The organism is Bradyrhizobium sp. USDA 4503, assembly GCF_054055815.1.
In genome coordinates this window covers 6450503-6505100 of record NZ_JBSRXS010000001.1, presented here as the reverse complement: position 1 = coordinate 6505100, position 54598 = coordinate 6450503, and the positions used below count along the sequence as shown (strand labels likewise).

The 54598-nt window shown below is 64.3% G+C and carries 57 protein-coding genes and 1 pseudogene (2 of these 58 cut by a window edge); 28 read left to right on the top strand and 30 right to left on the bottom strand.

What is annotated here, in order from left to right:
- The 5 genes from pimD to ACVMIH_RS30880 all read right to left on the bottom strand — a co-directional run.
- Positions 1 to 28: the start of a pimeloyl-CoA dehydrogenase small subunit gene (gene pimD, locus ACVMIH_RS30900; RefSeq protein WP_456864491.1), read on the bottom strand. 1118 nt of this gene lie to the left of the window's left edge; only the first 28 of its 1146 coding nucleotides appear in the window; the start codon lies at positions 26 to 28; the stop codon falls past the left edge of the window.
- A gap of 186 nt (positions 29 to 214) precedes the next feature.
- Positions 215 to 1405, bottom strand: coding sequence for a pimeloyl-CoA dehydrogenase large subunit (gene pimC, locus ACVMIH_RS30895; protein WP_018269091.1), 1191 nt, complete (start codon positions 1403 to 1405; stop codon positions 215 to 217).
- Positions 1406 to 1564: 159 nt separating this feature from the next.
- Complete coding sequence (locus ACVMIH_RS30890) at positions 1565 to 2752, bottom strand: acetyl-CoA C-acyltransferase (protein ID WP_456864489.1); 1188 nt, start codon at positions 2750 to 2752, stop codon at positions 1565 to 1567.
- Complete coding sequence (gene pimA / locus ACVMIH_RS30885; protein ID WP_316398691.1) at positions 2749 to 4452, bottom strand: dicarboxylate--CoA ligase PimA; 1704 nt, start codon at positions 4450 to 4452, stop codon at positions 2749 to 2751. Before pimA ends, ACVMIH_RS30890 begins: the two co-directional genes overlap by 4 nt.
- 143 nt (positions 4453 to 4595) lie before the next feature.
- Positions 4596 to 6692: a 3-hydroxyacyl-CoA dehydrogenase NAD-binding domain-containing protein gene (locus tag ACVMIH_RS30880; protein ID WP_057016014.1), complete on the bottom strand. Its 2097-nt coding sequence runs from the start codon at positions 6690 to 6692 to the stop codon at positions 4596 to 4598.
- Between the two features lie 180 nt (positions 6693 to 6872).
- On the opposite strand from ACVMIH_RS30880, the gene ACVMIH_RS30875 reads away from it, so the two are divergent.
- The 11 genes from ACVMIH_RS30875 to ACVMIH_RS30825 all read left to right on the top strand — a co-directional run bounded on the left by ACVMIH_RS30875 (position 6873) and on the right by ACVMIH_RS30825 (position 19528).
- A complete protein-coding gene (locus ACVMIH_RS30875; RefSeq protein ID WP_018269093.1) occupies positions 6873 to 7739 on the top strand; it encodes an IclR family transcriptional regulator in 867 nt (288 codons plus the stop codon).
- Between the two features lie 69 nt (positions 7740 to 7808).
- Positions 7809 to 8606 (top strand): ABC transporter ATP-binding protein, encoded by a 798-nt coding sequence (locus tag ACVMIH_RS30870; RefSeq protein ID WP_016847575.1) that lies wholly within the window; start codon positions 7809 to 7811, stop codon positions 8604 to 8606.
- Positions 8603 to 9316: an ABC transporter ATP-binding protein gene (locus tag ACVMIH_RS30865; RefSeq protein ID WP_038384532.1), complete on the top strand. Its 714-nt coding sequence runs from the start codon at positions 8603 to 8605 to the stop codon at positions 9314 to 9316. Before ACVMIH_RS30870 ends, ACVMIH_RS30865 begins: the two co-directional genes overlap by 4 nt.
- Positions 9317 to 9329: 13 nt before the next feature.
- On the top strand, positions 9330 to 10208 hold the full coding sequence (locus tag ACVMIH_RS30860) for a branched-chain amino acid ABC transporter permease (RefSeq protein ID WP_028339071.1): 879 nt from the start codon (positions 9330 to 9332) through the stop codon (positions 10206 to 10208).
- Between the two features lie 2 nt (positions 10209 to 10210).
- Complete coding sequence (locus tag ACVMIH_RS30855) at positions 10211 to 11233, top strand: branched-chain amino acid ABC transporter permease (RefSeq protein ID WP_092085378.1); 1023 nt, start codon at positions 10211 to 10213, stop codon at positions 11231 to 11233.
- Positions 11234 to 11262: 29 nt separating this feature from the next.
- Positions 11263 to 12492, top strand: coding sequence for an ABC transporter substrate-binding protein (locus ACVMIH_RS30850; RefSeq protein ID WP_028338101.1), 1230 nt, complete (start codon positions 11263 to 11265; stop codon positions 12490 to 12492).
- 118 nt (positions 12493 to 12610) lie between these two features.
- Positions 12611 to 13837 (top strand): ABC transporter substrate-binding protein, encoded by a 1227-nt coding sequence (locus ACVMIH_RS30845; protein WP_456864487.1) that lies wholly within the window; start codon positions 12611 to 12613, stop codon positions 13835 to 13837.
- A 279-nt stretch (positions 13838 to 14116) separates the two neighbouring features.
- Positions 14117 to 15343 carry an ABC transporter substrate-binding protein gene (locus tag ACVMIH_RS30840; RefSeq protein WP_076832477.1) on the top strand — a complete coding sequence of 409 codons (1227 nt, stop codon included), beginning with the start codon at positions 14117 to 14119 and terminating at the stop codon, positions 15341 to 15343.
- Positions 15344 to 15497: 154 nt separating this feature from the next.
- Positions 15498 to 16724 (top strand): ABC transporter substrate-binding protein, encoded by a 1227-nt coding sequence (locus ACVMIH_RS30835; protein ID WP_057016010.1) that lies wholly within the window; start codon positions 15498 to 15500, stop codon positions 16722 to 16724.
- Between the two features lie 265 nt (positions 16725 to 16989).
- Positions 16990 to 18222 (top strand): ABC transporter substrate-binding protein, encoded by a 1233-nt coding sequence (locus ACVMIH_RS30830; RefSeq protein WP_028338255.1) that lies wholly within the window; start codon positions 16990 to 16992, stop codon positions 18220 to 18222.
- A gap of 22 nt (positions 18223 to 18244) precedes the next feature.
- A complete protein-coding gene (locus ACVMIH_RS30825; RefSeq protein WP_076832483.1) occupies positions 18245 to 19528 on the top strand; it encodes a glycerate kinase type-2 family protein in 1284 nt (427 codons plus the stop codon).
- On the opposite strand, the gene ACVMIH_RS30820 is transcribed toward ACVMIH_RS30825, so the two are convergent.
- Positions 19525 to 20754 (bottom strand): GNAT family N-acetyltransferase, encoded by a 1230-nt coding sequence (locus ACVMIH_RS30820; RefSeq protein ID WP_375166581.1) that lies wholly within the window; start codon positions 20752 to 20754, stop codon positions 19525 to 19527. The genes ACVMIH_RS30825 and ACVMIH_RS30820 overlap by 4 nt on opposite strands.
- 212 nt (positions 20755 to 20966) lie before the next feature.
- Between ACVMIH_RS30820 and ACVMIH_RS30815 the strand changes: the two genes are divergently transcribed.
- Positions 20967 to 21692, top strand: coding sequence for a phosphorylase family protein (locus tag ACVMIH_RS30815; protein ID WP_168857608.1), 726 nt, complete (start codon positions 20967 to 20969; stop codon positions 21690 to 21692).
- A 51-nt stretch (positions 21693 to 21743) separates the two neighbouring features.
- On the opposite strand, the gene ACVMIH_RS30810 is transcribed toward ACVMIH_RS30815, so the two are convergent.
- Complete coding sequence (locus tag ACVMIH_RS30810) at positions 21744 to 22913, bottom strand: saccharopine dehydrogenase family protein (RefSeq protein WP_229189411.1); 1170 nt, start codon at positions 22911 to 22913, stop codon at positions 21744 to 21746.
- A gap of 315 nt (positions 22914 to 23228) precedes the next feature.
- On the opposite strand from ACVMIH_RS30810, the gene ACVMIH_RS30805 reads away from it, so the two are divergent.
- A complete protein-coding gene (locus ACVMIH_RS30805; RefSeq protein WP_057016006.1) occupies positions 23229 to 23714 on the top strand; it encodes an adenosine-specific kinase in 486 nt (161 codons plus the stop codon).
- Between the two features lie 90 nt (positions 23715 to 23804).
- On the opposite strand, the gene ACVMIH_RS30800 is transcribed toward ACVMIH_RS30805, so the two are convergent.
- On the bottom strand, positions 23805 to 24323 hold the full coding sequence (locus ACVMIH_RS30800) for a MarR family winged helix-turn-helix transcriptional regulator (RefSeq protein ID WP_028336531.1): 519 nt from the start codon (positions 24321 to 24323) through the stop codon (positions 23805 to 23807).
- Between the two features lie 179 nt (positions 24324 to 24502).
- On the opposite strand from ACVMIH_RS30800, the gene ACVMIH_RS30795 reads away from it, so the two are divergent.
- The 4 genes and pseudogenes from ACVMIH_RS30795 to ACVMIH_RS30780 all read left to right on the top strand — a co-directional run bounded on the left by ACVMIH_RS30795 (position 24503) and on the right by ACVMIH_RS30780 (position 28682).
- Positions 24503 to 25543 carry a branched-chain amino acid ABC transporter permease gene (locus ACVMIH_RS30795; RefSeq protein ID WP_028336532.1) on the top strand — a complete coding sequence of 347 codons (1041 nt, stop codon included), beginning with the start codon at positions 24503 to 24505 and terminating at the stop codon, positions 25541 to 25543.
- Positions 25544 to 25548: 5 nt separating this feature from the next.
- Positions 25549 to 27319, top strand: a pseudogene (locus tag ACVMIH_RS30790) (branched-chain amino acid ABC transporter ATP-binding protein/permease).
- Positions 27316 to 28047 carry an ABC transporter ATP-binding protein gene (locus ACVMIH_RS30785; RefSeq protein ID WP_057016004.1) on the top strand — a complete coding sequence of 244 codons (732 nt, stop codon included), beginning with the start codon at positions 27316 to 27318 and terminating at the stop codon, positions 28045 to 28047. The pseudogene ACVMIH_RS30790 and the gene ACVMIH_RS30785 overlap by 4 nt, the downstream one beginning before the upstream one ends.
- Positions 28048 to 28286: 239 nt before the next feature.
- Positions 28287 to 28682: an endonuclease domain-containing protein gene (locus ACVMIH_RS30780; protein WP_456864484.1), complete on the top strand. Its 396-nt coding sequence runs from the start codon at positions 28287 to 28289 to the stop codon at positions 28680 to 28682.
- Positions 28683 to 28807: 125 nt separating this feature from the next.
- Here the strand turns inward: ACVMIH_RS30780 and ACVMIH_RS30775 are convergent, their stop codons facing one another.
- The 9 genes from ACVMIH_RS30775 to ACVMIH_RS30735 form a co-directional block, all read right to left on the bottom strand.
- Positions 28808 to 29959 (bottom strand): ABC transporter substrate-binding protein, encoded by a 1152-nt coding sequence (locus ACVMIH_RS30775; RefSeq protein WP_168857602.1) that lies wholly within the window; start codon positions 29957 to 29959, stop codon positions 28808 to 28810.
- A gap of 146 nt (positions 29960 to 30105) precedes the next feature.
- Positions 30106 to 30525, bottom strand: coding sequence for an acyl-CoA thioesterase (locus ACVMIH_RS30770; protein WP_028336535.1), 420 nt, complete (start codon positions 30523 to 30525; stop codon positions 30106 to 30108).
- A 62-nt stretch (positions 30526 to 30587) separates the two neighbouring features.
- A complete protein-coding gene (locus tag ACVMIH_RS30765; protein WP_092085349.1) occupies positions 30588 to 31349 on the bottom strand; it encodes an SDR family NAD(P)-dependent oxidoreductase in 762 nt (253 codons plus the stop codon).
- A 20-nt stretch (positions 31350 to 31369) separates the two neighbouring features.
- On the bottom strand, positions 31370 to 33241 hold the full coding sequence (locus tag ACVMIH_RS30760; protein ID WP_456864482.1) for a feruloyl-CoA synthase: 1872 nt from the start codon (positions 33239 to 33241) through the stop codon (positions 31370 to 31372).
- Complete coding sequence (locus tag ACVMIH_RS30755) at positions 33238 to 34032, bottom strand: crotonase/enoyl-CoA hydratase family protein (protein WP_028336538.1); 795 nt, start codon at positions 34030 to 34032, stop codon at positions 33238 to 33240. Before ACVMIH_RS30755 ends, ACVMIH_RS30760 begins: the two co-directional genes overlap by 4 nt.
- Before the next feature lie 331 nt (positions 34033 to 34363).
- Positions 34364 to 34825 (bottom strand): DUF3237 domain-containing protein, encoded by a 462-nt coding sequence (locus ACVMIH_RS30750; protein WP_076832505.1) that lies wholly within the window; start codon positions 34823 to 34825, stop codon positions 34364 to 34366.
- Positions 34826 to 34829: 4 nt separating this feature from the next.
- Complete coding sequence (locus ACVMIH_RS30745; protein ID WP_456864479.1) at positions 34830 to 36146, bottom strand: TRAP transporter large permease; 1317 nt, start codon at positions 36144 to 36146, stop codon at positions 34830 to 34832.
- Between the two features lie 6 nt (positions 36147 to 36152).
- Complete coding sequence (locus ACVMIH_RS30740; RefSeq protein ID WP_057015996.1) at positions 36153 to 36719, bottom strand: TRAP transporter small permease; 567 nt, start codon at positions 36717 to 36719, stop codon at positions 36153 to 36155.
- Between the two features lie 172 nt (positions 36720 to 36891).
- The gene (locus ACVMIH_RS30735) at positions 36892 to 37914 is read right to left on the bottom strand and encodes a TRAP transporter substrate-binding protein (RefSeq protein WP_076832508.1); all 1023 of its coding nucleotides are present in this window, start codon (positions 37912 to 37914) and stop codon (positions 36892 to 36894) included.
- Positions 37915 to 38182: 268 nt separating this feature from the next.
- Between ACVMIH_RS30735 and pobA the strand changes: the two genes are divergently transcribed.
- Positions 38183 to 39352: a 4-hydroxybenzoate 3-monooxygenase gene (gene pobA / locus ACVMIH_RS30730; RefSeq protein WP_057015994.1), complete on the top strand. Its 1170-nt coding sequence runs from the start codon at positions 38183 to 38185 to the stop codon at positions 39350 to 39352.
- A gap of 159 nt (positions 39353 to 39511) precedes the next feature.
- Here the strand turns inward: pobA and ACVMIH_RS30725 are convergent, their stop codons facing one another.
- Positions 39512 to 39898 (bottom strand): DUF6632 domain-containing protein, encoded by a 387-nt coding sequence (locus tag ACVMIH_RS30725; RefSeq protein WP_456864477.1) that lies wholly within the window; start codon positions 39896 to 39898, stop codon positions 39512 to 39514.
- A 231-nt stretch (positions 39899 to 40129) separates the two neighbouring features.
- Between ACVMIH_RS30725 and ACVMIH_RS30720 the strand changes: the two genes are divergently transcribed.
- Positions 40130 to 40585: a PaaI family thioesterase gene (locus ACVMIH_RS30720; RefSeq protein ID WP_456864475.1), complete on the top strand. Its 456-nt coding sequence runs from the start codon at positions 40130 to 40132 to the stop codon at positions 40583 to 40585.
- On the opposite strand, the gene ACVMIH_RS30715 is transcribed toward ACVMIH_RS30720, so the two are convergent.
- Positions 40582 to 41475: a LysR family transcriptional regulator gene (locus tag ACVMIH_RS30715; RefSeq protein ID WP_253625118.1), complete on the bottom strand. Its 894-nt coding sequence runs from the start codon at positions 41473 to 41475 to the stop codon at positions 40582 to 40584. The genes ACVMIH_RS30720 and ACVMIH_RS30715 overlap by 4 nt on opposite strands.
- Before the next feature lie 118 nt (positions 41476 to 41593).
- On the opposite strand from ACVMIH_RS30715, the gene ACVMIH_RS30710 reads away from it, so the two are divergent.
- Positions 41594 to 42229 carry a pyridoxamine 5'-phosphate oxidase family protein gene (locus tag ACVMIH_RS30710; protein WP_057015991.1) on the top strand — a complete coding sequence of 212 codons (636 nt, stop codon included), beginning with the start codon at positions 41594 to 41596 and terminating at the stop codon, positions 42227 to 42229.
- A gap of 75 nt (positions 42230 to 42304) precedes the next feature.
- On the opposite strand, the gene ACVMIH_RS30705 is transcribed toward ACVMIH_RS30710, so the two are convergent.
- Positions 42305 to 43036, bottom strand: coding sequence for a glutathione S-transferase family protein (locus ACVMIH_RS30705; RefSeq protein ID WP_057015990.1), 732 nt, complete (start codon positions 43034 to 43036; stop codon positions 42305 to 42307).
- 64 nt (positions 43037 to 43100) lie between these two features.
- On the bottom strand, positions 43101 to 43334 hold the full coding sequence (locus ACVMIH_RS30700) for a hypothetical protein (protein WP_057015989.1): 234 nt from the start codon (positions 43332 to 43334) through the stop codon (positions 43101 to 43103).
- 207 nt (positions 43335 to 43541) lie between these two features.
- On the opposite strand from ACVMIH_RS30700, the gene ACVMIH_RS30695 reads away from it, so the two are divergent.
- Positions 43542 to 44240, top strand: a complete 699-nt coding sequence (locus ACVMIH_RS30695; protein WP_028336549.1) for a helix-turn-helix transcriptional regulator — start codon at positions 43542 to 43544, stop codon at positions 44238 to 44240.
- Entirely contained in the window at positions 44240 to 44566 is a 327-nt protein-coding gene (locus tag ACVMIH_RS30690) for a YkgJ family cysteine cluster protein (protein ID WP_057015988.1), read from the top strand. The genes ACVMIH_RS30695 and ACVMIH_RS30690 overlap by 1 nt, the downstream gene beginning before the upstream one ends.
- Positions 44567 to 44573: 7 nt before the next feature.
- On the opposite strand, the gene ACVMIH_RS30685 is transcribed toward ACVMIH_RS30690, so the two are convergent.
- The 3 genes from ACVMIH_RS30685 to ACVMIH_RS30675 all read right to left on the bottom strand — a co-directional run bounded on the left by ACVMIH_RS30685 (position 44574) and on the right by ACVMIH_RS30675 (position 45943).
- Positions 44574 to 44975, bottom strand: coding sequence for a hypothetical protein (locus ACVMIH_RS30685; RefSeq protein ID WP_016847470.1), 402 nt, complete (start codon positions 44973 to 44975; stop codon positions 44574 to 44576).
- 166 nt (positions 44976 to 45141) lie between these two features.
- Entirely contained in the window at positions 45142 to 45495 is a 354-nt protein-coding gene (locus tag ACVMIH_RS30680; RefSeq protein ID WP_082653700.1) for a DUF3307 domain-containing protein, read from the bottom strand.
- Positions 45496 to 45682: 187 nt separating this feature from the next.
- Positions 45683 to 45943 (bottom strand): hypothetical protein, encoded by a 261-nt coding sequence (locus tag ACVMIH_RS30675; protein WP_456864473.1) that lies wholly within the window; start codon positions 45941 to 45943, stop codon positions 45683 to 45685.
- Between ACVMIH_RS30675 and ACVMIH_RS30670 the strand changes: the two genes are divergently transcribed.
- Positions 45942 to 47351: a TAXI family TRAP transporter solute-binding subunit gene (locus tag ACVMIH_RS30670; protein WP_057015986.1), complete on the top strand. Its 1410-nt coding sequence runs from the start codon at positions 45942 to 45944 to the stop codon at positions 47349 to 47351. The two genes, ACVMIH_RS30675 and ACVMIH_RS30670, sit on opposite strands and share 2 nt — an antisense overlap.
- Positions 47352 to 47607: 256 nt before the next feature.
- Here ACVMIH_RS30670 and ACVMIH_RS30665 read toward each other — a convergent pair whose 3' ends face one another.
- From ACVMIH_RS30665 to ACVMIH_RS30655, 3 genes are all read right to left on the bottom strand, one after another.
- Positions 47608 to 48369 carry a Crp/Fnr family transcriptional regulator gene (locus ACVMIH_RS30665; protein ID WP_076832525.1) on the bottom strand — a complete coding sequence of 254 codons (762 nt, stop codon included), beginning with the start codon at positions 48367 to 48369 and terminating at the stop codon, positions 47608 to 47610.
- Positions 48370 to 48580: 211 nt separating this feature from the next.
- On the bottom strand, positions 48581 to 48943 hold the full coding sequence (locus tag ACVMIH_RS30660) for a PRC-barrel domain-containing protein (RefSeq protein ID WP_076832528.1): 363 nt from the start codon (positions 48941 to 48943) through the stop codon (positions 48581 to 48583).
- Positions 48944 to 49035: 92 nt separating this feature from the next.
- Complete coding sequence (locus ACVMIH_RS30655; RefSeq protein ID WP_057016269.1) at positions 49036 to 49242, bottom strand: hypothetical protein; 207 nt, start codon at positions 49240 to 49242, stop codon at positions 49036 to 49038.
- A 307-nt stretch (positions 49243 to 49549) separates the two neighbouring features.
- On the opposite strand from ACVMIH_RS30655, the gene ACVMIH_RS30650 reads away from it, so the two are divergent.
- Genes ACVMIH_RS30650 through ACVMIH_RS30640 form a run of 3 tightly spaced genes read left to right on the top strand, consistent with a single transcriptional unit; the run spans position 49550 to position 50249 of the window.
- On the top strand, positions 49550 to 49741 hold the full coding sequence (locus ACVMIH_RS30650) for a hypothetical protein (protein WP_016847464.1): 192 nt from the start codon (positions 49550 to 49552) through the stop codon (positions 49739 to 49741).
- 25 nt (positions 49742 to 49766) lie between these two features.
- On the top strand, positions 49767 to 49979 hold the full coding sequence (locus ACVMIH_RS30645) for a hypothetical protein (RefSeq protein ID WP_016847463.1): 213 nt from the start codon (positions 49767 to 49769) through the stop codon (positions 49977 to 49979).
- A gap of 51 nt (positions 49980 to 50030) precedes the next feature.
- Positions 50031 to 50249 (top strand): hypothetical protein, encoded by a 219-nt coding sequence (locus tag ACVMIH_RS30640; RefSeq protein WP_057016270.1) that lies wholly within the window; start codon positions 50031 to 50033, stop codon positions 50247 to 50249.
- Between the two features lie 114 nt (positions 50250 to 50363).
- On the opposite strand, the gene ACVMIH_RS30635 is transcribed toward ACVMIH_RS30640, so the two are convergent.
- Both ACVMIH_RS30635 and ACVMIH_RS30630 read right to left on the bottom strand, forming a co-directional pair.
- Complete coding sequence (locus tag ACVMIH_RS30635) at positions 50364 to 51233, bottom strand: DUF6537 domain-containing protein (RefSeq protein WP_082653713.1); 870 nt, start codon at positions 51231 to 51233, stop codon at positions 50364 to 50366.
- Positions 51234 to 51262: 29 nt separating this feature from the next.
- Positions 51263 to 51931, bottom strand: coding sequence for a Crp/Fnr family transcriptional regulator (locus tag ACVMIH_RS30630; RefSeq protein WP_016847460.1), 669 nt, complete (start codon positions 51929 to 51931; stop codon positions 51263 to 51265).
- Positions 51932 to 52247: 316 nt separating this feature from the next.
- Between ACVMIH_RS30630 and ACVMIH_RS30625 the strand changes: the two genes are divergently transcribed.
- Together ACVMIH_RS30625 and ACVMIH_RS30620 are read left to right on the top strand one after the other, a co-directional pair.
- On the top strand, positions 52248 to 53360 hold the full coding sequence (locus ACVMIH_RS30625; protein WP_016847459.1) for a cyclic nucleotide-gated ion channel: 1113 nt from the start codon (positions 52248 to 52250) through the stop codon (positions 53358 to 53360).
- Between the two features lie 14 nt (positions 53361 to 53374).
- Positions 53375 to 54160 (top strand): enoyl-CoA hydratase/isomerase family protein, encoded by a 786-nt coding sequence (locus tag ACVMIH_RS30620; RefSeq protein ID WP_456864471.1) that lies wholly within the window; start codon positions 53375 to 53377, stop codon positions 54158 to 54160.
- 199 nt (positions 54161 to 54359) lie between these two features.
- Here the strand turns inward: ACVMIH_RS30620 and ACVMIH_RS30615 are convergent, their stop codons facing one another.
- Positions 54360 to 54598, bottom strand: partial view of a DUF6157 family protein gene (locus tag ACVMIH_RS30615; RefSeq protein ID WP_057016273.1) — the 3' portion only. It continues 196 nt past the right edge of the window; only the last 239 of its 435 coding nucleotides appear in the window; its start codon lies off the right edge, out of view; its stop codon occupies positions 54360 to 54362.

Here is a 54598-nt window from a genome sequence, read left to right as displayed (position 1 = left end):
GCTGCTCCTCGGACAGATCAAAATCCATGTTCGTTCCCTTAACTAACTGATCATTGTTCAAGCCGGGGCCTCTTCACCTCGCCCCGCTTGCGGGGAGAGGTCGGATCGCGAAGCGATCCGGGTGAGGGGGTACAGGTCTCTCGGCAGTCGTTGCTCGGAGAGATGCCCCTCACCCCAACCCTCTCCCCGCAAGCGCGGGGAGAGGGAGAGGAAACTACAGTCCCAGCACCGCCTTGCTGATGATGTTGCGCTGGATCTCGTTGGAGCCGCCGTAGATCGAAACCTTGCGGTTGTTGAAGTAGCTCGGCGCGATCTGCGCGGTCCAATCCATGCTCTCGTTCGAGCCGGCATCGCCGTGCTCGTCATAGGGTGCGGCGAACGGACCGATGATCTCCATCAACAGCTCGGTGGTGGTCTGCTGGATCTCCGAGCCCTTGATCTTGAGCACCGAGGACGCCGGATTGGGCTTGCCCTTGCCGTGCTTGCCCTCGTCGGCGACGACGCGGAGCTGGGTGAGCTCGAGCGCCTTCAGCTCGATCTCGCAGGCCGTGAGCTTCTCGCGGAACGCCGGATCCTCGATCACCGGACGGCCGCCGGACTCGACCTTGGAGGCCAGCGCGCGGATGCGGCGCAGCCGCTCCTTCGACACGCCGACCCGGGCGATGCCGGTGCGCTCATTGCCGAGCAGGAATTTGGCGTAATCCCAGCCCTTGTTTTCCTCGCCGATCAGGTTCTCGTAGGGCACCTCGACGTCGTCGAAGAACACCTCGTTGACCTCGTGGCCGCCGTCGATGGTCTGGATCGGGCGCACGGTGACGCCCTTCGACTTCATCGAGAACACGATGAAGGAGATGCCCATCTGCTTCTTCGCGGCCGGATCGGTGCGGCAGAGGCAGAAGATCATGTCGGCGTGCTGGGCGAGCGTGGTCCAGGTCTTCTGGCCGTTGATGATCCACTTGTCGCCACGGCGCTCGGCCTTGGTCTTCAGCGACGCGAGGTCCGAACCCGAGCCCGGCTCCGAGAAGCCCTGGCACCACCAGTCGTCGACATTGGCGATGCGCGGCAGATATTCCTTCTTCTGCTTCTCGTTGCCGAAGGTGTAGATCACCGGGCCGACCATGCTGACGCCGAAGGCGAGCGGCTGCGGCGCCGGATAGGACTGCAGCTCCTCGTTGAAGATGTAGTGCTGCACGGTGCTCCAGCCGGTGCCGCCATATTCCTTCGGCCAGTGGGTGACGCCCCAGCCCTTCTTGTTGAGGATGCGCCACCAGGTGACCATCTCGTCCTTCGACAGATGGCGGCCTTCCTGCAGCTTGCGCCGGGTCTCCGGCGGCACGTTGTTCTTGAAGAACTCCCGCACCTCCTCGCGAAACGCTATCTCTTCCTTGGTGAAAGCGAGATCCATCGGATCCTCCTTTTGAAATTCAACTGCTTCTTTCCTGGTCGTCCCGGCGAAGGCCGGGACCCATAACCACCGGCTTTCGTGTTTGACAACGCCGGCTGCCGCATGTGCCCAAAGAGAAGCCGCGGCGTATGGGTCCCGGCCTTCGCCGGGACGACAATCCTACTGCAACACCTCGAACAGGCCGGCCGCGCCCATGCCGCCACCGACGCACATGGTGACAACTGCGTACTTGGCCTTGCGGCGGCGGCCCTCGATCAGCGCGTGGCCAGTGAGCCGCGCACCCGACATGCCGTAGGGATGGCCGACCGAAATCGCGCCGCCATTGACGTTGATCTTCTCCGGATCGATGCCGAGCTTGTCGCGGCAGTAGAGCACCTGCACCGCGAAGGCCTCGTTGAGCTCCCAGAGATCGATATCGTCGACCTTGAGGCCATGACGCTTGAGCAGCCGCGGCACCGCGAACACCGGGCCGATGCCCATCTCGTCCGGCTCGCAGCCGGCGGAGACGAAGCCGCGGAAGAGGCCGAGCGGCTTCAGCCCGCGCCTGGCGGCCTCCTTGTCGCTCATGATCACGGAGGCGCTGGCGCCGTCCGAGAGCTGGCTGGCATTGCCGGCGGTGATGGTGAAACCGTCGCCGCGCACCGGCTTGAGGCTGGCAAGCCCTTCGGCCGTGGTCTCCGGCCGCGGACCTTCGTCCTGCGACAGCGTCACCTCTTTCATCGTGACGGCACCGGTCGCCTTGTCGGTGACCGCCATCATGGTGGTGATCGGCGCGAGCTCTTCCTTGAACTTGCCGCCCTGCTGCGCGGCCGCGGTGCGGCGCTGGCTTTCCAGCCCATACTCGTCCTGCTTCTCGCGCGAGATGTTGTAGCGCTTGGCGACGATCTCGGCGGTGTCGATCATGGGCATGTAGACCTCGCCCTTGATCTTGAGCAGCGCCGGATCCTGGGCATGGAAGGAATTCATCTTGTCGTTCTGCACCAGCGAGATCGATTCACCGCCGCCGCCGACCGCGATCTCGACGCCGTCGAAGATCACCGAGCGCGCGGCAAGCGCAATCGCCTGCAGGCCGGAGGCGCACTGGCGGTCGATCGTGGTGCCGGCAACCGTCACCGGCAAGCCGGCGCGGAGCAGCGCCTTGCGCGCGATGTTGCCGCCGGTCGCGCCCTGCTGCATCGCCGCGCCCATCACCACGTCCTCGATCTCCTTCGGATCGACCTTGGCGCGCGCCACCGCTTCGCCGATCGCGTGCCCGAGCAAGGTCGCGCCCTCGGTGACGTTGAGCGCGCCGCGATAGGCCTTGCCGATCGGCGTGCGGGCGGTGGAGACGATAACGGCGTCGGTCATGAGCGAGATCCTGATGCAGTCTGTTGTTGCGTGGATTGAGATGTCTCGGTTTGAGCAGTCTTGGGCTGCTGCTGGCGCAATTCGTGACGCGACAGCTTGCCGACCGGGGTGCGCGGCAATTCGTCGACGAACTCGACGGCCGCCGGCAGTTCGTGCTTACCGACCTTGCCGGTGAGGAATGCACGCAGCTCGTCGATCGAGAAGGTCTTCTCGCCGTCGCGCAGCTTGATGAAGGCCTTTGCCGCCTCACCGCGGTAATCGTCGGGAATGCCGATCACGATCACCTCCTGCACGGCAGGATGGGTGTAGATCGCCTGCTCGATCATCTGCGGATAGACGTTGAAGCCGCCGGAGATGATCATGTCCTTCTTGCGGTCGACCAGATAGAAATAGCCGTCGGCGTCCATGTAGCCGATGTCGCCGGTGAGGAAGCGGTCGCCGACGAAAGCCTCCGCGGTCTCCGCCGGCCTGTTCCAGTAGCCCTTGGTGACGTTCGGGCCGCGGATGCGGATCTCGCCGACCTCGCCGACCGGCATCACCCTGGTGGAATCCTCCAGCGACACGACGTCCATCTCGATGCCGGGCAGCATCAGCCCGATCGAGCCTGGTTTCTCCGGTCCCTCCTTGGGATGGCCGGTGCCGGGCGAGCAGGTCTCGGTCATGCCCCAGCCGCTCTTCAGCTTCATGCCGACGCGGCGCTCGAAGATCTTCGCGACCTCCACCGGCAGCGGCGCGCCGCCGGAGCCGGCGACCACCAGCGAAGAGAGATCGCGCTTGTCGAGATCGGGCAGCGAGGCGATCGCGATCCACATCGTCGGCACGCCGGGAAACACCGTTGCGCGCTTGACCTCGATGTCGCGCATCACGGCCTCGACGTCGAAGCGCTGGTGCAGCGAGATCAGATGGCCGCGCCGGATCGCCGACAGCAGGACGACGGTCAGCGCGTAGATGTGAAACAGCGGCAGCACGCAGATCACGCGCTCGATCGCATTGCGTTCGAGCCGCCCGGGCTTGCCCCAGACGTCGTAGATCGACACCGCCGCGGTGAGATTGCCATGGCTGAGCATGGCGCCCTTGGGCAGGCCCGTAGTGCCGCCGGTATATTGCAGCAGCGCGACGTCCTCGACGTCGACCGCCGGCCATTGCGACGGCCTGGTCGCGCCGTCGATGAACTGGCGATGGGTGATGATCGCGGGATTGTCGGGCAGCGCCGTTTGCGGCGTGCCGACCTTGCCCCAATTGTCGTCCTCGCAGACGATCAGACGATCGAGCAGACCCTTGGCGAGGAATTTCAGCGCGGTCGGCAACAGCGCCGACAAATTGCTGGTGACCAGCACCCGCGCGCCTGAATCGGACAGCTTGTGCGACAGCGCGATCTCGCCGTCGAGCGGCGACAGATGCACGACGCGGGCGCCGGCCTTCAGCGCACCGAAGAAATTGATCGGATGGTCGGGCGAATTGCCGAGGAACAGCGCGACCGACGTTCCCTTGCCGTAGCCGGCCCGCATGAAGGAAGCGGCGGCGGTCTCGACCAGGGCCTCCAGCTCGGCGTAGCTGATCGGCCGGTCGCGGAATTCGAGCACCGGGCGCGCGCCGAACTCGGCGGCGGCGCTCGACAGCAGGTCCGGCAGCGTGCCGCGCGTGATCTCGTCGCTCCACTGCACGCCCTTGGGATAATATTGTTCGCCGGGATAGGTCATGAAAACCAGACTCTGGAAACTGTCATTCCGTGGCACGCGCAGCGTGAACCTAAGATGCGCAATTTGCGCATCGGGGAATCTCGAGATTCCGGGTCTGCGCCTTACGGCGCATCCCGGAATGACACGTGGTTACAGTCGGCCAATCACGCCGCCTTCGACGGCGCGGCGAGCGAGGCGAAGGTCTTGCCCTCGTCGGCGAGCTTCTTGAGCAGCGGCGCCGGCTCGAGCGAGGGATCGTTGGTCTCCTTGGCGTAGAAGGCCAGGCGATCGGCGATGTGCTTGAGGCCGACGGTGTCGGCCCAGAACATCGGACCGCCGCGATAGATCGGCCAGCCATAGCCATAGAGCCAGACCACGTCGATATCCGACGGACGCGCCGCGATGCCCTCGGCGAGGATCTTCGCGCCTTCGTTGATCATCGGGTACATCATGCGCTCGAGGATCTCGTCGTCACTGACGACGCGCTTCTTGCGGCCGAGGCGCGCCAGCGTCTCGTCGATCAGCTTCTCGACCTCCGGATCGGGCAGCGCCGCGCGCGAGCCCGGCTCGTACTTGTAGTAGCCCTTGCCTGTCTTCTGGCCGAAGCGGCCGGCTTCGCACAGCGCGTCGGCGATCTCCGACTTGATGCCGCGGTCCTTGCGCGAGCGCCAGCCGATGTCGAGACCGGCGAGATCGCCCATCGCGAACGGGCCCATCGGCATGCCGAACTTGGTCACCACGGCGTCGACCTGTTGCGGCAGGGCGCCTTCGAACAGCAGCTTCTCGGACTGCTTGCCGCGCTGCGCCAGCATGCGGTTGCCGACGAAGCCGTCGCAGACGCCGACCACTGCCGGCACCTTGGCGATCTTGCGGGCGATCGAGACGGCCGTGACCAGCGCGTCCGGCGCGGTCTTGTCGGCGCGCACGATCTCGCACAGCTTCATGACGTTGGCCGGCGAGAAGAAGTGCATGCCGAGCACGTCCTGCGGACGCTTGGTCGACTTCGCGATCTCGTCGATGTTGAGATAGGAGGTGTTGGAGGCCAGCACCGCGCCCGGCTTGGCATACTGGTCGAGCTTGCCGAACACTTCCTTCTTCACCGCCATGGTCTCGAACACCGCCTCGATCACGAGATCGGCGTCGCCGACGTTCTCGATGCCGACGACACCGTTGATCAGCGCCATCCGCTTGGCGGGCGCGTCCGCCGGGATGCCGCCGCGCGCGGCGGTCGCCTCGTAGTTCTTCTGCATGATGCCCATGCCGCGCTTGAGCTGCTCCTCGCCGGTCTCGATCAGGGTGACCGGGATGCCGGCATTGGCGAACGACATCGCGATGCCGCCGCCCATGGTGCCGGCGCCGAGGATGGCGACGCGCGCCACGTTGCGGCCCTTGGTGCCGTCGGGGACACCGGAGATCTTGGCGGCTTCGCGCTCGGCGAAGAAGGCGTAGCGCTGTGCCTTGGACTGGTCGCCGTTCATCAGTTTGAGGAAGCCCTCGCGCTCCTTCTTCAGGCCCTCGTCGAACGGCAGGTCGATCGCGGCGCCGACGGCGTCGGCAGCGGCGAACGGCGCCTCGAGGCCGCGCGACTTCTTGGTCAGCGCAGCGACCGCATTGGTGAAGATCGAACGATCGGCCTTGGCCGCGGCGAGCTTGCTGTCGTCGTCGCGCAGCTTGCGCAGCGGACGCTTCTCGGCGACCACCTTGCGCGCGAATGCCTCACCGCCCGAAGCCGGTCCCTCGACGATCTCCTCGATCAGGCCGGCCTTCAGCGCCGCGTCCGCGCCGATCGGATCGCCGCCGACGATCATCTTGACCGCGAGCTCGGGACCGACCGCGCGCGGCAGGCGCTGGGTGCCGCCGGCGCCGGGCAGCAGGCCGAGCTTCACCTCGGGCAGACCGAGCTTGGCGTCCTTGGTGGCGACACGGTAGTGGCAGGCCAGCGCGACCTCGAGGCCGCCGCCGAGCGCGGTGCCGTGGATGGCGGCAACGATCGGCTTCGGCGAGCTCTCCATCAGGCTCAGCACTTCGGCGAGCCCGGGCGGCTTCGGCGGCTTGCCGAATTCGGTGATGTCGGCGCCGGCGATGAAGGTACGGCCGGCGCAGGTCAGCACGATGCCCTGGACCTGCGCATCATCGATCGCGCTCTTGATGCACTCGAAGATGCCGCCGCGCACCGCGGCGCTCAGCGCATTCACAGGCGGACTGTTAACCGTGACGACGGCAATATTGTCATGACGTTCGAGCTTGACGACTTCACTCACCGGGACTCTCCCTGGATGCTTGTTCTTGGACTTGTGTTGAGTAGCTGCACGACTTGCGTTGAGCCGCTACGATTAGACCAATTTCGCACTGCGAAATTTAATTCCACATCTTGACATGGAGGGTTATTTTGAAGCACGTGCCTTGTCAACGAGCATGACAAGGGCAGGGCAAGGATAGGGATGAAGCGCGCTAGCAAGAAAGCCGCGACCGATCGCAATTTCGTCGTCGCGCTTTCCCGCGGACTGGACGTCCTGCGCGCATTCCAACCCAATGACGGGCTGCTCGGCAATCAGGAGATTGCGGCCCGCACCAAGTTACCGAAGCCAACCATTTCCCGGCTGACCTACACGCTGACCAAGCTGGGATACCTTACACCTGTACCGAAGTTCGAGAAGTACCAACTCGCGCCGTCGGCGATGGCACTCGGCTACGCCGCGCTCGCCAATCTCGGCGTTCGGCATTTGTCCGAGCCCTATCGAGAAGAAGTGATGCGCGCGACCGGCGGAGCGGTCGCCGTCGGCGGCCGCGACCGCCACAGCATGATTTATTTCGGCCAGAGCCGGAACGGCCTGGCGCTCGGCGTACAACTCGACGTCGGCTCGCGGGTGCCGATCGCAACCACCGCGATGGGGCGTGCTTATATTTGGGCATTGCCGCCCGACGAGCGCGCGGCTTTACTGCGTGAGTTGCGGGACCACTACGGCAGCCGCTGGGCCAAGATGCGCGACGGCATCGAGCGCTCCGGCGAGACGGTCGCGAAGCACGGCTTCACGATGTCCGCAGGCGACTGGCAGAACGACGTCGCCGCAGTCGGCGTTGCATTGAGATTGAACGACGGAACCGGTCCTTACGCCTTCAATTGCGGCGCGCCGGCATTCCGCTTCACGGAAGACAGATTGCTCAACGACATTGGACCTCGTCTTGTCGCGATGGTAAGGAACATCGAGCAGGCGCTCGGTGGAATGGCGCCGCAATCCAAAAAAGAAGAACGCAAAAAGACCAGAGTAGGAGGGAAAGTTGCACGTTTGGCCGAGGGGATCAGATAGCCTCCATCACGTCCAGCGAAACGCATCGCAGGGCCGCTCGCACCGCTCGAAGACGGCGGGCGAGACGAGATGACGCAGGCACAGCTCGCGCAGGGGAATGATCCCCTGCTCGCGGTTCGCGACGTCAGCGTCGTGTTCGGCGGCATCATCGCACTGAACGGCGTGTCGTTCGACATGCGCCATGGACAGATCCTCGGGCTGATCGGGCCGAACGGCGCCGGCAAGACGACGCTGTTCAATTGCCTGTCGCGGCTCTATCAGCCGTCGTCGGGCGACATCCTGATGGAAGGCAAGAGCATCCTGTCGCGCCCGCCGCACCGGATCGCCGAGATCGGCATCGGCCGCACCTTCCAGAACGTCGCGCTGTTCCCCAACCTGTCCGTGATCGACAATGTGCGCGTCGGCGCGCATGCGCGCACCTCGAGCGACATCGTCAGCGACTCGCTGCGCCTCGCCTGGGTCCGCCGCGGCGAGACCGACATGAACAAGAAGGTGCACGACATCCTCGGCTATCTCGATCTCGAGGACGTCGCCCACACCGTGGTCTCGGGACTTCCGTTCGGCACCCAGAAGCGCGTCGAACTGGCGCGCGCCCTGGCCGCGGATCCGAAGATCCTGCTGCTCGACGAGCCGGCCGGCGGCCTCAATCACGAAGAAGTCTATGTGCTCGGCGACCTGATCCGCAAAATCCGCGACGACCGCAAGATCACCGTGCTGCTGGTCGAGCATCACATGGGTCTCGTGATGTCGATCGCCGACCACGTCGTCGCGCTCAATTTCGGCCGCAAGCTTGCCGAAGGCACGCCGGCCCAGGTCCAGGCCGACCCTGATGTCATCAAGGCCTATCTGGGGAGCAAGGACCAATGACCACGATGCTCAACGTCAAGGACCTGCGCGCCTATTACGGCCAGGTCCAGGCCCTGCACGGCCTCTCCTTTTCGCTCAACGAGGGCTCGCTGACCACGCTGCTCGGCGCCAACGGCGCCGGCAAGACCACCACACTGCGGGCGATCTGCAACATGGTGCGCTCCACCGGCGCGATCGAGTTCGAGGGCAAGCCGATCGGCACGCGCTCGACCGAAAACGTGGTCCGCCTCGGCATCGCCCATGTGCCGCAGGGCCGCGGCACCTTCACCAACATGACGGTGGAGGAAAACCTGCAGCTCGGCGCCATCAGCCGCCCGGACAAGAAGGCGATCGGCGCCGACATCGAACGGATGTACGAGCATTTCCCGGTGCTGAAGCAGCGCTACACCCAGCAGGCCGGCACGCTGTCCGGCGGCGAGCAGCAGATGCTCGCGGTGGCGCGCGCGCTGATGCTGCGGCCGCGCCTGATGCTGCTCGACGAGCCGTCGTTCGGCCTCGCGCCGCTGATCGTGCGCGACCTGTTCCGCATCCTCGGAAAGATCAATCGCGAGGAAAAGGTGACCATCCTGGTGGTCGAGCAGAATGCGCAGCTCGCGCTCGAGCTCGCCGACCAGGCCTACGTGATCGAAACCGGACGGATCGTGATGTCGGGCAATGCCAAGGACATCGCGAACAACGAAGACGTCCGCAAATCCTATCTCGGCTACTGAGGGAGCTGGCACAATGGAGCTTTTTGCCAACCAGGTCCTGGCCGGCATCGCCACCGGCGCGATCTATGCCTGCATGGCGCTCGCGGTGGTCATGATCTACCAGGCCATCGACCATCTGAATTTCGCCCAGGGCGAAATGGCGATGTTCTCGACCTTCGTGTCCTGGCAGCTGATGCAATGGGGCGTGCCATATTGGGGCGCCTTCGTGCTCACCGTCGCCTTTTCGTTCGCCGCCGGCATCGTCATCGAGCGGTTGCTGTTCAAGCCGCTGGCGAAGGCGCCGATCCTGACCAACGTCGCCGGCTTCATCGCGCTCTACGCGATCATCAACTCGGTCGCCGGCCTGATCTGGGACTTCACCATCAAGCAGTATCCAACGCCGTTCGGTTCCTCACCGTTCCTCGGCAGCCAGCTGATCTCGACCCACCAGGCCGGCATGATCGGCATCACGCTGTTGATGCTGCTCCTGCTGTTCTTCTTCTTCCGCTTCACCCGGGTCGGTCTTGCGATGCGCGCCGCCGCATCGCTGCCGGAATCGGCCCGGCTGGTCGGCATCAACACCTCGTGGATGATCGCGCTGGGCTGGGGCATGGCCGCCTCGATCGGCTCGATCGCCGGCATGATGATCGCACCTGTGGTGTTCCTCGAGCCGAACATGATGCTCGGCGTGCTGATCTATGGATTTGCCGCAGCCGTGCTCGGCGGCCTGTCGAGCCCGTTCGGCGCCGTCATGGGCGGCTTCCTGGTCGGCGTCTTCGAGAACCTCGTCGGCACCTACATCCCCGGCGTCGGCAATGAACTGAAACTTCCGATCGCGCTTGCGCTGATCATCGTCGTCCTGGTCGTGAAACCGGCAGGCCTGTTCGGCCGCGCCATCGTGAAGCGAGTTTGATCATGAGCGCCGCTGAAGAAGTCGAAGTCGTCACCGAAGGCCAGGCCGTCGAGGCCGTTCCCAAGCGCGCCATGACGCTGGGCTACGGCACCTCGCTCGTCGTGCTCGCCGCGCTGATCCTGATCCCGCTGTTCGTCAAGAACTTCATCATCTTCCAGATGACGATGCTTCTGATCTACGGCCTCGCGGTGCTGGCGCTCAACATCCTGACCGGTGGCTCCGGCCAGTTCTCGCTCGGCCAGAGCGCGTTCTACGCCGTCGGCGCCTACACCTCGGCGATCCTGATGGAGCATGCGGGCATGAACTATGCCCTCACGCTGCCGATCGCCGGCATCGTCTGCTTCGGCTTCGGCTTCCTGTTCGGCCAGCCGGCGCTGCGGCTTTCCGGCGTCTATCTGGCGCTCGCGACCTTTGCGCTCGCCACCGCGATGCCGCAGCTTCTGAAGCTGGGCTATTTCGAGCACTGGACCGGCGGCGTGCAGGGCCTCGTGGTCACCAAGCCGGATGCGCCGTTCGGCCTGCCGATGGGGCAGGACATGTGGCTGTATTACTTCACGCTGGTGGTCACGATCGCGATCTATATCGCTTCGGTGAACCTGCTGCGCTCGCGCTCCGGCCGCGCCTTCATGGCGATCCGCGACAACGAGATCGCGGCTTCCGCGATGGGCGTCGACGTCGCGCTGTACAAGACGCTGGCGTTCGGCGTCTCGGCCGGCATCACCGGCGTTGCCGGCGGTCTCGGCGCCATCGCGGTGCAGTTCGTGGCGCCCGACGGCTACACCATCCAGCTCGCGATCTCGCTGTTCCTCGGCATGGTGGTCGGCGGCGTCGGCTGGTTGCCCGGCTCGATCGTCGGCTCCGCCTTCATCATCTTCGTGCCCAACATCGCCGAAGGTATTTCGAAGGGCCTTTCGGGCGCGGTGTTCGGCGTGCTGCTGTTCCTCGTCATCTTCCTCGTGCCGCACGGCGCCAGGCAGGTTGCGATCGTTGCCCAGCAACTGGCCGCAAAGTTCAAGAAAAACTGACAGCCTATAGAAGCAAACCAGGAGATATTATGCTTTCTACCGTTCGGATCGCCGCGATTTCCGCGGCGATCGTCGCTGTTGCCGCGACGTCCACTGCCGCATTCGCCCAAAAGAAATACGACACCGGCGCAAGCGATACCGAGATCAAGGTCGGCAACATCATCCCCTATTCGGGACCAGCCTCCGCCTACGGCGTGATCGGCAAGACCGAAGAAGCCTACTTCAAGATGATCAACGATCGCGGCGGCATCAACGGCCGCAAGGTCAATTTCGTCAGCTATGACGACGCCTACTCGCCGCCGAAGGCGGTCGAGCAGGTGCGCAAGCTGGTCGAGAGCGACGAGGTATTGCTCGTCTTCAACCCGCTCGGCACCCCGTCCAACACCGCGATCCAGAAATACCTGAATTCCAAGAAGATCCCGCAGCTGTTCGTCGCGACCGGCGCCACCAAGTGGAACGACCCGAAGAACTTCCCGTGGACCATGGGCTGGCAGCCGAGCTACCAGAGCGAAGCGCAGATCTACGCCAAGTGGCTGATGAAGGAGAAGCCCGACGCCAAGATCGCGATCCTCTATCAGAACGACGATTTCGGCAAAGACTACCTCAAGGGCACCAAGGACGGCTTTGGCGCCAAGGCGGCCTCCAGCATCATCATGGAGGAGAGCTATGAGATTTCGGAGCCGTCGATCGACGGCCACATCGTCAAGATCAAGGCCGCCAATCCCGACGTGCTGCTGATCTACACCACGCCGAAGTTCGGCGCGCAGACCATCAAGAAGACCGCCGAGCTCGGCTGGAAGCCGCTGCAGATCATCACCAACGTGTCGGCCTCGGTCGGCAGCGTGATGCAGCCGGCGGGCTTCGACAACGCGCAGGGCGTGCTGTCGGCGGCCTACGCCAAGGACGGCGCCGACACGCAGTGGAACAACGACCCCGGCATGAAGAAGTGGGCCGAGTTTCTCGACAAGTACATGCCGGGCGCCGACAAGACCGACGGCGGCTATGTGTACGGCTATGGCGCCGCACAGACGCTCGCCAAGGTGCTCGAAATGTGCGGCGACGATCTCACCCGCGCCAACGTCATGAAGCAGGCGGCGAGCCTGAAGGACTTTACGCCCGACACCCTGCTGCCCGGCGTCAAGATCAACACCTCGGCCACCGACTTCGCCCCGATCGCCCAGCTGCAGATGCAGCGTTTCAAGGGGCAGAAGTGGGAGCTGTTCGGTGACATCATTTCCGGCGACGTCCCCTCCGAGTGACGTTGCACTGCGGGAATAAAACAACAGCCTCCGCGATATCCGTCGCGGGGGCTTTTTGTTGACGCCCCGCGCCGATGGTATTGAATACTCCAAACAAAGAACCCGAGGTGGGGAAACCATGACTGCCGCACGTCCGTCCCTGACGGCGCTGTTGTCCGCATTCGCTCTGATCCTGACGAGCTGCAATGTCGCGCTGGCGCAGAAGAAATACGACACCGGGGCCAGCGACACCGAGATCAAGATCGGCAACACCATGCCCTACAGCGGCCCCGCCTCGGCCTATGGCACGATCGGCAAGACCGAGGCCGCCTACTTCAGGATGATCAACGATGCCGGCGGCGTCCACGGCCGCAAGATCAAGTTCATCTCCTACGATGACGGCTACTCGCCGCCCAAGACGGTGGAGCAGGCGCGCAAGCTGGTCGAGAACGACGAAGTGCTGCTGCTGTTCGGCTCGGTCGGGACCGCGACCAATGCGGCGATCCGGAAATACATGAACGAGAAGCAGGTGCCGCAGCTGTTCATCGCCTCCGGCGCCTCGAAGTGGAACGACCCGAAAGATTATCCGTGGACCATGGGCTGGCAGCCGTCCTACCAGGACGAGGCGCGGGTCTACGCAAAATACATCATGAAGCACAAGCCCGACGCCAAGGTCGCCGTGCTCTACCAGAACGACGATTTCGGCAAGGACTACCTCAAGGGCCTGAAGGACGCCTTCGGCGACAAGGCATCGATGATCGTCGCCGAGGAGGCCTACGAGACATCCGAGCCCACGATCGACAGCCACATCGTCAAGCTGAAGGCCACCGGTGCCGACACCTTCGTCAGCATCACGACGCCGAAATTCGCGGCACAGGCGATCAAGAAGGCCGCCGAGATCGCGTGGACGCCGTTGCAGATCGTCGCCAATGTCTCGGCGTCGGTCGGCGGCGTGATGCAGCCGGCGGGCTTCGAGAATTCGCAGGGTATCCTGTCGGCATCCTATCTCAAGGACGGCGCCGATCCGCAGTGGGACAAGGATCCCGGCATGGAGAAATTCCTCGCCTTCCTCAAGAAGAATTATCCCGACGCCAACAAGCTCGACGGCGCCACCTCGTTCGGCTACGCCGCCGCACAGACCATGGTGAAGGTGCTGGAGATGTGCGGTGACGACCTCACCCGCGCCAATGTCATGAAGCAGGCCGCAAGCCTGAAGGATTTCGTCCCCGGCACGCTGCTGCCGGGCATCAGCATCAACACCTCGGCCACCGATTTCGCACCGATCAAGCAACTGCGCCTGATGCGGTTCAATGGCGAAAAGTGGGAGCTGTTCGGGGACATCATTTCGAGCAATCTGAGCAACTGATCGTCACGTCGGTCTGTTCGATCCGCGCGCTCAACTCAACGGCGTCGCTTTACTCGACCGCAATCTCCGCGGTTGGCCCCACGCACACGCGAACGCGTTGGCGGATTTTTGAGCAGCGGCCCGCCTTGAGGGTGGTCGACTAAAGACGCAGCCCCTGCGGCAATGCCGCAGGGGCTTTTCATTGAGACACCCCAGGTAAGATGATAGTTTTTACGACCAATAATGAGCCCTCGAAACAGGGGCCGCGACACATCATCGGCAATCAGGGAGAGAAACGGCATGTCTGCAATACGACAATTGACGGCATTTGCTGCTGCGCTTGCGCTCGTCGCCGCATCCGGCAGCGCTGCGCTTGCCCAGAAGAAATACGACACCGGCGCCTCCGACACCGAGATCAAGATCGGCAACATCATGCCCTATAGCGGAGCGGCCTCAGCCTATGGCGTGATCGGCAAGACCGAGGAGGCCTATTTCCGCAAGATCAACGCCGAGGGCGGCATCAACGGCCGCAAGATCACCTTCATCAGCTACGACGACGCTTACACTCCGCCGAAGACGGTCGAGCAGGCGCGCAAGCTGGTCGAGAGCGACGAGGTACTGCTGATCTTCAATTCGCTCGGCACGCCACCGAACTCGGCGATCCAAAAATACATGAACCAGAAGAAGGTGCCGCAACTGTTCGTCGCCACCGGCGCCACCAAGTGGAACGACCCGCAGAATTTCCCCTGGACGATGGGCTGGCAGCCCAACTACCAGAGCGAGTCCATCATCTATGCGAAGTACATCCTGAAGAACAAGCCGGACGCCAAAATCGCGGTGCTCTACCAGAACGACGACTACGGCAAGGACTATCTGAAGGGATTCAAGGACGGGCTCGGCGCCAAGGCCGCGTCGATGATCGTCGCCGAGGACAGCTATGAGGTGACGGAGCCGACCATCGACTCCCACATCGTCAGGCTCAAGGCCTCCGGCGCCGACGTATTCTTCAACATCACGACGCCGAAGTTCGCCGCGCAGGCGATCAAGAAGAATGCCGAGCTCGGCTGGAAGCCGCTGCACTTCCTCAACAACGTCTCCGGATCGATCGGCAGCGTGATCAAGCCCGCGGGCTTCGAGAACGCCCAGGACATCGTCTCGTCGCAATATTTCAAGGATCCGACCGACGCGCAGTGGAAGACCGACAAGGCGATGATTGCCTGGAACGAATTCCTCGATAAGTACTATCCGGAAGCGAACCGGGCCGATGCCTCCGTGATGTACGCCTATATCGTCTCGCAGGGCCTGGTCCACGTGCTCAAGGCCTGCGGCGACAATCTGACCCGCGAGAACATCATGAAGCAGGCGGCCAGCATTCGCGATTACGAGCCCGGCGGCCTGCTGCCCGGCGTCAAGGTCAACACCTCGGCGACCGATTTCGCGCCGCTTTCGCAACTGCAATTGATCCGCTTCAAGGGCGAGACCTGGGAGCGCTTCGGCGAAGTCTTGAGCGCCGACGTCGGCGGTTAGGCCGGGAAGGTCGACCAAAGATACCGCCCCTGCGGCGTTTGCCGCAGGGGCTTCTCATTGAGGCGAACCGCCTAAAATGATAATCACTGCAGCCAAATAAAGAGCTCTCCAAGCAAGAGGCCGAGACACATGACAAACAGGGAGAGAGACATAGATGTCCGCTACCAAAAAACTTGCGGTCCTCGGGGCCGCGCTCGCGCTCGTCGCGACATCCGGCAGCGCTGCGCTTGCCCAGAAGAAATACGACACCGGCGCCAGCGATACCGAGATCAAGATCGGCAACATCATGCCCTACAGCGGCCCGGCGTCCGCCTATGGCGTCATCGGCCGCACCGAGGCCGCCTATTTCAAGAAGGTCAACGACGCCGGCGGCATCAATGGCCGCAAGATCAACTTCATCTCCTACGATGACGCCTACTCGCCGCCGAAGGCCGTGGAACAGGCCCGCAAGCTGGTCGAGAGCGACGAGGTGCTGCTGATCTTCAACTCGCTCGGCACGCCGTCGAACTCGGCGATCCAGAAATACATGAACTCCAAGAAGGTGCCGCAGCTGTTCGTCGCCACCGGCGCCACCAAGTGGAACGACCCGAAGGACTTTCCCTGGACCATGGGCTGGCAGCCCAACTACCAGAGCGAGACCCAGATCTACGCAAAATACATCCTGAAGAACATGCCGAACGCCAAGATCGCGGTGCTCTACCAGAATGACGATTACGGCAAGGACTACCTGAAGGGCCTGAAGGACGGGCTCGGCCAGAAGGCCGCCAGCATGATCGTCGCCGAAGAAAGCTTCGAGACGTCCCAACCGACCATCGACAGCAACATCGTCAAGCTGAAGGCGAGCAACGCCGACGTCTTCATCGACATCGCGACGCCGAAATTCGCGGCCCAGGCGATCAAGAAGGTCGCCGAGATCGGCTGGAAGCCGACCCACTTCCTCAACAACGTGTCGGCATCGGTCGGCAGCGTGATCAAACCGGCCGGCTTCGAGAACGCACAGGATATCATCTCCGCCGCCTACCTGAAGGACGCTTCCGACAAGCAATGGGACAATGACCCCGGCATGAAGGAGTTCTACGCCTTCATGGCCAAGGACTTCCCCGAAGGCGACAAGCTCGACGGCGGCACCGTGGTCGGCTTCGGCGTGGCGCAGACGCTGGTCCAGGTGCTGAAGCAGTGCGGCGACAACCTCACCCGCGAGAACATCATGAAGCAGGCCGCAAGCCTGAAGGACTTCCGCACCGAGGTGCTGCTGCCTGGCGTCAAGATCAACACCGCGGCGAACGATTTCGCGCCGATCAGCCAGCTGCAGCTGATGAAGTTCAAGGGCGAGAAATGGGAACTGTTCGGCGAGGTCATCAGCGCCGACGTCGGCGGCTGATCTCCCGCCGCCCCTCGACCGGGAAAGGCCCCCTGCGATACCCTCGCAGGGGGCTTTTTGTTGGCGCATTTCCGGGCGAAGCGGGTACCGATTCGCGCGAAGAAAACGCGTCGGAAACCGGAATTTAAAGCCATGGCCTGCTCGCAGGCCGGCCCGGGCAATGCCCGCTTACACTTTGCCCGGCAATACGCTAGGTAAACCGGCAAGAACCCCGACAAGAAACCGACGCCCTCGCGCGGCGGCAACAACAAGGAGATTTCGGGAAATGCCGATGCCGATCCGACACCGTGTCGCAACCGCCCTGCTCGGCCTCGCCGTCGCCGCCGCGACCGGCAATGCTGCATGGGCGCAGAAGAAATACGACACCGGTGCGAGCGACACCGAGATCAAGATCGGCAACATCGTGCCCTATAGCGGCCCGGCGTCGGCCTATGGCGTGGTCGGCAAGGCGATGGCCGCGGTGTTCAAGAAGGTCAACGACGACGGCGGCATCAACGGGCGCAAGATCACTTTCGTCTCCTATGACGACGCCTACTCGCCGCCGAAGGCCGTCGAGCAGGCCCGCAAGCTGGTCGAGAGCGACGAGGTGCTGTTCCTGTTCGGCACGCTCGGCACCGCCTCCAACACCGCGATCCAGAAATATCTCAACGCCAAGAAGGTGCCGCAGCTGTTCGTCGCCACCGGCGCGACCAAGTGGAACGATCCGAAGGCCTTCCCTTGGACCATGGGCTGGCTGCCCAGCTACCAGAGCGAGTCGCGGATCTACGCGAAATATCTGCTCAAGGAAAAGCCCGCCACCAAGGTCGCGGTGCTCTACCAGAACGACGACATGGGCAAGGACTACCTCAAGGGCCTGGAAGACGGCTTCGCCAGCGATCCCGCGCGCGTCGTCGCCAAGGAGAGCTATGAAGTCGCCGAGCCGACGATCGATTCCCATGTGGTGCGGCTGAAATCCTCCAATCCCGACGTCATCGTCTTCTTCACCACGCCGAAATTCGGCGCCCAGGCGATCAAGAAGCTCGGCGAGATGAACTGGAAGCCGGTGACCATCGTCTCCAACGTCTCGGCCTCCACCGCGACCGTGATGCGTCCGGCCGGCCTCGACAATGCGCAGGGCGTGATCTCGGCCGCCTACGCCAAGGACGCCAGCGATCCGCAGTGGAAGGATGACGCCGGCATGAAGGCGTTCGACGAACTGCTCGCCAAATACATGCCTGACACCAACCGCGTCGATGCCTCGGCGATGACCGGCTACAACATGGCGACCACGATGGTCGAGGTGCTGCGCCGCTGCGGTGACGACCTCACCCGCGCCAATGTGATGAAGCAGGCGGCGAGCCTGAAGCAATTCGCGCAGGGCGGCCTGCTGCCCGGCGTGACGCTGTCGACCGGGCCTGCCGACTTCCAGCCGATCGAACAGCTCCAGCTGATGCAGTTCAAGGGCGAGCGCTGGCAATTGTTCGGCGACGTCATCAGCGGCGAAGTCGGCGGACACTGACCGCGTTACATAAGGCACAACCATGACCGACCGTCGTCCTTTCCTGCGTTCGATCTTCGATGCCGCTGTGGCGGCTGCGCATCCCGACGTCGTGCTGGCGTCGCGGCTGCGGCCGGTGCCGAAGGGACGGGTGATCTGTCTCTGCGCAGGCAAGGGCGCCGCGGCGATGGCCGCGGCGGCCGAGCGGCATTATCTCGACGCGCTCGAGCTCGATCCGTCGCGGCTGGTCGGCATCGCCACCACCCGCCACGGCCATGGCGTGCCGACCCGCCGCATCAAGGTGGTCGAGGCCGGCCACCCGGTGCCCGACGAGGCCGGGCTCAAGGCGGCGGACGACACGCTGCGGCTCGCCGCGACCGCGACCCCGGACGATCTCCTGCTGGTGCTGCTGACCGGCGGCGGTTCGGCGAACTGGATCGCGCCGGTCGACGGCGTGAGCTTTACCCAGAAGCAGCAGGTCAACCGCGCACTGCTGCGCTCCGGCGCGCCGATCGGCGAGATGAACACCGTGCGCAAGCATCTCTCGCGCATCAAGGGCGGACGGCTGGCGCGCGCCGGCCAGCACGCGGCCGAGATCGTCACGCTGGCGATATCGGACGTGCCGCATGACGATCCCTCCGCGATCGCCTCCGGGCCGACGGTGCCGGATCCGACCACGCTGGCGGACGCCCGCGCACTGGTCGCCAAATACAATCTCTCCATCGACGACGCGGTCCGCCGCGCGCTCGACGATCCCGCGAACGAAAGCTGCAAGCCCGGCGATGCCGCCTTCGCGCGGGCGACATTCGAACTGCTGGCAAAGCCGAAGGCCTCGATCGACGCCGCGGTGAAGGTCGCGCGGGACGCCGGCTACGAGACCATCGCGCTCGGCGCCGATCTCGAAGGCGAGGCCCGCGAGATCGCGGCCGAGCATGCGCGGCTGGCGCTGAAGGCGCGCAGCGAAGGCAAGCGCGTTGCGATCATCTCCGGCGGCGAGCTGACGGTGACGGTGCGCGGCGATGGCCGCGGCGGCCCCAACCAGGAATACGCGCTGGCGCTGGCCGGCCTGCTGAAGGATACACCCGACGTCTCGGCACTGGCCGCCGATACCGACGGCGCCGACGGCGGCGCTGGCAGCGCGACCGACCCGGCCGGCGCCGTGATCGACCAGGCGACATTCGCGAAGATGAAATCGATCGGCCTCGATCCGAAGGCCTATCTCGAGAACAACGATGCGACGGGGTTCTTCGCCCAGACCGGGGATTTGTTGCTGACCGGACCGACGCTGACCAACGTCAATGACGTGCGGGTGATTTTGGTGGATTAGGCCGTATCCTTGACGGACCCAAGGCCAGTCTCGGGCTGCGCCCAAAGCTCCTGATAGTTACGAAACTTCGCAAGCGTCTCGTCATATCGCGTCGGCTCGAGCACCGGCAAAATGCGCTTCAACACTGAGTTGATTGGCGCGGAGGTGTGCCGAACGTATAAGTCGATCGGATCAAGCAAGTGCCTCAGGTGCAGCTTTGGATCATAGTTCAGCCCGCTGCTGCGAAACCATTTGTACCCGTTGGCGATTGCCCAGCTCACCATGTCGCGAAACACATAATGATAGAGGTGCAGGTCTAAGGCGACATCGTAGTCGAGACCTATGTACTCCGCATAGATCGCGTCACCATGTACCATGCATGCGGCAAACGCGACGATCCGCTCGTTCTGACGCCAGAGGAAGAAGCGGACCTTGTCCCCCATCCGCCGCCCCAAGTCGCAGAAGTATCGTTCCGTCAGCTTCTCGAAGTGCAGTTTCGAACGCTGATAGACTTGGAAATACAATGGATAGATCTGCGCGATCACCGGCGTCGCGTCGTTGACGACGTTCATCTCGACGGATGGAGAGGCCCGCGCTGTCGCCTCAAACTTCTTGCGAAGTTTCTTGCGGGTTGCGCTGTTGAGCGCATGATTCATATAGTCATCGAAATTGGCGTAATCGATGCAAAGCCTGATCATGGGCAGGCTGGGGATGCGGGTGAAGCCGTGAGCGATCAAGCAGTCGAGGATTGGTCGGTATCGCGCCGGAAACTCTTTGAGCACGATCAGCCGCGCCCCGAGCCTGCGAGCATGTATTGCAATCGTAGAGGCCAGCAGTTCCGCGCAGCCTCGATGGCAGGCCTCGTCCCCGTCAAGATGACCTTCCCCTGCGACGCACCCGACCATGAGCGCACGGGCGCGCATCAAACCTGGCCACATCCGGCGAATGGCGTCGATGAGTACGCCAAACCGCGGCCTCGCACCGGCCAGCAAATCCAGGTCCATTAGGAAGAATGGCTGTACAGCACAAACCTGATCAACCGCATCTTTGATGAGGAAATACCGGTAATCGAACTCGGGATGAAGGGTATCCTCGACCAACTCATAGTATCGATGATCCTTGCGCTCGCTCGCGAAGGCGAACTGCCAGCGCGGACAACGCTCCAAATCGTTCCGCACGATGACTTGGAGACGCGGCGGACATTGCATCGGCACGCGTCTCGTGAGGTCGCCGATTTGGCTCGTCAAGTGCGCTGTTGCAGCTTCCGGCACGATCTCACGCTCGCCACGGATCCCGGCCCTAGGCAGCATTTATCACGGCGCCAAAACAAAGCAGCTAACATATCCGTCAGAAACTAACTCGTTAGTCATTTGCGATTTGGCGTTGGAGCAGAACACTCCTGATACGACCCGCATGCGCGGACACTCGCCGTCCAGCGCGGCATCCGGGGAGCGGACTCATGGCAGCGGTGATTGGAGTCACGGGACTTGCATTTGAGGCGCGGATCGCTGCAGACCTGCATACGCAGGCGATCTGCAGTGGCGATGGCAGCACGCTCGCGGAGTCTCTCGCGTCGGCAATTGCTGAGGATTGCTACGGTCTTATCAGCTTTGGCGTCGCGGGCGGCCTTTCGCCCGACCTCCCGGCAGGCGCATGCGTCGTAGCATCGACGATCGTTTCGGAAACGATTCAGCTCTTCACTGATCGAGACTGGTCGCAAGCCTTGCTTCGACTCATCCCCGGTTCGATTTATGGCCCTATTGCTGGTGTGACCACGGTCGCCATGCATCCAGAAGCGAAGCGCTCGCTGCATATGAGTACAGGCGCGCTGGCGGTCGATAACGAATCCCATGTGGCGGCGAGTGTCGCTGCAGCGCGCGGCCTCCCTATGACTGCCGTCCGCGTGATCATGGATCCGGCCGGTCGGCAGCTTCCTGCCGCCGCCCTGTCCGCAGTGCGTGCAAACGGGACGATCGATCTCGCCGCGCTGGTCCGTGCGACAATGAAACAGCCGAGCGAGTTACCGATGCTGCTTCGGACCAGTCTCGACGCACTGTCCGGATTTGCGGCGCTGCTTCGCTGCCGTCAATTGCTTGGCCCTGGATTAGGGCTGCCTTCCTTGCAAGCAGAAGAGTCGGAGCCAAGCTCAAGTATCGTAGCGGACGATCGTATGATCGCCCTCTAGTCGCTTTTTTAGCCGAACGGGCTGCTATACCTGCCGACTGAATACGTGACCTCAACGCGCACTGAAAGTGAGGCCGGCGCGCTCCTTTAGACGCTTGCGCAAGGCCGGCCCCATCAGCGCGCCCGGCGTCCAGATGCCGCCCTCACCCTGCACGTCACGCACGACGCAGAGAGCGCTTTCGGTGATCATCTTGCTGGTCGAGCCATAGCCCGGATCGCGGTCGCCGGTGACAACGGCTTCGACCCGTCCGCCATCCGGCACCTCGCCCAGAAAGAAGATGTCGTAGAAGCCCCTCTCGCGCGCTTCCCGGGTCGGGCCTGCGCCGCGTTTGAGACCGCCGGTCCCGAACAAGGACACCACCGTGGCGAACGTCTCCGTCGTCACGCTCGCGATGTCCCCAAGTCCCGGCGCCACCATCATCTCGTCATAAACGAAGTCCCTGCCGTAGGGATGGCCCAACAGGAAGTTCGTGCGGTGCACGTTCTTGGTGTTGATCGGCGCCATCGGGAACGGCACGAGCCACGCGTGCATGCTTGTGTCATATTCGGGGACGAGGCCCGACGGCTGAGACGGCCCAGTGAAGCCCGGCGTCAACGCGAAGGGATCGGTCAGCAGCCGGATCAGGGCCGGGTCGCGCGCCGCGGCGGCCAGCGTCGCCTGAGCGCTCGCCGCGGTGCCGCCAGACATGCCACCCCTCACCTTGCGCAGACGGGCCTTCACCCGCCGCGCCGGGCGTCCGAATTTCTCGCGCGCCTTCTCCTGCAACGTAAGCACACCGAGATCGAACGGGATGGAATCGAAGCCACAGGAGAAGACGATGCGCGCGCCGGTCCGTTTTGCCTCTTCGTGATGGGCGTCGATCATAGCCCGCATCCAGCCCGGTTCGCCGCAAAGATCAACATAGGCCGTGCCGGTGGCCGCGCATGCCGCTACTAGCTCGGGACCGTGAAGCTGATAGGGCCCGACCGTGGTGACGACCACGGCCGCGCGCTCGCACATCGAACGCAGGCTGGCCGGCTCGGCGGCATCCGCCTTCACCAACGGCAAATCGTCCGGTGCGCCGATGTCGGCACGCACTTTCTGGAGTTTGTCGGTCGAGCGTCCCGCAATTGCCCAGGACGGAGCATCGTCGCCGCGATAGGATGTCGCCAGATATTCGGCGATGAGACCCCCGGTGTAACCCGTCGCGCCATAGACGATGAGGTCGAAGTCCCGCTTCACGGCGTTGATCCTCCTCGAGCCCCCGGAAGCGCTCCCTTCAGATCCGTTAGCAACGCTCGGTACGCTTCGCGGCCATTTGCGAGGGGCCGGGCAACATACGGGCCATCGCGCTTGACGGACGATACCACAATTGCCGCCCTTCGGCGCGCAACCTCCCGGCGATTTCCGGTCCCCCCTTGAGAGCCGTCGTGAGTACGGACGCTGGTCGGCGTGAGCCGAAGCAGACAGCCGGCACATTTGAGCGCCTGTGGCCGCTTGCAAACGCCCTCCGACGGCCTACCATGGATTGGGGAATTCGCGTGCAGGAGCGAAGCCATGGAACTCACCGTGGTGCCCATCGTCAAGCCGGATGAGACCAACTTCATCTTCGGCCAGTCGCATTTCATCAAGACCGTGGAAGACCTTCACGAAGCGCTGGTGGGCACGGTTCCGCGCATCCGCTTCGGGTTGGCTTTCTGCGAGGCCTCCGGCAAGCGGTTGGTGCGCTGCTCCGGTAACGACGACGCCTCGCTCGCCCTGGCACGCGACAACGCATTGGCGATCGGCGCCGGTCACACCTTCCTGATTTTCCTCGGCGACGGGTTCTTTCCCGTCAACGTGCTGCCGGCGGTGCGCGCAGTGCCGGAGGTCTGCCGCATCTTTTGCTCGACGGCGAATCCAACACAGGTGATCGTCGCGCAGACGGAGCTCGGGCGCGGCGTGCTCGGCGTGGTGGATGGCGCCTCGCCGCTGGGTGTCGAAACCGACGCCGACATTGCGTGGCGGAAGGATCTGCTGCGGAACATCGGCTACAAGCTTTAGACCGCGATGGTTCGCCGCCTGGCGGAGCCCGCATGCCGGATATGTATCAACCCAACGCGTCATTGCGAGCGGACGGGCCGTCGCGCTCTCTCAAAACTCCTGCGCGAGCTTCGCCAGCATCTCCAGCAGCGCGGCGTGGTTGGCCGGACCGAGCACCTCGATCAGCCGCGCCTCGTGCTTGTTGGCGACCAGCTTCTTGGCGCGCGCCAGCACGGCGCGGCCCTTGTCGGTCAGGACGAGGATGTGGGAACGGCGGTCGTTGGTGGAGCGCATCCGCGCGCAAAGGTCGCGGCTCTCCAGCGCGTCGAGCATCGCGACGAAATTCGGCCTGAGGATACCGAGCGTGTTGGCGATCTCGGTCTGGTTGCGGCCAGGATTCTTGTCGAGCAGGAGCAACACCGAGAACTGCGCCGGCGTCAGCTGCAGCGGCGCGACGCAGCGCAGGAAGTCCTCGAATACCCTGAGCTGCGCGCGCTTCAACGAATAGCCGAGCAATCCGGACAGTTCGCCCAATTGCAGCATGCTGTCGTCCCCGGCAGAATCGGCCGGTTCCCTGCGCAGGGCCCGCGACGAACGGAGGGCATCGGTGGCGGTCTTGGAAACAGTCATCGCTCCAGGCTCGCAATCCCGCTACAAGAATCCCGCACGACACTCGGGGACCTTGAGATTATATCTAATAATTGTTATGGACTATATCAAATGTCGGCAGCTTTCAACAGCCGATATCGGCCGACCTGACCGGCACGACCGGTTGAGGCGGTCCGACGCTTGAGGGGGAGCGCTCGGCCTTGAACACAACGATCATGCTGTTCCTGCTGCAGGACGGCATCACCAATGGCGCGATCTACGCACTGCTGGGGCTGGCCCTAGTGCTGGTGTTCGCGGTCACGCGGGTGATCCTGATCCCGCAGGGCGAATTCGTCACCTACGGCGCGCTGAGCTACGCCATGCTGGCGACCGGCCAGGTGCCCGGCACAGCGCGGCTTGCGGTCGCGATGGGCCTCGTCGCCTTCGCCCTCGACCTGTTCTTCGCCCGTAACGCGCTGCATGCGCGGCTGGTGATCCGCTCGGTCGCGCTCAACATCGCCTTTCCCGTCGCGCTGCTCGGTCTGATTTACGCGCTGGTCGGTCCCGGCACGCCGATCGCCGTCAACATCGCGCTCGCGCTCCTGATCGTGGCGGCGATCGGTTTGTTCCTCTACCGCATCGCGTTCCAGCCGATCGCGCACACTTCCGTGCTGGTGCTGCTGATCGCCTCGGTCGGCTGCCATCTGGCGCTGCAGGGCCTCGGCCTGGTGTTCTTCGGCGCCGAAGGCCTGCGCGCGCCTGCGCTGTCGAATGCCGCAGTAACCGCCGGCCCGCTGCGCTTCACCGGGCAGAGCCTTGCGGTCTACGGCCTAACGATCGGCTTCATCGTCGCCCTGTGGCTGTTCTTCGGCTACACCAAGACCGGCAAGGCGCTGCGCGCCACCGCGGTCAACCGCCTCGGCGCCCGCCTGGTCGGCATTCGCACCACGCTGTCCGGCCAGATCGCGTTCCTGCTCGCCTCCGTCATCGGCGCGATCTCCGGCATCCTGATCGTGCCGATCACCACGCTCTATTACGACACCGGTTTCCTGATCGGCCTGAAGGGCTTCATCGCCGCCATCATCGGCGGCCTGGTCAGCTATCCCCTGACCGCGGTCGCCGCCATCGTGGTCGGCATCGTCGAGGCCTTCTCATCGTTCTACGCCAGCAATTTCAAGGAAGTCATCGTGTTCACGCTGATCCTCCCCGTGCTCGTGTTGCGCTCCCTCGCGGCGCCCGAGGTCGAAGAAGAGAAGGATTGAGCGCGATGGCGCAGCGCCTTCCCCTCATCATCTTCGCGCTCGTGATGGCGGTGATTCCGCTTGTCCCCGGGCATCCCGCCGTTCTGGATCGTGCTGCTCGACAATATCGGCCTCGCCGCGCTGGTCGCGATGGGCCTCGTGCTGCTCACCGGCGTCGGCGGCCTGACCTCGTTCGGCCAGGCCGCGTTCTGCGGCTTCGGCGCCTACACCACGGCGGTGCTGACCACCGCCTACGGCGTCTCGCCCTGGCTGACGCTGCCGGCTTCGCTGTTGGTCAGCGGCATCGCCGCCGTGCTGCTCGGCATCGTCACGGTACGGCTATCCGGCCATTATCTGCCGCTCGGCACCATCGCCTGGGGCATCGGGCTGTTCTATCTGTTCAGCAAGCTCGAATTCCTCGGCCGCAACGACGGCATCTCCGGCATTCCCCCGCTGTCGATCGGCTCGTTCAAGATGCTGAGCCCGGATGCGATCTACTACGCGATCTGGGTCGCGGTGCTGCTGTCCGCGCTGCTGACCATGAACCTCTTGGACTCCCGCACCGGGCGCGCGATCCGCGCCTTGCGGCGCGGCCATGTTGCGGCGGAAGCGTTCGGCGTGCAGACGCCCCGCGCCAAGCTGTTGGTGTTCATCTATGCCGCGGTGCTGGCCGGCCTGTCCGGCTGGCTGTATGCGCATTTCCAGCGCGCCGCCAACCCAACGCCGTTCGGCGCGCAGGCCGGCATCGAGTATCTGTTCATCGCCGTGGTCGGCGGCGCGGGCTACGTCTGGGGCGGCGTGCTCGGCGCCGGCATCGTCGTGATCCTCAAGGAGGTGCTGCAGAGCTACCTGCCCTACATCTTCGGCGGCCAGAGCCAACTCGAGACCATCGTGTTCGGCATCATGCTGGTGCTGCTGCTGCAGCTCGCGCCTCAGGGCGTCTGGCCCTGGCTGATGTCGCGGCTGCCGTTCAAGCCCGCCCGCAAGACCCCGGACACGTCCGTGAAACTGGAGCACCGCGAACGAGCGCCAGGAACGTCTCCGATCCTTCTGCACATCGACAAGGCGCGCAAGCAGTTCGGCGGCGTGCTCGCGGTCAACGACGTCTCGTTCGACGTCAACGCCCGCGAGATCGTCGCGCTGATCGGCCCGAACGGCGCCGGCAAGAGCACGACCTTCAATTTGATCACCGGCGTCCTGACCGCAACCAGCGGCAAGATCTCAGTGCTCGGCAACGCGGTCGCGAACGCTCCGCCGCAGGAAGTGGTCAAGCTCGGCGTTTCCAGGACTTTTCAGCACGTCAAGCTGGTGCCCGACATGACCGTGCTGGAGAATGTCGCGATCGGCGCGCATCTGCGCGGCAATTCCGGCGCGATCTCCAGCATGCTGCGGCTCGACCGCGCTGATGAGGCGAGGCTGCTGGCGGAAGCCGCGCGGCAGATCGCGCGCGTCGGCCTGTCGGACCAGATCGACCAGCTCGCGGGCTCGCTGTCGCTCGGACAGCAGCGCATTGTCGAGATCGCCCGCGCGCTGTGCGTCGATCCGATGCTGCTGCTGCTCGATGAGCCGGCCGCCGGCCTGCGCCACATGGAGAAGCAGCGGCTGGCCGCGCTGCTCCGGCAATTGCGCGACGGCGGCATGTCGGTGCTGCTGGTCGAGCACGACATGGGGTTCGTGATGGATCTCGCCGACCGCATCGTGGTGCTGGATTTCGGCACCAAGATCGCCGAGGGCACGCCGGCCGCGATCAAGCGCAATCCCGACGTGATCAAGGCCTATCTCGGAGCCGCCGCATGAGTGCGCTTCTATCGGTGACCGACGTCCACATCTCCTACGGCAAGGTCGAGGCGGTGCGCGGCGTTTCGCTCGACGTCGCCCAGAACGAGATCGTCACCATCATCGGTGCCAACGGCGCCGGCAAGACCACCTTGCTCAACGCCATCATGGGCGTGCTGCCGCTGAAGGGGCGCACCAGCTTCGCCGGCGTCGACATGGCGCCGCTCGATATCGAGGACCGCGTCGCCACCGGCCTCAGCCTGGTGCCCGAGCATCGCGAATTGTTCGGCACCATGAATGTCGAGGACAATCTCGAGCTCGGCGCGTTCCGGATTGCGAAGGCCGTCGCGGCCGCCTCGCTGGAGCGGGTCTACACGCTGTTTCCGCGGCTCAAGGAGCGGCGCAAGCAGCTTGCCGGCACGCTGTCCGGCGGCGAGCAGCAGATGCTGGCGATGGGCCGCGCGCTGATGGGCGCGCCGAAGCTCCTGATGCTGGACGAGCCGAGCCTCGGCCTCGCTCCGATCATCGTCGCCGACATCTTCCGCATCGTCGGCGAGCTCCGCGCAGCCGGCGTCTCGGTGCTCCTGGTCGAGCAGAACGCCCAGGCCGCATTGCAGATCGCCGACCGCGCCTATGTCATGGAGCTCGGCGAATTCGTGCTGTCAGGCCCCGCGACGGAAATCGCCGCCAACAAGGGCGTCGCCGCGAGCTATCTCGGCTTCCAGCACGAAGGCGAGAGCGCGATTTAGGACGCGCAACTCCACCGCGGAGAGACCGTCACCCCACCTCGCCGCGCATTACATGCGCGGCGATCCTCCCCCTCCAGGGGAGGGTGAAGGCAGGTGCGCCTTCCGGGAAATGATTTCTGACCGCGCTTGCATTCGCGCAAGGATTGCGCTCCACTTCACCCTCCCCTGGAGGGGAGGGTCGATTGCGCGCGCGATGCGCAGCATCGCGGGTGCGATCGGGGTGGGGTGAAGCCACACAAATGGTCTCAACATCAATCCGCAGAGCCGCCGCGAAGAAGCTGCGCGCCAACACGACGCCGCATGAACGAATCCTGTGGCGCGCGCTGAGAGAGCTGCCAACGGACGGAACGCATTTTCGAAGGCAGGCACCGATTGGCCCTTACGTCGTCGATTTTTTCTGCCCGGCCAAGCGACTCATCGTCGAGCTGGACGGTGGACACCACAACGACGATGAAGTGGCGAAGCGCGATCGTGCGCGACAAGAGTGGCTGGAGCGGGAAGGATATCGCGTCGTCAGGTTCTGGAATTCGGAGGTCAGTGAGGATTTGAATGCCGTGCCCGAACGGATCTATGTCGAGCTCTATGGCGCTCGCGAAGCGGAAGCTGTGCCGCTGAAGCACTACCGACGGCGATAGACCACCACCCCACCCCGCTTCACATCGCTACTTGCGATGCGAAGCGACCCTCCCCCTCCAGGGGAGGGTAAGAAAAAGCCGGCCCCATCGGGACCGGCTTCTTCGTTTCAGAGATTGCGTCCAGCTCACATCGCCGGGACGTATTTGCCGTCCTTGACCGTCAGCAGGATGCGCGAACGGTCGTCGAGGCCGTAGCGATCCTTTTCGGTCCAGTTGTAGACGCCCTGGGTCGCGACGATCTCCTTCTCGGAGATGAAGGCCTTGCGGATCGCCTCGCGGAATTCCGGCGTGCCGGGCTTGGCGGTCTTCAGCGCCACCGGGATGATGCGCTTCATCACCTCGAAGGCATCGTACGAGTGGCCGGCGAACTGGCTGCGGCTGTTGGCGCCGTACTTGGCTTCATAGGCCGTGTTCAGCGCGAGGCCGGGCTTCTTGGTCAGCGCGCTGTCGGGCTGGGTTTCCGGCGACATGATCGGGCCGGCCGACATGATGACGCCTTCAGCGGCCGCACCGGCGATGCGGATGAAGTCCATGCTGGCGGCGCCGTGGGTCTGGTAGATCAGACCCTTGTAGCCGCGCTCGCGCAGCGCGGTCTGCGGCAGCGCCGCAGCGGTGCCGGAAGCACCGACCAGGATGGCGTCGGGATTGGCGGCGACGAGCTTCAGCACCTGGCCGGCGACCGAGGTATCCGGACGCGCGAAGCGCTCCTCGTCGGTCATGGTCAAGCCCATCGGCACGGCCTGCGCCTTGAAGTCGTTGACCCAGAGGTCGCCGTAGGAATCCGAATAGCCGATATAGCCGACGGTCTTGATGTTGTGCGCCTTCATGTGCTCGTAGAGCACCTTGCCCATGATCGGAATCGACTGCGGCAGGTCGACCGACCACTTCATGCGCGCCTCGTTGATCGGGAACGGCGCGAGGCCGAAATGCGGGATGCCGGCCTCGTTGGCGACCGTCGACACCGCGATCGACGGCGGCGTGGTGCAGGAGCCCATGATGATGTCGGCCTTGGACTCGGTGACGAAGCGCCGCGCGTTGGTGGTCGCGGCCGTCGGATCGCCGCCGTCGTCGAGCACGATCAGCTTCAGCGGTACGCCGCCGATCTCCTTCGGCACGAAATCGAGCGCGTTGCGCTCGGGAATGCCGAGCGCCGCGGCGGGCCCCGTGGTCGAGATCGAGATGCCGATGGTGATTTCATTGGTCTGCGCCAGTGCGGGCGCGCCCGGCAGCGCGATGGCTGCCGCGAGCACCGCGGCGGCGAGAGTGGCCTTCCTCATTCATTCCTCCCTGCAGTTAAGTTTTTTGGGTTTAAACCGGTTTTGCGGGCCAATTCAGCCCCTTCTTTAGAGCATGATCCGGAAAAGTGGAAACCGGTTTTCCGAGAGGATCATGCTCCGAAAGTCGAGTCATGAGGGGGTGCGAGTCAGCCCTTCATGAAGCGGTCAATAATCTCCTGCGGAAACGGCGCCGATTTCAGCTTGGCGGGATCGTCCGGGTGGCGGCCGACCAGCACCCTGGTCTCGAACGCCTCGATCGCCAACGCCTCGCCCTTGAACACGCGGTGCACCACCTCGAAGCTCGAGCGCTTGATGCTCTCGATCCGGCTCTCGATGGTAATCCAGTCGCCATGGGTCGATGGGATGTGAAATTTCGCCCGCGTGTCGACCATGGGAATGCCGACCAGGCCGTATTTGTGGACGAGGTCCTGCTTCGAATAGCCGGCGGCCTCGAACATGATCGAGGTCGAGTCGTCGAACATCGCGAAGTAGCGCGGGTAATAGACGATGTTGGCGGGGTCGCAATCGCCCCACTGGATCTGCACGTCGCGCCGATTGACGAACATGGTTTATCCTCGATCGAGCATGAGCGATCCGGAAGGGCGTTCATGCTCTTCCGGATCATGCTTCAGCGCGGCGCCATCCGGAGCGCGGCATCGAGCCGCACCACTTCGCCGTTCAGATAGGGGTTGTCGATCATGTGCAGCGCCAGCGAGGCGAACTCGTCGGCCTGGCCGAGCCGGCGCGGGAACGGGATCGCGGCGGCGAGCGAATCCTGCGCTTCCTGCGGCAGGCCGGCCAGCAGGGGCGTCATGAACAGGCCGGGCGCGATGGTCAGAACGCGGATGCCGAATTGCGCGAGCTCGCGCGCGATCGGCAGCGTCATCGCGACGATGCCGCCCTTCGATGCCGAATAGGCCGCCTGCCCGATCTGGCCGTCATAGGCCGCGACCGAGGCCGTTGAGATCACGACGCCGCGCTCGCCGGTTGCGAGCGGCTCGAGCTTGGCCATGTCAGCGGTCGCAAGCCGCAGCATGTTGAACGAGCCGATCAGATTGACCTTGATCACCTTGTCGAAGTCGCCCAGCGCCATCGGCCCCTCGCGACCGATCACGCGTTTTGCCACCCCAATGCCGGCACAGTTCACCAGCACGCGCGCGGGGCCGTGCGCCTTGGCGGCGGCGGCCACCGCGGCCTCGGCCGCCGCAGCATCGGCGACGTCGCAGACGACGGGAATGCCGCCGATCTCCGCCGCGACGCTCTCGGCGAGCTTGGCGTTGAGATCGCAGACCGCGACCTTGGCGCCCTGCGCGGCGAGACGGCGCGCGGTCGCAGCGCCCAATCCCGATGCACCGCCGGTGACGATGGCGGCCTGGTCCTTCAACTGCATGGCTTTCTCCTGTTCGAGAACTAGACTGACGTGATCACCGATGCCGGCGGCACCGGCGCATAAAGCGCTTCGATGATGTCCGTGCGATGCTCCAGCACCGCGCGCTGGTTGATCGAGCCCTTGTCGGTGACCTCGCCGCGATCGATCGACAGCGGCGTGTCGAGCAGGATCGCGCGCGCGATCCGGTTCGACGAGCCGGTGGCGCCGGCCAGGACGCGCGCGAAGCGCTCGCGGAAGGCCGTCCGCACCAGCGGATCATTGGCCGCGACGGCGATGTCGCCAGAGGCGAGCTGCGGATTGATCAGGCGGCAGCCGTCGAGATCGAGGATCACGATCGCGGCGAGCTCGTCGCGGTTGAGCCCCGCGATCACGACGTCGCGCACCAGCGGCGCGCAGGTGCCGACGAAGCGCGCCCGCAACGGTCCGACGCTGACCCAGGTGCCGCTCGCCAGCTTGAAATCCTCGGCGATGCGGCCGTCGAAATCGAAACCGGCATCAAGATCACCAGCGTCGGCAGGCTTCAGCGCGTCGCCGAACTTGTAAAAGCCCTCCTCGTCGAACGCCTTGGCGGTCAGCTCGGGCTGCCGCCAATAGCCCGGCGTCACGTTCGGGCCCTTGGCGCGGACCTCGAGCTTGCCGTTGTTCGGAACGAGCTTCGCGTCATTGCCCGACACCGGAAGCCCGACATGGCCGGAGCGGCTGGTATCCGGGCGCACCGACATGAAGAACGGCGAAGTCTCGGTGGCGCCGAGGCCGGTCAGCATGGGCACGCGATAGCCCTTCTCCTGCACGGCGAGCGCATCGAGGCTGTTCCAGACGAACGGCGACAGCGCGGCGCCCGAGAAGAACATCGCATGCAGCCGGTCGAAGAATTTTGCCCGCAGACCGGCGTCATCGCGCAGATAGGGCAGCAGCGATTCATAGCCCTTGGGCACGTTGAAATAGACCGTCGGCGAGATCTCGCGCAGGTTTCGCACCGTCTCCTCGATGCCGCCGGGCATCGGCTTGCCCTCATCGAGATACATCGAGCCGCCGTTATAGAGCGTCAGCCCGACATTGTGGTTGCCGCCAAAGGTGTGATTCCACGGCAACCAGTCGACGATCACAGGCGGCTCATCCTTGAGGAACGCCAGCGTCTCGCGCAGCATCACCTGGTTGGCGCAGATCATGCGCTGGGTATTGATGACGGCCTTGGGATTGCCGGTCGAGCCCGACGTCAGCAGAAATTTCGCGATCGTGTCCGGACCGATTGCCGCATGGGTCGCATCGAGGCGCGGGTCTTCCAGCGTCGCCAGGAGACCGGCAAGGCGCGTCACCTCACGGCCGGGCACGGTGCCGCGGCTCGCGGCGATCTCGACATCGGGTCCGATATTGGCACGCAGCGCGTCGGCGAACTTGTCGGCATCGTCGACAAAGATGAGGCCCGGCGTCAGGAGCTTGATGACGAAGCTGAGCTTGCCATAGTCGCGCGACACTAGCGAATAGGCCGGCGACACCGGGCAGAACGGAACGCCGGCATAGAGCGCGCCGAGCGCCATCAGGGCATGATCGATCGAATTGCCCGACAGGATCACGATCGGCCGCTCGGCCGACAATCCGCGCGCGATCAACGCGGAGGCGATGCGCCTGATAGCCTCGAGCAGTTGCGCGTAGGTGATTTGCCGCCAGCCGCCACCGGCGGCGCGCTCGGCCATGAACACGCGGTTCGGCCCGGCCTTCGCCCAGTGGTGCAAGCGATCGGTGAGGCGAACCGGAAAATCGGCGAGGCTGAGCTTCGGTCGGAGGTAGATGGTGCCGTCGTCGCGGCGCTCGACGGTGACGTCGGGATTGCCGAACGAGATCGGGCGCAGCGGATGCGCGCTCGCAGTGGTCGCAGACGGCGCGGCGCTCATGTCGGCTTCACCTTGGCGGTCTTGCGATCAAGAAACGCGCGGATGCGCTTCTTGGCTTCCTTGTCGCTCTGCGCCACCGTCGCCATCAGCGATTCCATCAACAGGCCGGTCTGCGGATTGGCCTCGGCAATCATCGGTAGCGCCTGCAACACAGCGAAGTTGGTCAGCGGCGCATTGGCGGCGACGCGCTCGGCAAGCTCCAGCGCCTTCGGCAGCGCGCCGTCGGCCTCGGTGAGATATTGCGAGAAGCCGTAGGCGGCGCCCTCGGTCGCCGAATAGACCCGCCCGGTCAGCATCATGTCCGCCATCCTGGGCACGCCGATCAGGCGCGGCAACCGCACCGATCCGCCGCCGCCGACGAAGATGCCGCGCTGGCCCTCGGGCAGCGCGAAATAGGCCGACGGCTCGGCGACCCGGATATGCGCGGCGCAAGCCAGCTCCAGCCCGCCGCCGATTACCGCGCCCTTCAGCGCGGCGATGACAGGCACGCGGCAATACTGGATGCGGTCGAACACGCGATGCCACATCTGGGAATGCACCAGGCCCTCGGTGGCGTCGCGCTCGGTCAGTTCGGAGAGGTCGAGGCCGGACGAGAAGTGGTCGCCGATGCCATGGATGACGACGGCGCCGACCGCATCCGGTATCGCGGAGAAGCAATCCCGCAGCGCCAGGATGATGCCGTCGTTCAGCGCATTGCGCTTGGCGGGACGGTTCAGCCCGACCGTCAGCACCGCCCCCCGCGTCTCGATCCTGAGCAGCGAAGCGTCTCCCCCGCCGGCAGCGTTTCCCATGGCGTTATTGTTTCCCGTTCAGAATAGTTATGTTTTATAACGATTAGCGGGAGAGTCAATATGGGCGCACATGGCTGGTGGCCGTCGCCGTTCGAGACGGCCGCTGCGCGGCCTCCTCAGGGTGACGGTGATGGAGTTGATACGCGCGGCTCCCTCCACCCGTCGTCCCTGCGAAAAGCGGGGACCCATAACCACAAACGGTTATTGCTGCGCGACGGCGGAACGACGAGTCCCGTTCACGGCACAGACCGCGGAGTATGGGTCCCTGCTTCGCAGGGACGACACCGAATGTGTGGCGGATCCCGGCGGGTGAGACGGCAAGTGTGCGAAGCTACAGCACCTGATGCACGTCGATCACGACGCGGTCGGCGTGGCGGGCGGCGGAGCCGACGAAGATGTGCTGCATCAGCCAGCGGTAGTTTTCGGCGCCGGTTTCGAATTTCGGCACGGTGCGGAAATAGATCAGCTTCGGGTCGACCGGCTCGCCGCGCTTCAGCTTCTGCAACAGCTCGACCGGCCCGAAGCGGATGCCCTTGTTCTCGACATAGACGACGGCGCCGTCGTCGGTCTCGAACGCATATTTCGCCTCCAGCTCGATCAGCTCATTGGGCCGGATGATCTGGAAGTCCGCACCGAACGCCAGCACCTTGCCGTTGACCTTCTCGCCCTTCACCTCGCCGCCGATGATCGGAATGATGCGGCGGACGCCGGTGCCGATGTCGCCGGCGGACGTCACCTCCGCGATCCGGGCGGTGATGGTGAAGACGTATCTGGTCTCAAGCTCGGGATTCATAGGCCTAACCAATCATGCGCTGCGGCAGCCAGGTCGCAAGCAGCGGGAACAGGATCAGGATCACCAGCCGGATCAGGTCGGTGATGACGAACGGCAGCACCCCGACAAAGATCGTCGACATGTTGACGTCCTTGATGACGCTCTTGATCACAAACACGTTCATACCGACCGGCGGATGGATCAGGCCGAGCTCGACCGTCATGACGATGATGATGCCGAACCAGATCGGATCGAAGCCGAGCGCGGTCACCACCGGAAACACGATCGGCACGGTGAGGATGACCATCGCCATCGCGTCCATCAGGCAGCCGAGCACCAGATACATCAGGAGGATCAGCGCCAGCACGCCATAGGGGCCGATGCCAAGCCCGGTGAGGAATTCAGTGACGTGCTGCGGCGTCTGGGTGATGGTGAGGAAATAGCCGAAGCAGAGCGCGCCGATCAGCACCGTGAACACGGCGGCCGCGGTGCGCGTCGCCTGCAGCAGCGATTGCAGGATGCCGTCCCTGGTCAGCTTGCCGCGGAGGATACCGATGATGAAGGCGCCCACCGCGCCGACCGCGCCGGCTTCGGTCGGGACAAAGAAGCCGCCATAGAGCCCGCCGATCACGAACAGGAACAGCAGCAGCGGCGACCAGACGTCGCGCAGCGCAACGAAGCGCTCGTGCCACGACGCCTTCTTTCCCGCCGGCAGGAAAGCGGGCCGCGTCACGCCGATGATGCCGATCGTGATCATATGCATCAGGATCGCGAGCAGGCCCGGCACCACGCCCGCGATGAACAGCTTGCCGATGTCCTGCTGGGTGATGATGCCGTAGACCGCGAGCACGGTGGACGGCGGCAGCATCGCTCCGAGCGTGCCGCCAACCGCGATCACGCCGGCGGCGAATGATTGCGGATAGCCGAAGCGGCGCATCTCGGGATAGGCGACGGCCGAGAAGGTCGCGGCGGTCGCGACCGACGAGCCGGAGATCGCGGCGAAGCCGCCGCAGGCGGCGATCGTCGCAATGCCGAGCCCACCCTTCCAATGGCCGACGAAGGTGTTGGCGGCGCGGAACAGCTCGCGGCTGATTCCCGAGACCGACACGAAGGCGCCCATCAGCAGGAACATCGGGATCACGCCGAAGGAATAATCCGTCACCGTGCGCATCGTGGTCTGGCCGACCAGCTTGAGCGCCGGCGCGAAGCCGGTGAGATAGCCAAAGCCGGTGATGCCGACGAGGCCCATCGCCATGCCGACGGGGACACGGAGCAGCATCAGCACGAACAGGCCGACAAAGCCGATGACGGCGACGGTCTCGGGACTGAGGTCGAGACTCATGGCCGTCTACTCCGCGGTCTTGATCTTGGCATCATGGATATCTTCCGGATGGAAGATCAGGCGGTAGGTGCGGATCGCGATCAGCAGCACCGCGGAGACGTCGCCGATCCACGACACCAGGAAGAACGGCCAGACCGGCACGCCGAGATCCATGGTGACGATATGGCTGTTCCTGGTGTCGATCACCTTGTCGACCAGCGTGTAGGTCTGCACGCTCACCACGAACAGCAGCACCAGCGTCGCGAAGATGTCGATCCAGCGCTGGTAGCGCGGCGAGGCATTGGCCCAGACCAGATCCACCGTAATGTGGGTACCGCGATAGCTCGTCGCCGCAATTCCCCAGAAGATCAGGATGCCGAGCAGGAACTGGCCGAAATTGTAGTAGTCGGGGATCGTCACCGCGAAGAATTTGCGCATGAACACCGCGGTGAAGGTGTTGAGCGCGACGACGCCAACGAAGAAGGCCGCGACCCATTCGATCGAATCGATGAAGCGATCCATGAAATTCTTGCGCGCCGGCTCGGGTGGGCCGGTGATCGCGCCGTCTTGGGAAACTTCGGCAGATTGCGTCATGCGTTGCTTCGATGAGCTCCCTCTCCCCCGCTCTTGCGGGGAGAGGGTTGGGGTGAGGGGCTGCTTCCACGAGTCGTGAATGCGGTGAGACCTGTACCCCCTCACCCGGATCGCATCTGACGATGCGATCCGACCTCTCCCCGCAAGCGGGGAGAGGTGAAGGGGAGCGGGATCAGATCCCCGCCTCGAACTTCTTCAGCGTGGCCTGCAGATCGGCGTCGATCTTTGCCGCATCGCCGCCGGCCTTTTTCACCGCCTCGGCCCAGCTGTCGCGCAGCGGCTTGACCGCCTTCTTCCACTCGGCGAGCTGATCCGAAGTCAGCGGATAGACCTCGTGGCCTTCCAGCGCCTTCATCTTGGTGCGGCCATTGGCTTCGAAATCGGTCCAGGGGTCGGTGACCTTGGAGGCCCATTCCGGCGTGCAGTGATCGTCGATCACCTTCTTCTGGGCAGCCGACATCGAATTATATTTGGCGAGGTTCATGTTGTAGGTGAACACCGTCGAATAGAGCGGCACGTCCATGTGGTACTTCACCACCTTGTCGATGCCGAACAGGAAGATCGAGCCCCAGGGGAAGGTGATCTCGTCGGCCACGCCGCGCTCGATCGCGTCGCGCGATTCCGGCGCGGAGGCCTGCACATTGGTGCCGCCGAACATCTTCACCATCTCGCCGATGGTGCTCTGCGCGGGACGCACCTTGACGCCGGAGAGGTCGCTCGGCAGCACGATCTTCTTCTTGCCGTGCAGCGCGCCCGGATCGTGGATGAAGGCGAAGCACAGCTTGGTGTCCTTCATCTCGGTCGGCGCATATTTGTGATACCACTCGTTCAGCGCCAGCGTGCCCTTCTTGCCGTCGGAGAAGGTGAACGGAAGCTGGCCGGCGGCCGCGATCGGGAAACGGCCGGGCTGATAGCCAGGATTGACATAGGTGACGTCGGCGATGCCGTCGCGCGCCATGTCGTAATGGTCGAACGCCTTGCCGAGTTGCTCGGACGGAAACACGGTGACCTTGATGGTGCCGCCCGATGCCTTCTCGATGTCGGCGGCCCAGGCCTGGGTCGCGGGCACCAGCGGATGCGCCGGCGGCACCCATAGCGACACCTTGAGATTGACGGTCTTGTCCTGCGCGACGGCAGGTCCCGCGGCCGGCACGATGGCGGCGGCCATCAACACCGCCAACATTGTCTTCCTCATCACGTCTCCTCCTCTCCAGGACGGGCTTCGTGCCCGGCTCATTACTTAACATGTTATCTAATTCGCGCGGATATTCAAGATGAAATCCGGCGGGCGGACGCCTCGTCGCACCCTCCGCCCGGTCCCGCGCCACCGCATCTTGCGCTGCGGCGAACGCGCGGGTCCCGCGCAAATCCGCCTTGCCAAAATCGTTATATGATATAGTTGCCTTGGCAAGTTGCCGGCGCGGGCACCGGCTAAAAGCCTATCCGATCGGGAGGACAAGGTATTGCGGACAAAAGTAGCAATCATTGGTGCAGGTCCGGCCGGACTGTTGCTTGGGCAACTACTTCATACTTTCGGCGTAGACAACATCATTCTTGAGCGGCAGACCCCGGACTATGTGCTGGGGCGGATTCGCGCCGGGCTGCTCGAGGAAGGCACCGTGTCGCTGCTCGAGAGCGTCGGCGCCGCTGCCCGGCTGCACCAGGAGGGCCTCGTCCATCACGGTCTCGAACTGGCGTTCGGCGGCGCACGGCACCGCATCGACCTGCATGGTTCGACCGGCAAGACCGTGACCATCTACGGCCAGACCGAGGTCACGCTCGACCTGATGAATGCCCGCAAGGCGGCCGGCCTGACCTCGATCTACTCGGCGGCCGACGTCAAGCCGCTTGATTTCGATACCGATCATCCGCGCGTCAGCTACGTCAAGGACGGCGTCACCCACGAGATCGCCTGCGACTTCATCGCCGGCTGCGACGGCTTCCACGGCATCAGCCGCGCCAGCATGCCGGCGTCGGCGATCACCAGCTACGAACGGGTGTATCCGTTCGGCTGGCTCGGCATCCTCTCGGAGACGCCGCCGGTCTCGCCGGAGCTGATCTACAACAACCACGAGCGCGGCTTTGCGCTGTGCACGATGCGCTCGTCCCACCGCAGCCGCTATTACGTGCAGTGCCCGCTCGACGATCATGTCGACCAATGGTCGGACGAGCGGTTCTGGGACGAATTGAAGCGGCGCCTCGACCAGAAGGCCGCCGACGAGATCGTCACCGGCCCCTCGATCGAAAAGAGCATCGCGCCGCTGCGCAGCTTCGTCGCCGAGCCGATGCGGTTCGGCCGCATGTTTCTGGCGGGCGACGCCTCGCACATCGTGCCGCCGACCGGTGCCAAGGGCCTCAACCTTGCCGCCAGCGACGTGCATTATCTGTCGCAGGCGCTGCGCGAATACTACGACGAGAAATCCTCCGCCGGCATCGATGCCTATTCGGGACGCGCGCTGGCGCGGGTCTGGAAGGCGGTGCGCTTCTCCTGGTGGATGACCTCGATGCTGCACAAATTCCCCGACGAGGGCGAATTCGCCGCGCGCATCCAGATCGCCGAGCTCGACTACCTCGTCAGCTCGAAGGCGGCGTCGACCTCGCTGGCGGAGAATTACGTGGGGCTGCCGTTCTGATCACCGACTGCCGGCTTCGTCATCCCGCGCAAAGGCTTCGCCGTTGTCTCGAGGTGCCGGCGCAGCGAGCCTCGAAGGATGCACGGCCGGCCGGTAGCCGTCGATCCTTCGAGACGGCGCTGCGCGCCTCCTCGGGATGACGGGACGTGATGCCTGGGCTTAGGCAGCCGCAACGGCCGGCTTCGGCATCAGCCAGGCCAGCACCAGCGCGATCAGCAACAGCGCCGGGATGTCGCCCAGCAAGTGACCGCGCTCGGCCTCGTCACTGATCGCCTGCACGGCCATGATGCCGCCATGCACGACGCTCGACCACACCGCGAACCAGATCAGGCTGCGGTGCCGCAGCGGATCGCGCGCGGCGAGCAACAGGAATACGCCCAGCGTCGCATAGATGCCGACGATCATCATCGGGTAATGCGAATGGCCGTGGCCCCAGGACCAGCCGGACGGCCAGAGCTGGAACAGCGGATAGACAGCGAAAATCGCGATCAGACCGACCGCGACGAGCGCAACGCGAAGGCAGGTCAGGCGGGTCTCGGCCGACATGGTCTCTCCTCACGCCATGGACGCGGCGCGGAGCATGTCACAAACTGCGGCCGGATGCGCGTGAACTGCGTCACGGTTGGGAAGCGGCCGCGATGCTGACATTGTATCCCGCACCCGGCGCGAGCGAGCTTCAAACAGCCGTGCAAATCCCGTTTAAAACTTTGTAGGCGGTGAAACCGTCATCGACATCGCGTTCAATGGCGTCAACCCAACGTCATATGCGAGCTTCAGATGACCACCGATACGCAAGTCGTGCCCGACAATCCCCAAGACGTCCCTCAAGGCTTCGAGCCGCTGTTCCGCAAGAGCCCGCTCACCGAGCCCTGGGAGCCGCTTTACCAGAAGAAGACCGAGCGTGCCGTCATCATCGGCCTGCGGCTGGCGAGGCCGCATACCAACGGCCGCGGCCTGATCCATGGCGGCCTGATCGCAGCCCTTGCCGACAACGCGATGGGCTATAGCTGCGGCCAGGCGACCGGCTGGACCACCTCGTTCGTGACGATCTCGCTCGCGGTCGATTTCGTAGGCTCCGCCAAGGTCGGGCAATGGCTCGCGATCGAGAGCGACGTGATCAAGACCGGCAGCACGATCTGCTTCGCGCAGAGCCTGATCAAGTCCGACGGGGTGACCATCGCGCGCGCCAACGGCACCTTCCGCGTGGTGCCGAAGAAGCCGCCGGTGAGCTAGTCGAAATACCAGTCGGTGACCTCGGTCACGAGATCGATGAAGGTCCGCACCTTGGCCGACAACAGCCGCGTCGTCGGATAGACGACGTGGATCGGCACAGCCGGCTGCTCGAACTCGGCGAGCACGATCTGGAGCCGCCGCGCCTTCAGCGATTCGGCCGCCTGGTAGGCCATCACCCGGGTCAGTCCGCCGTCCTGCTCGGCGTACTGGATGGCGGCGTCCGAGCTGTTGCTGGTGAAGCGCGGCGTAGGGGTGATGCGGACTTCGCGGCCATCCTCCATGAAGCGCCAATCCGGCGTCGCGGTCATGGCGCCGAACTGGATCGTGTCGTGGGCGGTGAGGTCCGCCGGCCGCTTCGGCCTGCCGCGAAGCTTGAGATAGCCGGCCGACGCCACCACGATGCGGCGCATCCGGCCGACATGCCGCGCCACCAGCGTCGAATCCGGCAGGTGCCCGAGCCTGACCGCGAGGTCGACGCCGTCCTCGACCAGATTGATCCTGCGGTCCGACAGCCGCAGGTCGACGCCGACGCCGGGATAGCGCTTCAGATAGGCGCTCACCACCGGGCTGACATGGAGCCGCCCGAAGCCGAACGGTGCCGAGATCACCAGCCGCCCCTCGGGGCGGGTGCGCTCGTTCTCCACCGCGTCCTCGGCCTCCTCGACATCGGCGAGGATCCGGCGCGCCCGCTCCAGATAGCGCGAGCCGGCGTCCGTCAGCGTCACCTGCCGCGTGGTCCGCTGCAGCAGCCGCGCGCCGAGCCGCTCCTCCAGCGCCGCGATCAGCCGCGTGATGGCGGACGGCGACAGGCCGAGCTTGCGGGCGGCGGGGGCGAACCCCTCGAGGTCCGCCACCGCGACGAAGGCCTGCATGGCGTCGATCCGGTCCATGGCACTATTGCATAATCGGCAACAGTGAAGTGTCAATGCACAAGATTGCTTACGATCTGGGAATGTCCATCTTGAGCGGCGAGGACAACCACTCAGGCGCCCGTCACGGGAGGCTCCGATGTCAGATGGTCACAGCTATGCGAGCGACGTCGCATTCAGTCCGGCGGTGAAGGCGATCCAGACCCGCAAGGGCTCACGCGCCACCTACGCCGAAGTCGAGGCACATGGCGGCTGGCGCAGCGAGATCGACGAGAACCTCGCCGGCTTCCTCGGCGAGGTGAACAGCTTCTATCTCGCGACCGCCTCGGCCGACGGCCAGCCCTACATCCAGCATCGCGGCGGACCGAAGGGTTTTATCAAGGTGCTCGACAAGCACACCATCGCGTTCGCCGACTACAGCGGCAATCGCCAGTTCATCACCCAGGGCAATCTCTCGGAGAATGCCAAGGCCTATATCTTCGTGATGGATTACGCGCACCGCCGCCGCGTCAAGCTGTGGGGCGAGGCGAAGGTGGTGGAGGACGATCCGGCGCTGACCCGCACGCTGATGCCGCAGGGCTACCGGGCGCGGCCCGAGCAGGTGATCCTGTTCAAGGTCACGGCGTGGGACACCAACTGCCCGCAGCACATTCCGCAAAAGTTCGACGCGGCCGATGTGGCGGCAGCGCTGGCCTCGCGCGACCAGCGCATCGCCGAGCTCGAGGCGGAGCTGGCCGCATTGAAGGGCCAGCCCGCTCCTGCCGCGCCGGCTTAGGCATGATCCGGAAAAGTGCGAAGCGGTTTTCCGAAAGGATCATGCCCCGAACTAAACCTAAAGCGCGATCGCGCTTTAGGCCGCCTGCTGCTGCAGCGGCGCCCAGGCGAATTCCGGATAGTATTGCCGCATCATCCGGCCGACATAGGCGGTGAGATTGTCGAACTTCTCGGTGCGCTCGCGCAGCGGCGAATCGAAGAACGGGGTGAGGATTCCCGCCAGCGCGCCGAACGCGGTGGCATCGGTGCCGCACGGCGCATCGCCCATCAGATACGGCTTGTCGCCGAGTTGCACAGACAGCGCGAACAGCGAGCGGATCGCGAGATCGACGTCTTCGTCCGGTCCGTGACGGCCAAGCCCGCTCAGCAGATAGTTCTCGGCAACGCGGAACTGGGCGTCCTCGCGCATCTTGTCGCGCATATGGTCGGGCGCGCCGTCGAAGAAATGCGCGGGCCCCTTGGCGAAATTGGTGTCGTCGACCCAGCGCGCGCCGACCAGCGCCCAGTAGACGTGATGCTCGATCATGCGCTCGAAGGCCCAGGCCTGGGCGCGCGCCTGCAGGCTGAGCGGCGCGTCGAAATCGAAGCCGTATTTGCCCTCGATATGGGCGCGGATGAAGGTCGAATCGGCGATCGTCTCGCCGTCGTCGACGATGAACGGCAGCTGGCCCTTGGGAGAGGCCGGCGGCATCGCCTTCTCCTTGCGATAGTCGAGCCCGGCCATCTTGAGCTGGACCTCGGTTTTGGTCACGAAGGGGCTAATTTCCGGCAAGCCGAAGCCCGTGCCAAAGCCAAAAAGCGTAATCATGTGAAGCTCCCGATCGCCTGTGGTCGTGAATTGAAGCTAGCCGTCCCCTGCTGCCAGCATGGTGTCAGCAGTAGTGGCATTCACTGTCGAACGGGCCGGCGGGTGCGAGGCGGCGAACCGCCCCGCGAACGCGCTTGACCAGCCGTGCCCGCCCGTAGGACCAGACCGTGCTGATCGACTGTGCGATCAGCGCGACCAGGGCCCAGCGCAGGTCGCCGGAGGTGGAGTAGACCGTGACCAGCTGTTCCAGCGCAAAGCCTTGCGCCTGCCGGAAACCGAGTTCGTCAAGATTCGTCATGGACAAATTCCCTTCACTTGAGGTGTTGTCCTGATATAGCCCCCACCTGCTGCCAACATGCTGTCAGCAGCAGCCGGACGGGACCCAGAAAAGCCTGCGCACCGAGAGACGACGAGACCCGTCAAGACACTCGTCAAGACGGCTGCCAAAACAGCTACCGAGACACTCGACAAGACACGTGCCAAGAGAGCGATCGAGAGAGTTGCCATGAGACGCGCCGACCGGCTGTTTCAGATCATCCAGGTGCTCCGACGCACCCGTAAGCCTTTGACTGCCGATGCAATCGCCGCCGAGCTCGAGACATCGAAGCGGACGATCTATCGCGACATCGCCAGCCTGATCGAGCAGCGGGTGCCGATCCGCGGCGAGGCCGGCATGGGCTACATCCTGGAGAAGGGATTCGACCTGCCGCCCTTGATGCTGACACCCGACGAGATCGAGGCCTGCGTGCTCGGCGCGCAATGGGTGGTCGGCCACGCCGATCCGGCGCTGGCGCGCGCGGCCGAGGACCTGATGGCCAAGATCGCCGAGACCGTGCCCGACCGGCTGCGGCCGTTCGTGCTGGAGCCGGCAAGCCGGGCCCGCTCGGCCTGGAACCGGGAGCCCGACCGCATCGACATGGTCAGGACCCGCAGCCAGATCCATGAGGGCAAGAAGATCACGCTGAACTATCGCGACGAGCATGGCCGCGATAGCGAGCGCACGATCTGGCCGATCGCGGTCGGCTATCACGAGGCGGTGCGGCTGCTCGCCGCCTGGTGCGAGCTGCGCAAGGATTTCCGCAGCTTCCGCACCGACCGCGTGGTCACGGCGGTCTATCACGACGAGAAGTATCCGGAGCGGCGCGACCTGCTCAGGGCGCGCTGGCGGCGCAGCCTGGTCTGGGAAGCGCCGAGGGACACCTGATGGCCGACAACGCGACCGACACAAGCCCCTGCCAGTCCTGCGGCGCCTGCTGCAGCTATTCGGAGAACTGGCCGCGCTTCACCATCGAGGACGACGCGCAGCTCGATCTGATCCCACCGCAATTCGTCAACGCGCGACAATCAGGCATGCGCTGCGAGGGCGATCGCTGCTCGGCGCTAGCGGGCCGGGTCGGAGAAGCAACGCGCTGCGAAGTCTATGCGGTGCGGCCGGAAGTATGCCGGACCTGCCAGCCGGGCGACGCGGAATGCGCGATGGCGCGGCGCCGGCACGGGCTGCCGCTCATCGCGAGCGCGCAGCCGATCTAACCAGACGTTACGCCGTGACCCTGTCGCTGACGTCCTCGTCGTCGAGTTCGTCATCGACGATCGGCGCGAAGGTCGTCAGCGGCTTGGTCGACAGCGTGATCGGCTTGCGGCCACCATGCGAAACGGTGGCGGCGCGGGCCGGCTCGCGCGACAGCGCGTAGAGCGTCGAGCCGACACGGCCGCCTGAATTCGCCAGCTCCCACTCGCTGCAGCTCGACGCGATCGCGACCGCGAGCGCGTGCAGATGGCTGCGGCGATAGCAGAACAGCGCGAGCCTCGCCCTGACATCGGGCGCGACATTGGCAACCAGCAACGAGAGCCCGTTCGGATTGGCGCGATACATCTGGCCGAGCAGATCGTCGGCCACCGGGCAGGCATCGTTCTCGAAGGCGTCGCGGCTTGAAAACATTTGCAAATCCCCCTCGATCGGGAAGATGCCGCGTAATCCTCTAACGAAAGGTTAACCACGGCCTCCGGTCGCTTCCGGAGGGTCTTGCCCGTTGCGCGCGAATCACATCGCCGCAACCCGGCTGGATTCGTGGTTCAGGACGGGAGGAAAGGTGCGCGCGAGCCGCTCAGTTCGCGGCCATGTAGATCGACAGCGCGAAGCCGGTGAGGTGGTGCAGCGCCTGGTCGACCCCGATCAGGGTCCAGAACCAGGGGTGGCCGGATTCCAGCGTCACGCCGAAATGCGAGGCGCAGATGCCCTTGGCCCGATCGACGATGATGTGGATCACGAAGTCGATGAAGGCGACATACCAGAACCGCGGCGCCACCACCAGGATCAGCGCCAGCGCGACCGCGAGATGGACCAGGCAGTGCGCCAGCAGCGGCAGCGCCCAGCCGGTCTTCTGGTCCTTTCCGATCGCCATCCAGGCGTTCTGCAGCATGAAGTCGGCGATGATGTGCTTTGCGGTGAGAAGCGACATCCATCCCACCAGGGCACCAACCGACACCGACGATGACATGGAGGGAAACAACAAGCTGACGCCCTTTTACTTCGATGAATGTGATTGCAAGAAATCCGGGTCAGGCCGTCAGCACAATTCCGCAAACCGAAGCGTGTCTCATTTATGACATCTCCGGCGCCGGAATGCACCTGCGCCTCCTCGAAAATCACATCTCGCTCCGACCGTCGATAGTGGCAATGGTCATGTGGCATCGCGGCGCAGGCCGGCCGAGATTAAGGTTACGGCCGGCGGCCGGTTTGCATTCCCCCCGGGGAGGTATATCGTCGGCAACATAGGAAATTTTCTTTCTTTTATAGCCATTTACGGATTCACCGGGCAGCGCCGCGCCGATCGGGTCGCGGCAACGGGCCGTCCCGGACGGGTGATGAGCCAGGTAATCAGCCATGAGTGCCGAATAATCAGCCATGAGTGCCGAAGCCCCCTCGCCTGCGCCGCTGCCGCCGCCGAGCCCTCCGGTCGCCAAACCGGTCGTCAAGACCAACCGCGCGCAGATCATCGTCTTCACCCTGCTGACGCTGCTCCTGAGCGCGGTCACCGTGATCGGCGGCCGGCTCTGGCTGCGCAATTCCGAATTGCTGGTGTTCGCGGTCGGCGATGCCAAGGGCCCGGAGGCGAAATTCGCCGCCAAGCTCGCCACCGTGCTGAAGAACAATTCGTCGCGGCTGCGGCTGAAGATCGCGCCGAACCCCGACAACGCCAGGGCGCTGGCGCAATTCGATCGCCGCGACGCCTCGCTTGCCATCCTGCGTACCGACGCAAGGGTGCCGCCGCGTGCCCGCGCCATCGCGATCCTCGAGCATGACGTGGTGCTGGTGCTCAGCCCCGGCGGCAAGAAGATCAAATCGCTGAGCGAGCTCAAGAAGAAGCGGATCGCGGTCGTCGGCGACGGCGAGAACAGCGTCAATTTCGTCCGCAGCGCGCTCGAGATTGCGGACAGCCCCGACGCGGCGCAGCGGGTACAGCAGGCGCCGCCGAACACACCTTTCGACAAGCTGTTCGCCTCCGGCTTTGCCGCCGTGATCGCGATCGAGCATGCTTCGAAGATCGTGAAGGACAAGACCTACGAGCAATATGCCAAGCGCGCCGGCGGCTTCACGCTGAATGCGATCGACGCGGCCAAGGCGCTGGCGCGCAAATACCCGGCGATTTCGGAGGAGACGGTCTCGACCGGCATGCTGTCGTCCTCGCCGGCGATCCCCGATGACGAGGTCGACACCATCGGGCTGGAATGGCTGCTGGTCGCGCAATCCTCGATGTCCACGACGACAGCCGCCGAGCTCGCGCGCATCATCTATGAGAACAAGTCGGAGCTCGCGCTCGACGACGGCTTTGCCTCCAAGATCGAGCCGGCGGCGACCGACAAGGACGCCTTCATCGTCGCCCATCAGGGCGCCGCCGAATACATCAACGACGATACCAAGTCGTTCATGGATCGCTACAGCGACGTGATGTATCTCGGCGCCGCCGCGCTCAGCATCATCGGCTCGATCTTCGCCGCGATCTACACCAAGATCACCCGCGTCGCACCGGAGAAGGCCAGCGAGCTGGCGGGCAGGATCCTCGACATCGGCGAGCGCGTCGAGCACGCCACTTGCGCCGAGCATCTCGACGAATTGCAGGATGAGCTCGAGGCGATCCTGCGCGGCGCGGTGACCGGCCTGCGCGACGGCACCGTTTCCGGCGACGGAATGGACACGTTCAAGCTCGGCTACGAATTGGTCCGCGACGAGATCGCACTGCGCCGCGATCACCTCAAGCGCCACCCGGCGACGCCGGACGAGAACCTCGTGGTGGTGAAGGCGGCCAATGGGTGAACCAAGCCGTTGGTCACGCCACAGATACAACTGTCGTCCCTGCGATCGCGCCGCATGCACCACTGTCGTCCTGGCGAAAGCCAGGACCCATTACCACCGCTTTCGCTGATGAACGGGATCGCGGCCCCAGCATCGCGCAACAATTGAGACTTGGGGTAATGGGTCCTGGCTTTCCCCAGGACGACACCGCGTATGTTGAACGGCCGGTGAACCATACATCGGCACGCTCTCGACATGCACCGGAGCGCAGCGCTTACTACCCGACCGCCGCGTCCGTCGGCGTCGCAGCGGCGTCGAGCTGCCGTCCCTCGTGATCCATATGCAGGTAGTTCGGGTTGAACAGGCCGGCGTGCATCAGCCGCTCGAGATTGGGGACGACCAGGGTCTTTCCCTTGAGTACGATCAGGCCGCCGGCGCGCAATTCCTGCAGCGTTCGGTTGACGTGAACCTTGGAGAGCCCGGTGGCATCGGCGAGATCGCCCTGGGTCAGCGGGAAATCGCAGCTGTCGCCCTGGGTCAGGCCTGCGGCCCGCAGCCGGAGCCAGATCTCGCACAGCAGATGGGCCATCCGCTCCAGCGCCGTTCGCTGGCCGAGGCTCATGGTCCATTCGCGCTGGATCGCCGCGTTGACCAGGGTTTCCCACCAGAACGCGGTCACGATGCGCGGATGTCCGGCTGCGACCTTGTCGAAGAATTCGCGGGAGAGGTCGGCGATCGACACTGCGGTGACGGTACCGATCGAATGATCCATCTCGCGCAGGATGAAGACGTTCACATCGCAAATGTCGCCGGGCAGGAAGAAGGCCACGATCTGACGCCGGCCGTCCTCGAGCTGCTTGTAGCGATAGGCCCAGCCGGACAGGATCAGATGGACGTCCTTCGGCTTCTCGCCCTCGCGGACGATGTCGACCCGCGGACCAAAATGGCGGACGCGCTCGGTAGACGCGCGATTGAGAAGAACCTGGTCTACCGGCGAAAGCCGTGCAAACTGCTCCAATTTCCGGACTAGCGACGCCAACGATTGGTCTCCCGCATGTTTAATCGGGCAACTGCAGGACCGACTTCAATTACGTATGTTACCTTGCACAGTTATTGAGGTATGTTCACTAGTGTACAGACGTCCCAAGGATGCGACGGTTACATCCCCGAGCATCACGCACACCTCGACGCCCGGTGGTACCACCGGTGAAATACGGGTCCCCCGGCTCAGGGGGACGTCTAAGGGACGTTCAGACGAACGGCACGCCGTAGTAGTCGTTCACCGCGCGCGTGGTGCCGATATCGGACCAATTCCACTCGCGCTCGCTGCCGTATTTCGGCGCGCCGCGCAGCTGGCTCTCGGTGACGCCGGTGATATAGCCGCCCAGCCTCGTGTCGTATTTGAGCGACTGCCAGGGCAGCGGATAATGGTCGTTGCCGAGACCGAGAATGCCGCCGAAACCGAGCACGGCGTAAGACACCCGCCCGCTCTTCTTGTCGATCATCACCCGTTCGATCGAGCCGATCTTGCGCTCGTCGGAGCCATAGACCGCGGTGCCCTCGACCTTGTCGCTGCCGATCAGGTTTCCGACCTCCTTCTCGTCCATCGCCATGTCGATTCTCCATTGATCCCTCGACGCCAACGGTCAACCCGGGTCATCGTTCCTGCCGCATTGCCGCGATTGCTGCAAAAGCGGAACGCCGTTCAGCCCGTTGGAGGATCGCCGCGGTCGTCTGATGTCATGCCGGATCCCGGTGTCTTGTCGGCATCGTTCAATTTCGGATCACGCGTCGCTTCGCGCGCATTCGACTTTCGCGGGTCGGTCTTGTGCGCGGCCTGCGCGCGCTGCTTGTCGGCCGGCTGCTCCTGCCCCTTGTCGTCTTTGACGATACCCTGATTGGAATGTGCCACTGCTTATGTCCTTCTTGTTGCCTTGGCTGCCTTGCTTGAAGACATGCGGGCCCCGGCGATCAAATTCGCCGAGGCCCGTCACCGGAGTGGTCCACCGCCTTTCGGGGAGCAAAGCAGCGAACGCACGGGTGTTACGCAGAGCGCCGAAGATCGTTCCTGCGATCTTCGCGATCCCGGGTCGCGATCTCAGGTCCCGATTTTGGGTCGCAATTTCCGGCGCGCGTTTTTTCAATTCGACCGATGTCATGGGTTAACGACGGCATCCGGGGAACAAGCCTAGTATTGCTGGTTCCAGCTCGGAGACGGCATGATCAAGAAGAAGCGCAACAGGTCGCGGCCTCCCGGATCGTTCGAAAACCGCTTGCAAAAATTCGCCGAAGATTCGCGCATTGCGGCACGCAAGCTGCCGCCGGGACGGGAACGCGAAATGCTGATGAAGAAGGCCAGACAGACCGAGACTGTGATGGAAGTCAGCGAATGGCTGACGTTCCGCAAGTAGCCGCGAGTCTCAAAGGAGAGCTGCGATGATCGAGGAACGGTTTGACTCACGCACGCTCTTCGCCATGAACGTTGCGCTCGATCGCGTTTGCGCAGACGCACCTCACGGCGAGGAACATGACACCCGCCGCCGCGTTGCCCGATACATCATCAAATGCGCCAAGAGCGGCAGGACGACGCTTTCCGAGCTGACCGAAGCCGGACGGCAGGCGTTGGCCAAGGCCACCGCCGCGGCGTGAAAACCGGCGTAAGTGCCTGTTGCCCTCGGCCCTCAGCAGAGGCAGCTACGCATGCGCATTGCAATCAGTATCGGCCTGCTGGCCTTTTTGGCCGCCGTCGGCGCCTACGCCTATGAAGGCCTGACCGTGGATGCTCCGGTGCCGACCTACGGCATCGTGGTGTTTACGATCGGCATTGCGCTTCTGGCCGCGGTCTGCATCGGCCTGATGGGCCTGTTGTTTTATTCCAGCCGTCGCGGCTATGACGAGCCGCCGCACATCAAGCAGTAGATAGCTTCGGCAGATTCCCGCTGCATTGCGAGCGAAGCGAAGCAATCCACAGCGCCGCAAGCGGGGAACTGGATTGCTTCGTCGCTTCGCTCCTCGCAATGACGGCGAAGGTTCTTACGACACCGCCGGCGCCCGAGCGCGGATCTCCGCGATCTTGCGCTTCAGCGCTGCCTGCCGCGGATCGGGCATGGTGGCAGCGCGCGCTTCCGCAATGGCGCCGGCAAGGTCGGGGAGCACGAGCACGCCGTCGAAGGTCGGCTTGGCGAGCCCGTCGATGATCACGTGCCAGTCCGCGATGCCCTGGCGGTAGGGATCGCCGTAACCCTGGATCATGGTCGCGGTCTGCACGACCGCCGGGGCGGCGCTCGGCTGCTTGGTCAGGCTGCGGTCGATCATGTGCAGCCAGCGCTCGACCCAGACGCGCTCCCTGGCATAGCGTCCCGAGAACAGCCGCCAGCGCTTCAGGCCCGCTTCGATCCTGAGCCGGCGAACGCTGAAGCGGTTGTTCGCGCTGAAGCGGATCGAGACCCGGCGACGCCGCCAGCCGAACTGATCCAGCACGCCGAGCACCGGATCGGCGACCACCGCCGGCAGGGCGTCGATCAACTCGTCAAGGCGAAACTTCTTGACGTCGTCGGCCGAGCGCGCCGCAAGGCCGCCCACCGCACTGACTTCGCCAAGCTTGAGCTGCGCGATGCGGATCGCGTCCTCATAGGCCATGCGCTCCGCCATCAGGCGGGCGATCTCGGCAAGCAGGGCGTCGTCAACGCCGCGGCGGCCGACGAAGCGCTTGAGCCGGTCGATATAGAGCTGGGCGTAGCTCGTGCTCTGATAGGCGATCAACAGATCGATGGCCTTGGTGACGGCCGGCCCGAGATGGTCCGGGCAGGCGTCGGGCAGCACCGGCGGCCCCTCGTCCTCATCGCCGATGATATCGGCAAAGAGGTAACGGAGCGAAGCCAGGAGACCGTCGTCATCCGCCACTGCGGCGCCTCCAGAACTCGTCACGGGGCTCATGCAGGTTTGGGCTCCGCGACCTGTGGGGTGGCGTGCTGCGCGAGCTGCTGCTCGAGCGTCGAGATATTCTGGAACAGGCGGGCGCTGGCGAGGCGCAGGAAGTAGAAGCCGAACGCCGGGTTCTGGACGTAGAGCTGCTCGACCTGGTCATAGGTCACCGACAGCACCATGCCGGTCTCGACGCACTCCAGCGTCTGGGTTCGCGTGTTCGACGGCGACAGCATGCCGAACTCGCCGACGAGGGCGCCGACCGGCAGCTCGATGCCGGATTCGACCAGGCGGAAGCGGCCACTGACAATGTAGAACATGCTGTCGGCCTTCTCGTCCTTGTAGAACAGGACTTCGCCCGCGGTGCATTTGCGTTCCGTCGTGAACGGCTTCAGCCATTCCATCGACAGATCGCTGTTGACCGATTTCTTCACGTTGCGGACCAGTTGCAGCATCTGGTGCAGCCGATAGGTGTTCACCGGCAGCAGCACGGCATGCAGGATCAGCGTCGCGTAATTGTGGGTCGGGACGGCGGTCGCGATCAGGATGATGTTGGTCAGGATGGCGAAGACGCGCAACGGGATCATGGTCCGCATCGACAGCGTGGCAACCACGAAGATCGATGCGAAGAAACTGCCGGCGGCGCCTGCGTGCTCCGCGAGATGTGAGGTATCCATCGGAACCAACCAATTTCTCAAGAAGTGAATAAGATCGCCTTATTAGTCGCTTCATTCCGGCCAAGGTCGCATCGGCGACCAGCATCCCTGATATACGGGGAAAAAGCGACGTTTTGTCCGATTTCTCACATTCGCGGGCGCAAAATCGGGCCAACATGGTTAGGCCTTTCGTCCAACTGATGGGTCTTTCACCGCGATCATCCCGCCACGGCCCGCGCGTTGACGGCCTCAACCGGGAGAGGCACGTTGTGACATCGGCTCTGCCGTTCGCAGGGCCTCAATTCCAGCAATTCATCGACAGGCAAGCTCCGTTCCGATGTCCAAGCGGCTCGTCCTTCCGGCCCTGACGCGCTTCGTTTCCGCCACCGCCGGCCGCAACATGACCACGGCGGCCTATGTCGCCGTCGCGGCCGGTGTCGCCATGATGACGCTGCTGACGGTCGCGCCGGCCCATGACGCGGCGCCGCGCTGGGTGGATGCGCTGCTGTGGGCCTGCCTTGCCTATTTCGTATTCGAATGGCTGGTGCGGCTGCGCCACATGGGCCGGCAGGGCAAATTCTGGTTCTACGCGCTGTCCAGCGCCGGCGTGGTCGACGCGATCGGCGCGCTGGCCGTGCCGGTGGCCTTGCTGTCCGGAGTCGAGCCGAAAACCGCCTGGCTGCTCGGCGTGCTCTGGGTGCTCAAGGTGGTGCCGGGCATTCCCGGCCTGCGCCAGCTCCGGCGCGTGCTGGTGGTGGAATCCGGGCCGCTGCTCAGCGTGCTCGTGATCTTCCTGATGGTGGTGTTCCTGGCCTCCGTTGCGGAATATTTCCTGGAGCGGGACGTCCAGCCGCAGACCTTCGGCAGCGTGCCGGCGGCGCTGTGGTGGGCGGTGGTGACGCTGACCACGACCGGCTACGGCGACGTGGTGCCGATCACCCCGCTCGGCCGCGTGGTCGCCGCCATGGTGATGATCTCGGGCCTCGGCGTGTTCGGGCTGTGGACCGGTATCCTGGCGACCGGTTTTGCCGCCGAAACCCGCCGCGACAATTTCTTGAGAACCTGGGAGACCGTCAGCAAGGTGCCGTTCTTCGCGCATCTCGGCCCGGCCGCGATCGCCGACGTCACCCAAATGCTGCGGACCATGGACCTGCCGCCGCGCACCATGATCATCCGCAAGGACACCAATGGCGACTGCATGTATTTCGTCGCCGCCGGCGAGGTCGAGGTCGACCTGCCCGGGCGCAAGGTGAAGCTTGGCGAAGGCGAGTTCTTCGGCGAGATGGCGTTGCTCGGCAACGCCAAGCGCGGCGCCAGCGTCTCGACCAGCAAGGTGACCAGGTTGTTGGTGCTTGACCTGGTCGATTTCCGCCTGTTGATGGCAAGGCATCCCGATCTCGCCGAGACCATCGACGCCGAGGCCAAGCGGCGCGAACGTGAGAATCAATAATGATGGAGACCAAGATGGCTGACGCGGCCGACACCGCCAGCGGACCCGTGCTCGAAATCGCGGGCGCACGCGCAACGATCCGCCTCAACCGGCCGAAGCATCTCAACCGCCTGCAGGCCGAGGACCTCGGCGAGCTGCTGACATTGTTCGACCGGATCGAGGCCGATCCCGCGATCCGCGTGCTGGTGCTGACCGGAACCGGCCGCGCGTTCTCCGCCGGCTACGACCTCAACTCCGTCGCCGAGCGCGCGGTGAGCGCCAGCGAGCAGCAGAGCGCGGGTTCGGCGTTCGAGGTCGTGGTCAACCGCCTCGAGGATCTCAGCGTGCCGACGATCTGCCGGCTCAATGGCGGGGTCTATGGCGGCTCGACCGACCTCGCGCTCGCCTGCGACTTCCGCATCGGCGTCGATACCGCCGAGATGTTCATGCCGGCGGCACGGCTCGGGCTGCACTATTACAAGAGCGGCATCCAGCGCTACGTCACGCGGCTCGGCGTCGACAACGCCAGGATGCTGTTCCTGACCGCGCAGAAGATATCGGCGCCGGAGATGCTGCGGATCGGCTATCTCTCCGCGATGGTATCGCTCGATCTGCTCGACGAGGAAGTCGACAAGCTCGCGACGATTTTGGCGGGCAACGCGCCCAAGGCGATGGCCGGCATGAAGCGCGCAATCAACGAATTCGCCCGCGGCGCACTGGATGAAGCCGCCGCCGACGCCCGCCACCGCGACAGCATGCGCGGCGACGAGATCAAGGAAGGCATCAAGGCCTTCGCCGAGAAGCGGGCGCCGCGGTTTTAGCGATTGGTCGCACGGCACACTCCCTTCACCCTCCCCTGGAGGGGGAGGGTCGGGTCACATGGAGCGCAGCGGAATGTGAGACGGGGTGGGGTGATCTCTCAGCACGAACGGTGCCCGAGTGGAGAGATCACCCCACCTCGGTTCGCATTGCATGCGAACCGATCCTCCCCCTCCAGGGGAGGATGAGAGCAGTGCCTCTTCACGCCCGCTTCGACCGCATCGCGCGGACCTGCGCGATGTCAGGATCCGCGGCGAGTGCCTGGTAGCGCTTGCTGTCGACGGCGTAGAGCGCGATGCGGCCCTCGGCGTCGGCATGGACGCCCCAGCCGAAACGCTTGCCGAGCGGCGAGGCGCGCATGCAGGCCTGGCCGCGCGAGAAGAACGTCTCGCGGGCGAGGCTGCGCGCCTTCTTCGCTGCTTTCGCATCGAGCACGCGGC

What these genes read in the sequence shown, in the direction of transcription:
- pimC (WP_018269091.1), bottom strand. Translation starts at nt 1,405, where the DNA reads ATGGATCTCGCTTTCACCAAGGAAGAGATAGCGTTTCGCGAGGAGGTG.
- ACVMIH_RS30890 (WP_456864489.1), bottom strand. Translation starts at nt 2,752, where the DNA reads ATGACCGACGCCGTTATCGTCTCCACCGCCCGCACGCCGATCGGCAAG.
- pimA (WP_316398691.1), bottom strand. Translation starts at nt 4,452, where the DNA reads ATGACCTATCCCGGCGAACAATATTATCCCAAGGGCGTGCAGTGGAGC.
- ACVMIH_RS30875 (WP_018269093.1), top strand. Translation starts at nt 6,873, where the DNA reads ATGAAGCGCGCTAGCAAGAAAGCCGCGACCGATCGCAATTTCGTCGTC.
- ACVMIH_RS30870 (WP_016847575.1), top strand. Translation starts at nt 7,809, where the DNA reads ATGACGCAGGCACAGCTCGCGCAGGGGAATGATCCCCTGCTCGCGGTT.
- ACVMIH_RS30865 (WP_038384532.1), top strand. Translation starts at nt 8,603, where the DNA reads ATGACCACGATGCTCAACGTCAAGGACCTGCGCGCCTATTACGGCCAG.
- ACVMIH_RS30860 (WP_028339071.1), top strand. Translation starts at nt 9,330, where the DNA reads ATGGAGCTTTTTGCCAACCAGGTCCTGGCCGGCATCGCCACCGGCGCG.
- ACVMIH_RS30855 (WP_092085378.1), top strand. Translation starts at nt 10,211, where the DNA reads ATGAGCGCCGCTGAAGAAGTCGAAGTCGTCACCGAAGGCCAGGCCGTC.
- ACVMIH_RS30850 (WP_028338101.1), top strand. Translation starts at nt 11,263, where the DNA reads ATGCTTTCTACCGTTCGGATCGCCGCGATTTCCGCGGCGATCGTCGCT.
- ACVMIH_RS30845 (WP_456864487.1), top strand. Translation starts at nt 12,611, where the DNA reads ATGACTGCCGCACGTCCGTCCCTGACGGCGCTGTTGTCCGCATTCGCT.
- ACVMIH_RS30840 (WP_076832477.1), top strand. Translation starts at nt 14,117, where the DNA reads ATGTCTGCAATACGACAATTGACGGCATTTGCTGCTGCGCTTGCGCTC.
- ACVMIH_RS30835 (WP_057016010.1), top strand. Translation starts at nt 15,498, where the DNA reads ATGTCCGCTACCAAAAAACTTGCGGTCCTCGGGGCCGCGCTCGCGCTC.
- ACVMIH_RS30830 (WP_028338255.1), top strand. Translation starts at nt 16,990, where the DNA reads ATGCCGATGCCGATCCGACACCGTGTCGCAACCGCCCTGCTCGGCCTC.
- ACVMIH_RS30825 (WP_076832483.1), top strand. Translation starts at nt 18,245, where the DNA reads ATGACCGACCGTCGTCCTTTCCTGCGTTCGATCTTCGATGCCGCTGTG.
- ACVMIH_RS30815 (WP_168857608.1), top strand. Translation starts at nt 20,967, where the DNA reads ATGGCAGCGGTGATTGGAGTCACGGGACTTGCATTTGAGGCGCGGATC.
- ACVMIH_RS30805 (WP_057016006.1), top strand. Translation starts at nt 23,229, where the DNA reads ATGGAACTCACCGTGGTGCCCATCGTCAAGCCGGATGAGACCAACTTC.
- ACVMIH_RS30800 (WP_028336531.1), bottom strand. Translation starts at nt 24,323, where the DNA reads ATGACTGTTTCCAAGACCGCCACCGATGCCCTCCGTTCGTCGCGGGCC.
- ACVMIH_RS30785 (WP_057016004.1), top strand. Translation starts at nt 27,316, where the DNA reads ATGAGTGCGCTTCTATCGGTGACCGACGTCCACATCTCCTACGGCAAG.
- ACVMIH_RS30780 (WP_456864484.1), top strand. Translation starts at nt 28,287, where the DNA reads ATGGTCTCAACATCAATCCGCAGAGCCGCCGCGAAGAAGCTGCGCGCC.
- ACVMIH_RS30775 (WP_168857602.1), bottom strand. Translation starts at nt 29,959, where the DNA reads ATGAGGAAGGCCACTCTCGCCGCCGCGGTGCTCGCGGCAGCCATCGCG.
- ACVMIH_RS30770 (WP_028336535.1), bottom strand. Translation starts at nt 30,525, where the DNA reads ATGTTCGTCAATCGGCGCGACGTGCAGATCCAGTGGGGCGATTGCGAC.
- ACVMIH_RS30765 (WP_092085349.1), bottom strand. Translation starts at nt 31,349, where the DNA reads ATGCAGTTGAAGGACCAGGCCGCCATCGTCACCGGCGGTGCATCGGGA.
- ACVMIH_RS30760 (WP_456864482.1), bottom strand. Translation starts at nt 33,241, where the DNA reads ATGAGCGCCGCGCCGTCTGCGACCACTGCGAGCGCGCATCCGCTGCGC.
- ACVMIH_RS30755 (WP_028336538.1), bottom strand. Translation starts at nt 34,032, where the DNA reads ATGGGAAACGCTGCCGGCGGGGGAGACGCTTCGCTGCTCAGGATCGAG.
- ACVMIH_RS30750 (WP_076832505.1), bottom strand. Translation starts at nt 34,825, where the DNA reads ATGAATCCCGAGCTTGAGACCAGATACGTCTTCACCATCACCGCCCGG.
- ACVMIH_RS30745 (WP_456864479.1), bottom strand. Translation starts at nt 36,146, where the DNA reads ATGAGTCTCGACCTCAGTCCCGAGACCGTCGCCGTCATCGGCTTTGTC.
- ACVMIH_RS30740 (WP_057015996.1), bottom strand. Translation starts at nt 36,719, where the DNA reads ATGACGCAATCTGCCGAAGTTTCCCAAGACGGCGCGATCACCGGCCCA.
- ACVMIH_RS30735 (WP_076832508.1), bottom strand. Translation starts at nt 37,914, where the DNA reads ATGAGGAAGACAATGTTGGCGGTGTTGATGGCCGCCGCCATCGTGCCG.
- ACVMIH_RS30725 (WP_456864477.1), bottom strand. Translation starts at nt 39,898, where the DNA reads ATGTCGGCCGAGACCCGCCTGACCTGCCTTCGCGTTGCGCTCGTCGCG.
- ACVMIH_RS30720 (WP_456864475.1), top strand. Translation starts at nt 40,130, where the DNA reads ATGACCACCGATACGCAAGTCGTGCCCGACAATCCCCAAGACGTCCCT.
- ACVMIH_RS30715 (WP_253625118.1), bottom strand. Translation starts at nt 41,475, where the DNA reads ATGGACCGGATCGACGCCATGCAGGCCTTCGTCGCGGTGGCGGACCTC.
- ACVMIH_RS30710 (WP_057015991.1), top strand. Translation starts at nt 41,594, where the DNA reads ATGTCAGATGGTCACAGCTATGCGAGCGACGTCGCATTCAGTCCGGCG.
- ACVMIH_RS30705 (WP_057015990.1), bottom strand. Translation starts at nt 43,036, where the DNA reads ATGATTACGCTTTTTGGCTTTGGCACGGGCTTCGGCTTGCCGGAAATT.
- ACVMIH_RS30700 (WP_057015989.1), bottom strand. Translation starts at nt 43,334, where the DNA reads ATGACGAATCTTGACGAACTCGGTTTCCGGCAGGCGCAAGGCTTTGCG.
- ACVMIH_RS30695 (WP_028336549.1), top strand. Translation starts at nt 43,542, where the DNA reads ATGAGACGCGCCGACCGGCTGTTTCAGATCATCCAGGTGCTCCGACGC.
- ACVMIH_RS30690 (WP_057015988.1), top strand. Translation starts at nt 44,240, where the DNA reads ATGGCCGACAACGCGACCGACACAAGCCCCTGCCAGTCCTGCGGCGCC.
- ACVMIH_RS30685 (WP_016847470.1), bottom strand. Translation starts at nt 44,975, where the DNA reads ATGTTTTCAAGCCGCGACGCCTTCGAGAACGATGCCTGCCCGGTGGCC.
- ACVMIH_RS30680 (WP_082653700.1), bottom strand. Translation starts at nt 45,495, where the DNA reads ATGTCGCTTCTCACCGCAAAGCACATCATCGCCGACTTCATGCTGCAG.
- ACVMIH_RS30670 (WP_057015986.1), top strand. Translation starts at nt 45,942, where the DNA reads ATGAGTGCCGAAGCCCCCTCGCCTGCGCCGCTGCCGCCGCCGAGCCCT.
- ACVMIH_RS30675 (WP_456864473.1), bottom strand. Translation starts at nt 45,943, where the DNA reads ATGGCTGATTATTCGGCACTCATGGCTGATTACCTGGCTCATCACCCG.
- ACVMIH_RS30660 (WP_076832528.1), bottom strand. Translation starts at nt 48,943, where the DNA reads ATGGCGATGGACGAGAAGGAGGTCGGAAACCTGATCGGCAGCGACAAG.
- ACVMIH_RS30650 (WP_016847464.1), top strand. Translation starts at nt 49,550, where the DNA reads ATGATCAAGAAGAAGCGCAACAGGTCGCGGCCTCCCGGATCGTTCGAA.
- ACVMIH_RS30645 (WP_016847463.1), top strand. Translation starts at nt 49,767, where the DNA reads ATGATCGAGGAACGGTTTGACTCACGCACGCTCTTCGCCATGAACGTT.
- ACVMIH_RS30640 (WP_057016270.1), top strand. Translation starts at nt 50,031, where the DNA reads ATGCGCATTGCAATCAGTATCGGCCTGCTGGCCTTTTTGGCCGCCGTC.
- ACVMIH_RS30630 (WP_016847460.1), bottom strand. Translation starts at nt 51,931, where the DNA reads ATGGATACCTCACATCTCGCGGAGCACGCAGGCGCCGCCGGCAGTTTC.
- ACVMIH_RS30625 (WP_016847459.1), top strand. Translation starts at nt 52,248, where the DNA reads ATGTCCAAGCGGCTCGTCCTTCCGGCCCTGACGCGCTTCGTTTCCGCC.
- ACVMIH_RS30620 (WP_456864471.1), top strand. Translation starts at nt 53,375, where the DNA reads ATGGCTGACGCGGCCGACACCGCCAGCGGACCCGTGCTCGAAATCGCG.